This is a genomic window from Nanoarchaeota archaeon (genome assembly GCA_018897155.1).
Taxonomy (GTDB): Archaea; EX4484-52; EX4484-52; order EX4484-52; family LFW-46; genus LFW-46.
In genome coordinates, this window is sequence record JAHILE010000048.1 from 1 (window position 1) to 57,671 (window position 57,671).

42 protein-coding genes and 2 tRNA genes (1 of these 44 running past the window's edge) are annotated in these 57,671 nt (G+C 41.5%); 20 read left to right on the top strand and 24 right to left on the bottom strand.

All coding sequences use genetic code 11. From position 1 onward, the window contains the following. From KKB09_06440 to KKB09_06450, 3 genes are all read left to right on the top strand, one after another. The coding region (locus KKB09_06440) for a DUF87 domain-containing protein (protein MBU4300829.1) at window positions 1-12,851 on the top strand (12,851 nt) is incomplete at its 5' end. 100 nt (window positions 12,852-12,951) lie between these two features. Continuing rightward, complete coding sequence (locus KKB09_06445; GenBank protein MBU4300830.1) at window positions 12,952-15,534, top strand: hypothetical protein; 2,583 nt, start codon at window positions 12,952-12,954, stop codon at window positions 15,532-15,534. A 29-nt stretch (window positions 15,535-15,563) separates the two neighbouring features. Continuing rightward, entirely contained in the window at window positions 15,564-21,506 is a 5,943-nt protein-coding gene (locus KKB09_06450) for a hypothetical protein (protein MBU4300831.1), read from the top strand. Between the two features lie 27 nt (window positions 21,507-21,533). Here the strand turns inward: KKB09_06450 and KKB09_06455 are convergent, their stop codons facing one another. Both KKB09_06455 and KKB09_06460 read right to left on the bottom strand, forming a co-directional pair. Next, window positions 21,534-21,839, bottom strand: a complete 306-nt coding sequence (locus KKB09_06455; protein ID MBU4300832.1) for a hypothetical protein — start codon at window positions 21,837-21,839, stop codon at window positions 21,534-21,536. A 58-nt stretch (window positions 21,840-21,897) separates the two neighbouring features. Further along, entirely contained in the window at window positions 21,898-22,467 is a 570-nt protein-coding gene (locus tag KKB09_06460; protein MBU4300833.1) for a hypothetical protein, read from the bottom strand. Window positions 22,468-22,584: 117 nt separating this feature from the next. Here KKB09_06460 and KKB09_06465 point away from each other — a divergent pair, with 117 nt between their 5' ends. From KKB09_06465 to KKB09_06475, 3 genes are all read left to right on the top strand, one after another. Beyond that, complete coding sequence (locus tag KKB09_06465; GenBank protein MBU4300834.1) at window positions 22,585-23,199, top strand: V-type ATP synthase subunit D; 615 nt, start codon at window positions 22,585-22,587, stop codon at window positions 23,197-23,199. Between the two features lie 48 nt (window positions 23,200-23,247). Beyond that, window positions 23,248-23,994, top strand: a complete 747-nt coding sequence (locus KKB09_06470; protein ID MBU4300835.1) for a hypothetical protein — start codon at window positions 23,248-23,250, stop codon at window positions 23,992-23,994. Between the two features lie 206 nt (window positions 23,995-24,200). Beyond that, the gene (locus tag KKB09_06475; GenBank protein ID MBU4300836.1) at window positions 24,201-24,743 is read left to right on the top strand and encodes a TATA-box-binding protein; all 543 of its coding nucleotides are present in this window, start codon (window positions 24,201-24,203) and stop codon (window positions 24,741-24,743) included. Between the two features lie 594 nt (window positions 24,744-25,337). Here KKB09_06475 and gatE read toward each other — a convergent pair. Then, window positions 25,338-27,164, bottom strand: a complete 1,827-nt coding sequence (gene gatE / locus KKB09_06480; GenBank protein ID MBU4300837.1) for a Glu-tRNA(Gln) amidotransferase subunit GatE — start codon at window positions 27,162-27,164, stop codon at window positions 25,338-25,340. 82 nt (window positions 27,165-27,246) lie between these two features. Here gatE and KKB09_06485 point away from each other — a divergent pair, with 82 nt between their 5' ends. The 3 genes from KKB09_06485 (at window position 27,247) to KKB09_06495 (ending at window position 30,661) form a co-directional block, all read left to right on the top strand. Further along, window positions 27,247-28,170 carry a MarR family transcriptional regulator gene (locus tag KKB09_06485; protein ID MBU4300838.1) on the top strand — a complete coding sequence of 308 codons (924 nt, stop codon included), beginning with the start codon at window positions 27,247-27,249 and terminating at the stop codon, window positions 28,168-28,170. An 84-nt stretch (window positions 28,171-28,254) separates the two neighbouring features. Continuing rightward, a complete protein-coding gene (locus KKB09_06490; GenBank protein MBU4300839.1) occupies window positions 28,255-30,417 on the top strand; it encodes a hypothetical protein in 2,163 nt (720 codons plus the stop codon). Between the two features lie 10 nt (window positions 30,418-30,427). Next, entirely contained in the window at window positions 30,428-30,661 is a 234-nt protein-coding gene (locus KKB09_06495; GenBank protein MBU4300840.1) for a hypothetical protein, read from the top strand. Window positions 30,662-30,776: 115 nt separating this feature from the next. Here the strand turns inward: KKB09_06495 and KKB09_06500 are convergent, their stop codons facing one another. From KKB09_06500 to KKB09_06525, 6 genes are all read right to left on the bottom strand, one after another. Beyond that, entirely contained in the window at window positions 30,777-31,331 is a 555-nt protein-coding gene (locus KKB09_06500; protein MBU4300841.1) for an HDIG domain-containing protein, read from the bottom strand. A gap of 21 nt (window positions 31,332-31,352) precedes the next feature. Then, window positions 31,353-32,051 (bottom strand): aspartate/glutamate racemase family protein, encoded by a 699-nt coding sequence (locus KKB09_06505; GenBank protein MBU4300842.1) that lies wholly within the window; start codon window positions 32,049-32,051, stop codon window positions 31,353-31,355. Between the two features lie 104 nt (window positions 32,052-32,155). Beyond that, window positions 32,156-32,794 (bottom strand): helix-turn-helix domain-containing protein, encoded by a 639-nt coding sequence (locus KKB09_06510; GenBank protein ID MBU4300843.1) that lies wholly within the window; start codon window positions 32,792-32,794, stop codon window positions 32,156-32,158. Between the two features lie 61 nt (window positions 32,795-32,855). After that, a complete protein-coding gene (locus tag KKB09_06515) occupies window positions 32,856-34,310 on the bottom strand; it encodes an MATE family efflux transporter (protein MBU4300844.1) in 1,455 nt (484 codons plus the stop codon). A gap of 38 nt (window positions 34,311-34,348) precedes the next feature. Further along, complete coding sequence (locus KKB09_06520) at window positions 34,349-34,795, bottom strand: NUDIX domain-containing protein (protein MBU4300845.1); 447 nt, start codon at window positions 34,793-34,795, stop codon at window positions 34,349-34,351. 7 nt (window positions 34,796-34,802) lie between these two features. Further along, window positions 34,803-35,678, bottom strand: a complete 876-nt coding sequence (locus KKB09_06525) for a DMT family transporter (protein MBU4300846.1) — start codon at window positions 35,676-35,678, stop codon at window positions 34,803-34,805. Window positions 35,679-35,736: 58 nt separating this feature from the next. Here KKB09_06525 and KKB09_06530 point away from each other — a divergent pair, with 58 nt between their 5' ends. From KKB09_06530 to KKB09_06545, 4 genes are all read left to right on the top strand, one after another. Continuing rightward, window positions 35,737-38,697 (top strand): N-6 DNA methylase, encoded by a 2,961-nt coding sequence (locus KKB09_06530; protein MBU4300847.1) that lies wholly within the window; start codon window positions 35,737-35,739, stop codon window positions 38,695-38,697. Between the two features lie 23 nt (window positions 38,698-38,720). Continuing rightward, entirely contained in the window at window positions 38,721-39,425 is a 705-nt protein-coding gene (locus tag KKB09_06535) for a toll/interleukin-1 receptor domain-containing protein (protein MBU4300848.1), read from the top strand. A 108-nt stretch (window positions 39,426-39,533) separates the two neighbouring features. Then, on the top strand, window positions 39,534-40,121 hold the full coding sequence (locus KKB09_06540) for a nucleotidyltransferase domain-containing protein (GenBank protein MBU4300849.1): 588 nt from the start codon (window positions 39,534-39,536) through the stop codon (window positions 40,119-40,121). Next, a complete protein-coding gene (locus KKB09_06545) occupies window positions 40,087-40,473 on the top strand; it encodes a hypothetical protein (protein MBU4300850.1) in 387 nt (128 codons plus the stop codon). The genes KKB09_06540 and KKB09_06545 overlap by 35 nt, the downstream gene beginning before the upstream one ends. Window positions 40,474-40,492: 19 nt before the next feature. Here KKB09_06545 and gatD read toward each other — a convergent pair whose 3' ends face one another. Together gatD and KKB09_06555 are read right to left on the bottom strand one after the other, a co-directional pair. Further along, on the bottom strand, window positions 40,493-41,818 hold the full coding sequence (gatD, locus tag KKB09_06550) for a Glu-tRNA(Gln) amidotransferase subunit GatD (protein ID MBU4300851.1): 1,326 nt from the start codon (window positions 41,816-41,818) through the stop codon (window positions 40,493-40,495). A gap of 348 nt (window positions 41,819-42,166) precedes the next feature. Next, a complete protein-coding gene (locus KKB09_06555) occupies window positions 42,167-42,322 on the bottom strand; it encodes a hypothetical protein (GenBank protein MBU4300852.1) in 156 nt (51 codons plus the stop codon). Window positions 42,323-42,397: 75 nt separating this feature from the next. Between KKB09_06555 and KKB09_06560 the strand changes: the two genes are divergently transcribed. From KKB09_06560 to KKB09_06575, 4 genes are all read left to right on the top strand, one after another. Next, on the top strand, window positions 42,398-42,826 hold the full coding sequence (locus KKB09_06560) for a hypothetical protein (protein ID MBU4300853.1): 429 nt from the start codon (window positions 42,398-42,400) through the stop codon (window positions 42,824-42,826). Window positions 42,827-42,907: 81 nt separating this feature from the next. Beyond that, on the top strand, window positions 42,908-45,103 hold the full coding sequence (locus KKB09_06565; GenBank protein ID MBU4300854.1) for an elongation factor EF-2: 2,196 nt from the start codon (window positions 42,908-42,910) through the stop codon (window positions 45,101-45,103). A 34-nt stretch (window positions 45,104-45,137) separates the two neighbouring features. Next, window positions 45,138-45,350, top strand: coding sequence for a hypothetical protein (locus tag KKB09_06570; protein MBU4300855.1), 213 nt, complete (start codon window positions 45,138-45,140; stop codon window positions 45,348-45,350). A 69-nt stretch (window positions 45,351-45,419) separates the two neighbouring features. Then, window positions 45,420-46,187 (top strand): SDR family oxidoreductase, encoded by a 768-nt coding sequence (locus tag KKB09_06575; protein MBU4300856.1) that lies wholly within the window; start codon window positions 45,420-45,422, stop codon window positions 46,185-46,187. Between the two features lie 81 nt (window positions 46,188-46,268). On the opposite strand, the gene KKB09_06580 is transcribed toward KKB09_06575, so the two are convergent. The 11 genes from KKB09_06580 to KKB09_06630 all read right to left on the bottom strand — a co-directional run bounded on the left by KKB09_06580 (window position 46,269) and on the right by KKB09_06630 (window position 54,633). Further along, a complete protein-coding gene (locus KKB09_06580; protein ID MBU4300857.1) occupies window positions 46,269-47,357 on the bottom strand; it encodes a hypothetical protein in 1,089 nt (362 codons plus the stop codon). A gap of 17 nt (window positions 47,358-47,374) precedes the next feature. Further along, window positions 47,375-47,758 carry a hypothetical protein gene (locus KKB09_06585; protein ID MBU4300858.1) on the bottom strand — a complete coding sequence of 128 codons (384 nt, stop codon included), beginning with the start codon at window positions 47,756-47,758 and terminating at the stop codon, window positions 47,375-47,377. 49 nt (window positions 47,759-47,807) lie between these two features. After that, complete coding sequence (locus KKB09_06590; protein ID MBU4300859.1) at window positions 47,808-48,884, bottom strand: FAD-dependent monooxygenase; 1,077 nt, start codon at window positions 48,882-48,884, stop codon at window positions 47,808-47,810. 104 nt (window positions 48,885-48,988) lie between these two features. Beyond that, entirely contained in the window at window positions 48,989-50,122 is a 1,134-nt protein-coding gene (locus KKB09_06595) for a hypothetical protein (protein ID MBU4300860.1), read from the bottom strand. Continuing rightward, window positions 50,115-50,951 (bottom strand): UbiA family prenyltransferase, encoded by an 837-nt coding sequence (locus KKB09_06600; GenBank protein ID MBU4300861.1) that lies wholly within the window; start codon window positions 50,949-50,951, stop codon window positions 50,115-50,117. The genes KKB09_06595 and KKB09_06600 overlap by 8 nt, the downstream gene beginning before the upstream one ends. 35 nt (window positions 50,952-50,986) lie before the next feature. Further along, window positions 50,987-52,006 (bottom strand): hypothetical protein, encoded by a 1,020-nt coding sequence (locus tag KKB09_06605; GenBank protein ID MBU4300862.1) that lies wholly within the window; start codon window positions 52,004-52,006, stop codon window positions 50,987-50,989. Between the two features lie 168 nt (window positions 52,007-52,174). After that, the gene (locus tag KKB09_06610; protein ID MBU4300863.1) at window positions 52,175-52,879 is read right to left on the bottom strand and encodes a KaiC domain-containing protein; all 705 of its coding nucleotides are present in this window, start codon (window positions 52,877-52,879) and stop codon (window positions 52,175-52,177) included. Between the two features lie 36 nt (window positions 52,880-52,915). Further along, entirely contained in the window at window positions 52,916-53,611 is a 696-nt protein-coding gene (gene endA / locus KKB09_06615) for a tRNA-intron lyase (protein ID MBU4300864.1), read from the bottom strand. Window positions 53,612-53,750: 139 nt separating this feature from the next. Further along, window positions 53,751-53,824: transfer RNA gene (locus tag KKB09_06620), tRNA-Phe, on the bottom strand. Window positions 53,825-53,828: 4 nt separating this feature from the next. Then, window positions 53,829-53,901, bottom strand: a tRNA-Asn gene (locus KKB09_06625). Window positions 53,902-54,024: 123 nt separating this feature from the next. After that, window positions 54,025-54,633, bottom strand: a complete 609-nt coding sequence (locus KKB09_06630) for a dCTP deaminase (GenBank protein ID MBU4300865.1) — start codon at window positions 54,631-54,633, stop codon at window positions 54,025-54,027. A 52-nt stretch (window positions 54,634-54,685) separates the two neighbouring features. Between KKB09_06630 and KKB09_06635 the strand changes: the two genes are divergently transcribed. Next, complete coding sequence (locus tag KKB09_06635; protein MBU4300866.1) at window positions 54,686-55,027, top strand: hypothetical protein; 342 nt, start codon at window positions 54,686-54,688, stop codon at window positions 55,025-55,027. Here the strand turns inward: KKB09_06635 and KKB09_06640 are convergent, their stop codons facing one another. Beyond that, window positions 55,028-56,203: a DUF1512 domain-containing protein gene (locus tag KKB09_06640; GenBank protein ID MBU4300867.1), complete on the bottom strand. Its 1,176-nt coding sequence runs from the start codon at window positions 56,201-56,203 to the stop codon at window positions 55,028-55,030. A gap of 92 nt (window positions 56,204-56,295) precedes the next feature. Between KKB09_06640 and KKB09_06645 the strand changes: the two genes are divergently transcribed. Together KKB09_06645 and KKB09_06650 are read left to right on the top strand one after the other, a co-directional pair. Next, window positions 56,296-57,009 (top strand): hypothetical protein, encoded by a 714-nt coding sequence (locus KKB09_06645; protein ID MBU4300868.1) that lies wholly within the window; start codon window positions 56,296-56,298, stop codon window positions 57,007-57,009. A gap of 14 nt (window positions 57,010-57,023) precedes the next feature. Beyond that, the gene (locus KKB09_06650; protein ID MBU4300869.1) at window positions 57,024-57,455 is read left to right on the top strand and encodes a hypothetical protein; all 432 of its coding nucleotides are present in this window, start codon (window positions 57,024-57,026) and stop codon (window positions 57,453-57,455) included. Here the strand turns inward: KKB09_06650 and KKB09_06655 are convergent. Then, a protein-coding gene (locus KKB09_06655; GenBank protein ID MBU4300870.1) for a hypothetical protein crosses the window boundary here: on the bottom strand, window positions 57,434-57,671 show its end. It continues 320 nt past the right edge of the window; the window shows 238 of its 558 coding nt (coding positions 321-558); its start codon lies off the right edge, out of view — the gene reads right to left on this strand; it ends in the stop codon at window positions 57,434-57,436. The two genes, KKB09_06650 and KKB09_06655, sit on opposite strands and share 22 nt — an antisense overlap.

The window sequence follows — 57,671 nt, forward strand, 5'->3', positions numbered from 1 at the left end:
ATTGGGTGAACCGCGGCAATTACACCCTTGCCGGAGGAAAAGGAAACTGCTCCATAGTTGTCTGGAACTTCCTACCTTCGGATGTCAACGAAAACGTAACGTATCTGTTCCAGATTGAGGATGCAGAAACGACAAACGCAAGAAACACGACACTTTTTGGCGGGCTTAATATAACAAAGCCGGCTATCGAATTAAATTATTCGTTTGGAAACAATTCTAATGTCAATAGAAGCGCCGGTTTTGCATCGCTTGGTGTAAGGGCATATGACAGGGACAACAAAAGCTTTGTAAACGGCATTAATGTCTCGTTCTGGATTACGACAGACGGCGCGACTTACGATGCGGGCAACATCACGCAAACAAATGCGTCAGGGTATGCCAACACAACATTTAATCCAGTATGCGCGTATTCTGCAGGAATCCAGATATGGATGGCAGGCATTGTTGATTCAAGATACGCAAACAGCAATACCACTGAAAATTATACGACTAAAATATGGGGCGACCTGAATGCGAATCTCATGCAGCCGCTCAACGGGCAGATATTTTTGCGCGGCTCAAACATAACGATACGCGCAAACATAACTGACGACTGCGGAACATTATGGAATATGGACAACACAACAATGGCAACGAAAAGCACAAACGCCGGAACACTATATGCGTGCTCGCCGATTGCAAATGAATCTACAGGAATCTACAATTGCACATTCAATACTTCAAGCCCTACAGTTATGCCTGCAAGATATTACAATGCGACTGTATTTGCGAACAAGACATATTATAATTTCGCGAACACGACCTATGCAAACTCGTTTTTCATAGAAACGTCCCCTGTAATCACTGCATCAAACGTAAACCCTGACGGCGGCGGATGGGGAAAGACATACACCTTTTTTGTGAATGTCACTGACGAAGATTATGACGGCGTTGAGGTCACATTCTATGAGCGCGCATTAGGCGGAAGCTGGGTGTCATCGGGAATAAAAACATGCGCATCGCCTTGCATAAACCAAACCCTGAACTTTACAAAAAGCTATCTTTGCTCCAACTACCAGTCTCAGCCAGTAAGAGAATATACGTTTAATGCAACAGACACCAAATATATCAGCGAAATTGCTAAAAAGAATATGACGCTTACAAAAGATACAATCCTTGTTGAAGCAATAGACAACATCACAACAGACGGCAATATATCTATATACCGGCCAGTCGGAGACTATAATCTGGCTTTGCGCCTTTTTGACAACGACAAAAGCGCTTATGTCGATATCCCCTACACACTTACAAAAATATGGGTAACGCAAAGTGGCCCGGGCACTAACTATATTGACCTTGAAGGAGCGTACCTATACACTAACGAAACTGGCCACTTCAACAAAACATTCAACCCAGGATGCACCCCGAAATATTCTATAGGGATACATGGCTGGAAGGGCGGGGTAACTGACGATTCCTGCTATGTAAACACAAACAGCTCAATATACAGCCTTAACATAACCACAGCCCCGCTAATTGCTGCAATAGAGCAGCCAAACGATGCAATGTTTAGAAGAGATATAGATAACATTACTTTGCGCGGCAATGTAACCGACGACTGCGGCCTTGTAAACGGCTCGACAACAAGCCTTTCGGCGTATAACGGCCAGAGCTACCAGAACTGTACTGCAGGAATGATAAATGACGAGGGCGCCGGCTGGTACAACTGCACGCTTACCCCGGTTTCTCCAGAATGGAGTGTCGGGCAATACGGCAAATACAATACAAGCATGTATGCCTCAAAGCAGTATTACAACATATCAAATATCACAACAATGTCGCCGTCTTTCAACCTGACAGACCCTCCTGAAATAAAGGATATGACCTGGACATCAAGCAACCCGGTAACAAGCGGATGGGGAACAAGGCACACATTCACTGTGAAAGTAAAGGACGATGAAGCAGGATATGATACAGACACGGTTTATTTATGGAAATGGCATACTTCAACAGGGTGGGCGCTTATAAATTCAACCACTGTAATAAACAACCCGCTGTTTACAACAGTTTCATTTGAACAAAGATTCACGTGCGCAGATATCGGGACAAATTATTACAAATTCAATGTCTCGGACAGATGGGGAAATACTAATGAAACGCAAAATGCAAGCTTTACAATAGGAAAAGATGCCGTATTTGTCCAATTAATACCTGCAAGCAATGTTGACCGAGAAGGCCCTGCAACAACAAACCTGAAAGTGCGCGTCAGAGACACTGACAACGACTCGGTTGCATTCAACTGGATACCTGAAGGATATAGCGGCAAAATGTTTGTAACTACAAACGGCTCCGGAAGCAATGTATGGACTGTAGCAAACGGATCTATGTATACGGATTCCGGAAGCTATTTGAGTTTTGATTTCAATCCCGAATGCGCTCCGCTATATAAAGTCGGGGCCCAGGACTGGCGCGGAGGAATGGACAACGACACCTGTTTTGTAGACACCAACTCATCATCCGGCACGTTCACCATAACCGGCCAGCTTAAAGAAGGCATTGATTTACCGCCTTACGGCTCCGTATACGCAGTAGGCACAAACGTGACAATACGGACAAATTCAACAACAGACTGCAGCGAATTGGTGAATGACTCTGCAATCAGCATACAATTAAGCAGCCCGCTGTCCGTATGGGAAAACTGCTCGGCAACAATAAACAATGAAGGAAACGGATATTATAACTGCTCATGGAACACGGAATTCCACTATGGAGGCTACTATAATGTGCAGATGAATTCGAGCAGAACTAATTATTATTTCAATACAACTACGTGGAATAGCCAATTCTATATGAACAACACGCCTCCAAATGTAGAAAACTTTTCAGTTTCCCCCGAATCCGAAGGCTGGGGGAGTGTATATACATACCGCGCAGAAATATATGACGCGCAAAAAGACAACATAACTTGCGCGTTATATGTAAACACATCAGAATCAACCGGGTGGGTGCTGAAAAATAGCACAACAATAGAAACTCAGCCAGCCCAAGGGCGTGCAAACTGCACGCTTTCAGTTTCAAACTTTGCTTGCGGCGAAATGGGAACAGACAATAGCTACAAATTCCAGATATATGACGGAACAAACCTGCTGAACACAAGCGTAATCTCTGGCCCGAACCTGACAGAAGATTCTGTTTCGATATCTTATTTCTACGGAAACAATTCTGTTGTGAATAGGTCCGGAACCGAAACAACGCGCTTCATTGTGAGCGCCCTAGATACTGATAGAGGAAGCATCCCGGTACTGACTGGATCAAACATAAAATTCTGGGTAACTAAAAACGGTGCCGTATATGATGCGGGAACTGATATTGCGACCAATTCTTCGGGATATGCAAATTATGATTTCGACCCGACATGCAGCCCGACAAAATATGATGTGGGTCCGGAATATTGGGCTGCCGGCATTATTGACGGATGCTATGTTGCAACAAACCTGTCACAGAATCTCACTACAACCGTAATTGGAAGCCTGATAAACACTATACAAATCCCGGATATCGGAACAGAATTCCTGCGAGGAGAAAACATCACGATAAAAAGCAACTCTGTAGCTACTATACAAAGCGATTGCGTGCCCGAAGGCCTTGACGGCGTAAATAATGAAATAATTTTCCATAATGAAAACGGAATCAACAACTATTCCTGCGTAACCGGTCCCGGTACGGAAGGGTATTATGAATGCACAAGAAACACAACAGACATGAAAGCGAGATGGTACAACACAACAATGCGCTCATGGATGCAATACTACCACAATGGAACGTCACTAAATGCAAGCCATTTCTTTGTCAAAACATTGCCTGTTCTAACAAACGAAACAGCAATCACAAATCCGGGCGGCTGGGGCGAAACATTCTATTTTAAAGTAAACCTTACTGATGAGGACCTTGATAATGTTACTGTAAACTTATATGCAAGAGATACTGCAGGCGGCTCATGGGGTGGGGCAAAAAACTCAACAATTATATCGGCCCCGATAAATCAAACTGTTGTAATTTACTGGAACACCGTGCCTTATTGCGCCATAGGAACGTGGGAATATTATTTTGATGCAACAGACACGCACAACCCGTTAGATATAGTATCTACAACACCAAAGAATTTCACAATAGAACAAGACGATGTACAAATAGCTCTTGTGAGCGGCGACAATTCGTTCGCGTGGAGAAACGGCACATATAATACAACATTTACGCTCAATATAACCGACACTGACAGAAAAAACATAACAATAGGCGATAGCTCTTCGCGCTTCTGGGTGACTGTCAATGCAAGCAACCCAGGCTCTTTTGATGCCGGAAAAGACACAATGAGCTCCGGCGGATTAATAACATATTATTTCATGCAGCAGCTGCCGGATGGCGGGCAAAAATGCGACTATTCTGTCGGAATTCAAAAATGGAAAGGCGGCACATTCAATGACGTCTGCTACAAAGATGCAAATTCAACCGCGTATTCCGTAATTATAAACTCAAGCCTAATGCCGAACATAACAAACCTGCATGACCAGGGATATTTAAGAGGGGACAAGATTCCAATAAATGTATCTGTAATTGATGATTGCCAGACAGTCGAAAATGCAACAGTTATAAACAGCTTAGTAAATCCGCCAAACACATACTACTGCAGCAAACAAGATAACTGGGCATGGAACGAAAGCAACGGAACGTATATATGCATATGGGATTCGACAAACAAGCCGTATAAATGGTACAATGTCACGGCAACAGTTTCAAAGAATTATTATGTGCAAAGCTCAACACCGGGCACAGACAGGTTCTTCTTAGGCACAACGCCGAAGCTGGATTTCCCTTCAGTAAACCCGACATTCGGCGGATGGGGTGAGAACCATCAATTCAGCGTGAGGCTGACAAGCCTTGACCTTGCAACAAACAATGTATCCCTCTGGAAAAGCCTTGACAACATTTCATGGAACGTTGTCAACTGGCAGTTAGTAAATACACCGGTAAACCAGTGGGTCTACTTCAACGAAAGATTTACTTGCAATGACTACTTGACGCCGCCTTCGGGACGTAATTATTACCAGATAAAATCCGCAAGCGTGTTCGGATTCAGCAACGAAACGCCAATACTTAATTTCACTCTCGACTATGACAATATAACCATACCAACATTAGGGGGGAACGACAGTGTAAGGAGGCTTGGCACAACAACGGCATTCCTCCAAGCAAGAATCTATGACAGCGATTATGGAGTTTATCAAAATAATACTGCAGGAAATATTTGGATAACGTCGGACGGAAATAATTTCAGCTCAAACCAGACGTGCACAACATCAAACGGATATTGCAATATAAATTACGATCCACAATGCGATATATCCACAGGAGTGCAAAAATGGAAGCTGGCAGTTGAGGATGCATGCTATCAAAAAGTAAACTCCACAAATGCAACGCTGACTGTCATGGGCCAGCTATATAGCAACCACGTAAATCCGACAACAAATGCAATCATCAACAGAAACACCACAACGCCTTTGAATACCACAGTAATTAATGACTGCAACGGCGCAATTACCGGCGCCACAATATATTGGTACAATAGCACTCCAAAGCAGATTGCAATAGGATATAATACAACATGGAAGGTTCCTGTAACTTATGCAAAAGGACCTGAAACAATAACAACAAACGCAACGCAACAGTACTATGACAACGGAACAAACTCAACACAAGTCTATATATATGGATGGAGTAAGATAAACTACACCAGCCTCTCAAACAGCTCAAGCTATCTTGCAGGTGAGTATGTTGAATCATATTGCATGGTAATAGATGCCAACACAACTGCATATCTTCAAAATTACAACGTAAGCTATTACAAAAACGGAAGTTTGCAGACCTCTGCAATGACAAATGAAAACGGAACTGCATTATGGAATTGGTCCACAGCATCTGAAAACTTCGGATGGTATAATATAACGTGTATAATTTCAAATGATAACGCCCAATACTATACGCCGTCAATTCCGCAAATTGAAAGCAATGTGAGAATAAACAGATCCACGGTTCTTAAGTCCCTATCGCTTTCCAACTCATCAATATTCAGGAATGATTCCTATAACCCGTACAAAACAAACATATCAGTAACTATCTATGACGCAGTTATAGGGCCTGCAGACGGGGCAAACGTCACATTCTATAATTCAACCGAACTTATCGGCAATTGCACGACTAATCCGAGTGGCAACTGCTTCATAACATATAATGCGCCAGACAATTCAACTCCGGGAATTTACATAATATATATAAACTCAACCAAGACAGGACTTGAGCCATCCATAACAAATCAGACCAACATCACTGTGACAGGAGTACTATTCATAAACATAACACAGCCAGCAAACGATTCGTCGTGGGGTAAATCGACGACGCTCAATGTAACGTCCGATATATGGAATGAAAACGGCTATATTGATAACGCAACTGTAAATTGGTATATTGATACAAACTATGTTGCAAGCGGACAAAACGCGTCGTTTTCGCTATCGTCGCAAACGCCAGGAAGCAGAAAATTGACCGCGAATGCAACGAAATCATATTACCAACAGGCAGCGTCAAATATATCCCTAAGAATAAACGGTCTTGCTGACGTAAACTGGTGGTACCCGCCGGACAGCTCTCTGCAGCCATATCCGGTTCCATTTGAAATACAGTGCCGCGTAACAGACAACACGTCAGCAAGTGTCATTCAGGGATATGATGTCAATTTCTGGTACTGGAACGGCTCAAGTTATATCTTCAACGGAACATATGCAACAGATAATTTCGGCATTGCAGGCACTACATGGTATCCGGATTCAAAAGGAAGCATAACCTTCATGTGCAACATAACTGAGAATACAACAATGTATTATTCGCCGAATATTAAAAGTGCAACTGCAACAATAATGGTGCAGGATACAAACCCGCCGTCAATAACGAATACAAGCATACTGCCAAACCAGAGCATTGAAGCAAATCTCAACTCAACAGCAATAACTGCAAATGTTACTGACGATTTAAATGTTTCTTCAGTCATCGCAAGAATAGTTTTACCCAACAGCAGCGTAATAAACCGAACAATGGCAAATATATCACAAAACATATACACAGTCCAATACCTGCCGCCCATAGGAGGAAATTATTCAGTGACAATAATGGCGTGGGATTCGCCGCCCGAAAGCAACTTAAATGCAACGTATGCGGGAAACTTTACTGTATGGGGAAAAATAAACATGACTTCTGTTCAAACCGATGAAGCAGTAATAAACGGCATAACGCAATCAAACGGGGCACAATTTGTAATTGAAGCCAATGCAACTAATCTCGGGCCTGCAAACGCGTATAATGTAACACTGACCATGTCTGATTCCCCGCCGGGCGTCTTATCCTACAACACCACGCAATACTCTTGCGGAAACCTCAGCACAGGCCAGAATTGCTCGCGCGCGTTCCTTGTAACTGTACCCCCGGCAACGCCGCCACAAATAATATATTCAAAAGTCACAACATCCTGGCGCAATCCGGATCTGACGCTTGAAAATGTCGAAAATATAACAGACGTAATAATCTCGGCAAATCCAATAATTGATATATATGAGCCATCTCTCATAAACAACACTCCGCATGGAATGACAACCAAAGCAGGAACATTAACAATAATATCTGCAGGAAACTGGCCTGTTGACAACATAGCCATAAACACCGTGGGCGGAAATCTTGCAACATCATGCCCGGGATGCAACATCACAATAAGCCAGCCCCTATGGGGAACTCTTCCGGCAGGAAGCAATTTCACAACAGACATAACTGTTGTAGTGCCGTTTGGGCAGCCGCCCGGCAACTACTGGACATCCGTGCTTGCATCATCAGATGCCGGCGTTGATTGGATAATCATGAACCTTACGGTTCCGCTCAACACTTCATGGACCAGAAATCCGGCGACATTCGGAACAATACTCGCACTGGTAAATTCAAGCGATTCAGTAGGCAATATAGTTGCAACGCATATAGGCAACCAAAAGATAGATTTCAAGCTATATGAATCACAAAACGGAAGCGCGCTTGTTTCATTTGCTCCGCTGGCATTCACATTAAATGTCCTTTCATCAGTCAATATTTCGCTGAATTACACAATTCCGATAAGCCAGACACCGGGCATGTATTACTATCAGCTTCTGATAAGAAACACATCGGCAAATCCGCCGGAATACATAACAGACATGTGGCTGAATGTAACCGACACACCGCCGACAATATCAAATGTCATCATTAATCCGATGGGCTATGAGGCGGGCACAGAATACACAAACATAACCGCAAGAATAACAGACAATGTGGCTGTGGCGTCAGCATGGATAAACGCGACAAAGCCGAACGGAACAGAATTCATAAAATACTTTGATACAAACGGCCCCGAAGTTTTCACAAACTACAGCGAAAATGAAACAGGAATACACAGAATCAGAATATGCGCAAGCGATGTTATGGGGCTTGAAGGATGCACGCAGGAGTATAATGTCAGCGTGATGATGAACACTACGCTTTTGGCAGAAACAAACATAACGAATTCATCAATAGGCGGGGTTCTTCTTGCGTCCGGAGTAAATGTTTCGTTCAATTTCAGCATAAGAAATATCGGCTATTCACGGGCACTGAACGCAAACACCACAATAAGCGTTCCTGAAAACTGGAGCGTAACGGACAGCTTTTTCACTGCCGGAAACATCATAAAAGACAATGCATATAGCAATACGACAATGCTTCAGATTGCACCCGACTCCATGGGCACATATTACATAAACTTCACATCAAACTGGACAAACTTCGATAATACAACCGATTGGAGCCTAACACAAATAAAGATAATTGTGACTTCAAATCCCGCACTGGATGTTATTGATGATCCGCTTACGATGTATGTTGAAAGCGGAAGTTCCGGCAATTACACATTTGTTTTGAATTCAACCGGAAACGACATTGCACAAAACATACAAATAAACTGCACGGGTGGTATTGCATGCACTGCATTCAACATGTCACTCAACCCACAGTACATAGCATCTCTTGTAAAGGGAAATGCTTCAAACATCACCATCAATGCATCTATTCCAGTAGGATATATTCCCGGAGTATATAACGGCGTGTTAAATGTGTCTTCCGACACATCAAGTATAAAAGCAAACATCTCAGTAATTGTTCCTGCAAACCTTACGTGGAGGCATTCTCCGACATCAATAAAAATGGAAGTCGCGGCAGGCACTAACGGAACATTCGGAATTGTGACGGTCTCAAACATAGGCAATCTTCCGGTTGTCTTGCAATCGCTGTCAACCAATACAACACTATTCACAGTAAATGCCAGCACAATAAACCTGCCGGTTGGAACTTATTCGACAGTGGCTGTAAACTACACTGCCCCGCTGGTAAGTGCAATTGAAAATTATATCGCTTATTTCAGGACAGTCAATTCAACCGCAGTTCCGCAGAACCAGTCGACACTCCTAAATATCACTGTGCAGCCAATATATTTGTATATTGTATCGCCAACTACCGCTTCTCCAAAAATAAATGTATCAAGCGGAAACACTGTAGAAACCACAATAAACCTCACCTATTCATTGCAGCCTTTGTATGAAAATGTGACCTGGGAGATCAATCTTACAAACGAAGGCTCGCTTGTAACCGTGAACACAACATACGCCAACTACTCAAACACAACAAAGCTCTGGACAATAAACTTTACAGCACCGGCAATAATGGAAGGCGCTGCACACACGCTTATTGCAAAGGCATTCTACTCCACAAAGAACATATCGGTTGAAGGCATTCAGAAAGATGCTATTGTGTATGTGGACTCTGCAGCGCCTCTAATATCTCTTTCGGCGCCCACTGCAGCAAACCGCAACTCAATAGTGCCGATATATGTAAACATTACTGATTCCGGCGGCGTGAGAAACGCATTGCTTGAAATAACAGATCCAAGCAGCCTATTGCAGAGTGTTAATGCAACATTGATGGGTTCTTCCGGAAACTTGTATAGATTCAATTATAATTATAGCAATACATCACTCCTTGGAACATATAGAATTGTTGCAAAGGGCTATGACCTTTCAGGAAATATGAACACCACAAATACGACATTCGACATATATAATCCGGCTTACATAAGCGGATACCTGCTTGACATAGAAAGCCCGAACAGCACGGCACCAATTCCGGGCAATTTCAGGATGTATAAAAATGATACTGGCACGCTTTTGCACAGCTTTGCAACTAACAACATAACAGGATATTACTATCAAAGCGCATTTGTACGAATGTATGATGTTCTTTTAGACGCCCTAAATGTCAGCATGAAATTCAAGAACTTTAATATGCCGTCAGAAGGAATTACCGATCCCGTATCGCTTGGAAACATACCTTTGTCGCTCATTGGTTCGGGGCCGCTTAAGGCGGTTTATGTAACAAGCAAAATGAATGCGCAATATATGAATATAACATTCGACTATTCGCCATACATCGGAGTAAGCGCAAATGATGTGCAGGTTTATTATTGCGGCAACTGGACAAACCAGATTGGATGCACTGGAACGTGGTTCAGGCAAAACAGCTCTGTTGATACGCTCACAAGAACAGTAATGCTAAATACTCAGGCATCTGCAGGAGCATATGCCCTATCGCAGTTTATCTGCGGAAACAAAATGTGCGAATCAATTTACGGAGAATCGAATGCAAACTGCCCGAAAGACTGCCCGATTCCTGAAGGCCAGGAAATACCGCCCATAATAGGCGGCGGAAGCACTAGCGGAGGCGGTGGAGGAGGAGGAGGAGGAGGAGGCACTAGCGGAGGCGGCGGAAGCAGCGGCGGAGGCTCTGCAGGAGTTCCTGTCGCAACAATTAAACCGGATAACAGAACAACCACTGACAACGTGCCAATTGAAATAAAGTCAACCCTGCTTTACATAACGCTTGCTCCTGGAGAGCGGGAAATCCATTCAATAGAAATAAAGAACAACCTAAACGAAATAATAAATTCAAAATTAACTGTTGAAGGGCTTGTCTGGGAACTGATAAAAATTGAAAAAACTGATTTCGATTTAGGCCCAAAATCAACCGAAAACGTAAAGATAGAAGCATATGCGCTTCCATCAACACGGCCCGGAATATATACCGGAGATATTGTTGCAGTAACAGGAAATATGACATACAGGACGCCGATTACAATAAAGATTGAACTAAAGGAAGAGCCGCTGCTTGACGTAATACTAAAAATGCTTTCAGACATTGTAAGGCCCGGAGACGATGCACAATTCCTTGTAACTATCAAAAACATGGGAGAAACTGCATCTGTAGAAGACATAATAATGAATTATGTTGTGAAAAACCTCCAGGATGGAACTGTTCTGACAACTGATAAAGAAACTCTTGCAGTCAATCAGACGCTCACCTATACAAAGACTATAAGAATACCGAATGGTACCGCAGAGGCGCGCTACGTAATTGATGCAAACGCAACTTATGCGAACGGAGTAAAATACGCCGGCTCTGCTGCGACCTTTGACGTAAGCATGCAGCCATGGCCAGTCATTATTCTGCGAAGGCTATTCACAAGCTGGCTGACGTATATAATATTACTAATAGTAATTCCGGGAATTTATTTTGGAAGGCGCGCCTACAATGCATATAAGGACAAGAAAGCAAGAGATGCGCGATATATATTCCCGATGGACTACGCCAAGCTGCCGCAAAAAGGCGATAAAAGCCTGCAGGTTGGAAAGATTGCAGAAACAGACATTAATTCATACCTTGATATCAAGAACCTGACAATGCATTCAATAGCAGCAGGGGGTACAGGTTCAGGAAAGAGCGTAACTGCAATGGTCACTGCAGAAGAACTTCTCAAGCGCGGAATACCTGTCGTAGTATTCGACCCGACAGCACAATGGTCCGGTTTCATCAGGCCATGTAAAGACCCGCACATGATTGAACTTTACGCGAAATACGGCCTCAAGCCGGAGGATGCAAAGGCATTCAAAACAAATATAATAGTTGTCAACAGCGCGAACAGCCTTACCGATGATGAAATAGACCTACGCAAATACATGAAACCCGGAGAAATCACAGTATTTATAATGAGCAAATTGCGCTCATCAGAACTCGACGCGTTTGTCAGGCGCACTATCCAAAAAATATTCAGCATACAATGGCCTGAGGCAAATACGCTCAAAGTGCTTGTTGTCTACGACGAAATGCACAGGCTGCTTCCGAAGTACGGAGGCAAAGGCGGATATGTAGAACTTGAGAGAGGGTGCAGAGAATTCCGTAAATGGGGCATCGGCTTATTCTTGATATCACAAGTCCTCTCAGACTTCAAGGGTTCAATCAGGGCAAACATTGCAAACGAAATACAGCTGCGAACCAAGTACAATGGAGACATAAATCGTGTCAAGCAAAGATACGGAACAGACTACGCGCTTCGGGTTGTCAAGCTAACAGTTGGCGCAGGGCTCCTGCAGAACCCGGAATTCAATGAAGGAAAGCCGTGGTTCATACAGTTCAGGCCGCTGCTTCACGACACAGGCAGGCTGAGCGAAGAAGAGCTTACCACATATACGAACATAAAGCAGAATATCTTGAATATGGAAACCAAGATAGCGGCGCTAAAATCGCGAGGTATCGACACATATGATATAGAGCTTGAACTGAATATGGCGCGCGACAAAACAAAACAGGGAATGTTTAAGATGGCGGAGACCTACATGGAATCAGTTAAAGCAAGGCTGAGTTCCATGGGTGGCGGAGCATAGAGTAAAAAGGGCGATAATATCTTGAAAGCGTTTGCAAAAATGCGCTTTCAAGATTTTTAGCCCAGATAGAATGGCAAAAAATTAATGGAGATGGCTAAAAATGGCGGAAAAAAAGAGCAAAAAGACAAACGAACTTGACGAGATGAGCCTCGACGAGCTGATAGAAAGATGCAAGCAGATAAAAGAGCTTCTTGCGAACCTTGAGAACCAGTACAGATCTGCGGAAATTACTGAACAAAGCTACAAGCAGACAAAGGACGCAAACACAAAAAAGCTCGGTGAAGTAAGAAAGCGCCTTGAAGACTGGGGAATTAAGGACGAAGATATTCCTGCGCCACTTTCCGCTGCGCAAAAGCCTGCCGCGAGCACTTCCGCCGCTCCAGCATCAGCACTTTCGCAGCCTCAAGCCTCCGCAACGCCAGCCGCTACAACACTATCGTCAGCAGCCCAAAAACCCGCACCGGTTCCGCCGCCGGTACAAGCGCCGGTTTTTACTCCGCCGATAGAAACACAAGAAACAAACGAATCTGCCCAAGAAACGCCGGTTGCCCCGCCAGCACCGAGCACTCCAATATCATTCACGCAAAAACTGAAACAACAATTTATGCCGTCTTCCCAAAGGTCGCCGGAAGATCCCGCATATATTTCGCAGACTGTGCAGCTTGAGCTCCAAAAATTCCAGGAAAAATTCAATGTGGATCTTGAGCGCATAAAGGCATCAATCGATGCTATTAAAGAGACACGCGCATCATCTGAAGAAAGAATACATATGCTGACTGAAGGAATTGCCGAACTCAGGTCAAACGTATTTCAGCGCGAGGCAAATTTAAAAGAGCAGGAAATGAAGCTTACTAAACTGAAGGAAATGGTTGATGACGTCGAGCCGCAAAAAATAAGCAAAGAATTCTCAAAACGCGACAAGACATCTTCGGACATTGAAGTCCGGCTTGAAAAGCTGGAAGTAAAAACAAACGACCTCATAAAGACAGTTAATGAAATAAATGCTTTGCTCAAAAGCATTGGAGGGCTTGAAAATGTGGCAGATGTAAACCATGAAGTTACGAAAAAATTCGAAGAGATACGCGAAATAAACACCGCCACAGAAAGGCTGTCTTCAAAAGTCGAAAAGATATTCATAGATATAAACAAGCGGCTTGAAAAATTCAACATATACGAAGCCAGGCAGGACAATATAAGCGAAATTGTCAACGACATGATACGAAACTTCGACGCACTTTCGCTGAAGTTTGAATCCTATGCGGAAAAAAAGGATCTGACCACTACCAAAGAAGACATCACAGACATCCAAAAAAAAATGGAAGAGCTGAAAAAGACGCTGAAAAGGGTAGTGCCATTTGCAGAGGCGCAAGTTCCGGAAGAAATCCAGGCGCTTCAGACTGAGCGGGAAGATATCGAATCGCTTCTTTCCTCAATAGAATACGAACATGAAAAAAAGCAAATCACCGACGATGAATACGCATCAATAAGGGAAAAGAATGGCGTACGGCTCAAAGAAATAAAGCAGAAAATCGCAAACGCTGTGAAAAAAATCGCGCCTGCCGATGAAGAAAAGGATGCTGCGTCAAATACGAAAAATCAGAACCCATCATTGGTTGATGCGATGTCAAAAGACATGGACGCAATCAAAACTGCGGCAAAAAAGAATGCTGAAGAATCCAAAAAGAAAGATGAAGCTGCCAAAAAAGAAGCTGAAGAAGCAGCTGAAACCGAAAATGAAAAAAATGTTGAAGAAACAACTGATGAAGAAAATGATGAGTCCGACAAAGAAAACGAAGCTGAAAGCCCTGACGCAAAAGAGAAAAAAGAAACGCAGGGAAAAAAGCATTCAAATGCAAAATCGGCTAATCCAAAAAGTTATGAAAATGCACCTGAAAAAACAGAGATAATTAATGAAGCGGGAAAAGAACCGCTGCCGGAAATAAAAAAAGAAATGATGGAACAAACAGTTGCAGAAGAAAATAAAGATGAAACGTTTGCGCAACATGTGCCCGTTCCCGCCGCCGATACAAAACATAAAGAAAAATGGCGCGCCAAATCCAAAAAGGCGAAACATAACAAACAGAAAATAGTTCGAAAGGCACGCGAAACAAAAGAGAAAAATGAACAAGTGGAGCGCGCAACGCGAATGTTTTTGCGCGCAAATGAAATTGAGCGTCCGAATGCTGTTCGCGCAAAAAAAGCAGCTTTAAAAAAGAAACTAAAGAAAAAAGTGGCGCCATCAAAACAAAACAAAATGCATGCAAAAAGACATGCACATCATGCAGCCAAATCTACCGCGAAAAAAACAATAGCATCTTCGCGTGCAGTGAGGCTCGAAAATCGCGCAATTGCAAAAGAGAAAATAAAAACAGCCACAAATAACGCAGCCCAAACATCAAGAAAATCTCTTCGCTCATCCCACGGCCTGTTTGTTCCTGCAAAAGAGATTACAGATATAAAAAGTGTTATATCAGCCGGCGCGCAGAATGCGCAAACGCCAAAAAAACAGGATATTTCGCCGCAGAAAAATGCCGAAGCTGCAAAAGAAATAGCAAACGCGCCGGCAAAAAAAGGCGAAAATGAAACAAATCCACTGCTTGCAGAACTCACTGAATCGCTGAAGCAAGGGCTTATTTCAAAAGAGACTTACGAAAATACAAAGAAGCTGCTAATGATGGGTTAGATACAAGATACAATTCAATGGGATTCAAAATGAAACAAAGAGTTATTTTGTTTGCAATGATTGCAGCGATAGCTCTGCTTTTATCACCTCTACTTGTCAATATTGCCAATGCGCCGACAGACCCTTACTGGTTCGATACGTCGTGGCATTTCAGGATTGCGCTGGCAATCAACAATACAGATTATGCGCGAGATAACTGGCCGATTGAACATGATATGAATTTCACCGCATTGATAACACAAACTGGAAAAAGCGGCACTTTCGATTACAATTCCATACGCATTTACGCGCATAACTCAACCGGCGGCGTAATGCACCCGATGAAATACCAGTTCGACAACGCGTCGGACTCAAGTGCAGCATCAAATGCCGCAGGAACTCTTGTATTCCTCTTGAATGGCACAACAGCGGCAAATGAAATCCGGTATTTCTACGTTTATTTCGACACAATTGAAAATGGCGCGAAAAGCCCGCCGTCATTTTCCACAAACCTCAACTATTCATGGGATGGCAAAGAAGCGCATGTGAATAACAGCATGCTGCGATGGAAAATAGATACGATGCGAAATGAAAATACTTCTGGATTATATGATGCAAAAGGAAACTCAGCAACCATATTTACGCAGGCAACTTCAAACAGAACAATCGAATACATACAATATTCAAACGGAACAAATAATTTTTCTTTTGATTTTAGGAACAATGCGACGTTTATTTCAGGACCTATAATGCTGAGGCTCGAACAAGCCGGAAATGAAATGCTTTGGAACAACCCCGACGCAATAACTGGAGCCGGATGGATGAAAAAGACGTACGTATTTTATGAAAATACAAAATGGCTTAAGATAATTCAAAACTTCACAAATATCGGCGGCTCTTCCATAACAAGAAACTCAACAAACGGAGGCGCGCTTTCCGTGAATGAACTCATAGACAACAGCTTACTACCGCCTTTTGGAAACGAAAGCAATCCGATGTCCAGATACGGCGCTTCTGACGGCAGCAGAGGTGTCGGAATAATAAATGTGAATTCCAGCAGCAACGCGAATTACTCCGCAGTTTACGATGCGGCTCTTGACAGGATAGGGATTAATCTTAACAGCACAACACTGGCTCCGCAGGAATCCATAATACAAACAACAGTAATGCAATTCGATGATGTCCAGTACAGCGATGACCAAAACCTTCTTCCGTTAAGAAACCAGCTGCTTTACCCTCCAATAATTACGCAAGACAATCCGCAATACATAACATTTATGCTGGAATCAAAAACAAACTACACCATCCACAACAGAAACGAAAGCGTGCTGATTACTGGAAATACTACATTCGATCCGTACAACATCAGTTCATCAATGAATGCCACTCTTGATATGGGAACGGCGGATTCTGCGGACGATATAACAATAGTTTTGTATGACGACGGAAGTGCTGAACATGGCGATGCAACTGCATCAGACACTATATTCTCCAACTACTTCAACTTATCCGAGGATAGCGTATTTGGAACATGGAATATCACCATAAACGCGTATGATATTTCAGACATTCTTCTGAACCAAAGCATCACAGCATTCAATGTAACAAATGAATACAGTACAAGCATAAATATAAGCAATCCTGACGGGTTTGTCGACCGCATAATAAACACTACACTAAATGTGAAAAATAAAAGATACGACACGTTTATTCCGGGCGCAACGCTTAACTGCAGCTACAGCGGCTCCGGCGAGCTGACAAATATAACAGACTACGGCAATGGCACATACCTCTTGAATTTTACAGCCCCTTCAATAACCGGCTCATATCTTCTTAATTGCAGCGCGATAAAATTCAACAACACTGGATGGGCCGCCCAATGGTTCTATACTGAAACCAGCGAGACAATGCTATTACTGAACATAACTCCGGAAAACCACACAACAAGCAATATAACGCGAGCAACAGGCAATTCATTTATAATTAATCTTAATGCCACAGACATTGGAGGCGCAAATGCAAAATATACGAATATGACTCTTTCGCTGCCTCAAAACATCACTGCAAATGCAACAAACGCAAGCTGCGGAACTGTAATAATGGGAACCTCTTGCCTGAGGGATTTCAATATAACAATAGCCAACGGAACCTCGCCCGGAAACTATACACTAAATACAAGCGTGGTGTGGGAGAACCCGGACACTTCAAAAAATACAACAAATTCATCAGTTACCATATACGTCTTATCAAATCCTCAAATTAATATAACTCCAGCAAATATTTCCGGTAACGCTCCTGACGGGAAAACGGTTACCATAGGAACATTTACGGTATGGTCTATAGGAAATGACAACATCACAAACACTACGTTTAATGTGACCGGAATTCCGGACTTTTCAGTGTCTTTCAGCCCGCAAAACATATCCGGCCTTGCAGCCGGAAGCTCACAGCCGGTTTCAGTAAACGTGACTGTTCCATCAGATTATGCGCCGGGAAACTATACTGGAACAATAAATGCCAGCACAATAAACGATGGATGGAAAACAATAGAGCTTAATGTAGCCGTGCCTTCAACAACAAACCTATCGATAAACATAACGCCTCAAAACTACACATCCCGAAACATATCTTATTCAAACAGCGAATCATTCAACATAACTATCAATACTAGTAACACGGGCGTAACCGGCGCAAAAGACGTAAACATAAGCCTATCGCTTCCGCAAAATCTCAGCGCAAATTCGACAATTGAAAACTGCGGCAACATCAGCACAAATTCATTCTGCATAAATCAATTCAACATAACAATAAGCAATCAAACAGCTCCGGGAAATTATACATTCAACATAACGGCAACATGGAAAAATCCCGATTTGTCGATAAATTCAACAACCACCAATATGACCGTTGCTGTGCTATCCAATCCACTATTAAATGTTTCAGAAGGCGGCATATCAACAATACTCTTTGACAATACGACAGCATATGCGGGCAATTTCACAACATACTCGCTTGGAAATGACAACCTGACAAACATCACGTTCAATGTTACCGGACTCTCGAACTTTACATTCACCTTTTTGCCGGCAAACATCTCAACTTTAGGAGTAAACAGCTCACAGCTTGTCTCTGTAAATGTTTCTGTTCCGTTCGCATATTCTCCAGGTAACTATACCGGAACAATAAATATGAGTTCGATTAATGACGGCTGGAAGGTTATTGAAATAAATGTAAGTGTCCTTATAAGACGCGAATGGAGCATTTCTCCGACACATTGCGAAAGGGCGGAAAATCCCGACACCGGAACAGTATGCTCTGTAGCCGTATCCAACACAGGAAACGCACCCATAAACTTTACTGTCAATCCTTCCGGAATAAATTATACTTCGGCAAATGAAACCAATTTCACAGTGGCTAAGAATTCAACACACTCGCTCGTATTTCTTTATAATGTCTCAAACATCACAAAGGATTTTTTCTATTCCTTTTATACCATTAACGCCACAGACGCGGATGCATCTCCGCAGTATAGCAACTTCAACATAACCTTAATACCCTATGTTATACCGTTGTTTTCAGTGAACGTCCTGCCGAACGAAACCGAGCAGAGAAAAAATGTCGAGATAATGGTAAATGTTACCGACCGCTCCACAACCGGAATAAACTGGACTCAAATGAATATAACGCTTCCAAACGGCACGCTTGAAACGCATAACCTGACGCGTATAGACGTAAACGGAACTTTCAGCCAATGGTATTTTAATTATTCAGGAATTATGAATATCTCCAATCTGACAAACATGAGCGGCAATTTATCAAACATCACATTAAATTACACGGGAAGCACAGCATTGCGCGGCACCTATAATATATCCATCACATCACAGGATAATACTGGAGTTGCTGGAGATGTAAATGGAAGCTTCAAAATACATGCAAAAATGCTTATTGGATTCCTTCCGGGATCAACAAAATATTATCAGGGCTCAACAGGTTCTCTTTATTATGCTGCAACTGATTCTGAGGATAATGCGCTTAGCGGAGCAAATGTAACTATAAAGATAAAAGACTCTTCAGGAAACTTGACTTATCTCCAAACATTCTCAACAGGATCAAGCGGACAAATACTTCCAACCCCGACATTCCTTTTGCCAAATGATGCTAAAGTCGGGCAATACAACATTTCTGCATACACAACATATTATGATGCGATTGCAGACAAAATATTAAATGCAACTAACAATGCATCATTCAGCCTGCAATCCGGTTCATCTGGCGGTGGAGGCGGACTTGCCGCATATGTGGACACTGCTGTTGTCTGGTACCCTGACAATGTGATGCGCTTTGAAATGTGGTTCTCATATGCAGGAAATGTGACTGATCCAGACAATATGACTTTGTTTGTGTATGATCCTGCGAGCAACCTGTATTTTAACATAAGCCTTACAAACGCAAACAGATCATCCGCAGGATTGTATAATTACAGGTATGCTATGCCGATTAATACTGCTTCAGGATATTACTTCGCCATCCTCACAGCATCAAAAGAAGGCTTTGTAAGCCAGATGGTAAAGCCTTTCAGAGTTGCAAAAGGCGGCCCCTATGACGTAAAGCTGACAGTATTGCCGCCTCTTGAAGTGTCGCGGCAAGACTACCTTAGCTTTGAAGTGCTTGTGGAAAACATGGGAGAAGTCACGCAGGACGTTTATATCGATTATTGGACGTCCTATGAAAACAATACATATTATTATAGTGGAGAAGCCATACTGACGCCCGTGGGCGTGAATATAACAATAATAAGAACGGCATACATCTTTTCCAATCAGCCTCTTGGGATGAACACGCTAAACTTAAAAGTGACATACGACAGCGTACAGGCACCGATACTTTTGAGCGCCAATTTTGAAGTAGTTGATGATTATATAAACATACCTCCTCCTCCGCCACAACCGCCTCCGCCAGACTATGACTATGAAAGTGGAGGGGGTGGTGGGGGAGTTATTGAAAGAATAATTTATTTGCCGCCTGAAGAACTTCCGGAAACCGATGCGGCTGGAATTGGCAAAAGATCAAGCATAGAAATAGAGAGCTATAACAAAGAAATAAACATAGTGCGAGGATGGACATCGCTTGAAAGCGTAAAAGTGAAAAATACAGGCAACACAACACTGAAAAACATAACGCTTTTGTTATCCGGAATACCTTCTTCATGGTTCAAAATAACTCCAAAATATTATGAAAGCCTAACTTCCGGAAACAGCACAATATTTTTGATAGAATTCAAAATACCAAATAATGCCGAGTCTGGAACATACAACATCGTTTTCACAGCATCATCTATTGAAAGAACAACTGAAAAAGTCGGCCGCCTGATAATTTTCACATCGATTGAAGAACTCGTAAATCAAGAGATTATAAACCTTAAAATAGATGTAGAAAAGCTTGAGGAAGACACAGACTATTCCGAACGGCTTGGAAGAAATATTTCGCAAATCCGGGATATTATAGCATCTGCGCGAGCCCAAATAAAACTAGCTGAAGACAATGCAAAAAAGAAGGTATTTGATGACGCGCTCCTTAACACGCAAACAGCGTCAGGCCTGATAAAGCGCGGAAAACGCCTGCTTGAGTCCCTTGTAACCGAAGAGCCATCAGTCTCGCAGAAACCAACACGAAATGTCTGGCTTATGGGGCTTGAAGCGCTTTTAATAATTATTTTAATAGCTGCAATAGCGCTATGGACGATACGGTCGCGCGGGAAGCTCAAATGGGAAAACATAAAGGCATACCTCAAGAAGAAAACCGAAAAGAGCGCGACAAATGAAGAATTGAAGAAAGAGCTTGTTGCAGAAAAGGAAAAAATAGCCCGAATGACAAAACTCCTTGAAAGCGAGCTTAAAGAAGGCATAATAACGCAGAACGCATATAATGAGCTGAAGAAGAGAAATGATGAAAAGCGAGCTAAGATAGAGCAGCAAATCAAAAAGATTTAAGCCGCAAACAAATCAAAAACCATGCGGTTATTTGCTCAAAATTCTCTTCTTTTCAAAAACAATCGCTATAAATACAAGGCCCATAAACGCAGTTATCACAAGAATGCTTGCGGTATAGCTGACAATATCATTTATTATGTGATATGCACTTCCTTCTTTTGTGGTGCATGTCGTTTCACCGCCCTGCATAAAAAAAGAGTACTTTATTTCCGCCGCACCTCCGAAACTTTCGCAGATTTCCGCATGTATCGATTCGTGAAAGTATGTCTGTATTGAATTTACAAAAAGAAACATAATTATGAGAACAATTATGTCGAAAATATAGTGCTTCATGAAATAAGATACTGCATCACAAGCTTAAAAATCGATAAATAATTGCGCGACAGATAATTCAAGACTTTCTTCTAATGCTTACAACGGTTTTTCCGTTCTGAACCCCTTCATTTTTAACAATAAGCGAATAGGTTCCTGGAGATAGCTTATAATCTCCTGTCAAATTTATTCCTTTTTCGAAATATTCAAGTCCAACAGCCACCATATTTTTTTTAATAAAGGGAAATGCAAATGAAGGGATCACATATGTTTCAAAAACGCCGGACAAAACATCAGGCATTCTATCAGAGATTGTTCCAACATTGCCTTTTGTGAAAACAAAATACGCATTATTGTAATCCAAATCTTCGCTGATTGTCATTGAAGTCGCTGTAGAATCAACATTGTAAAAAATGCCGCCGCGGCTTACTACCGCAATTACTGTGGAATTTGCAAAATTCGATGCACCATATCTGCCTGATGTGCTTGTGACCGGCGCAAGTGTTGGAGATTCCACAGACACTTCAACCGAATGGCCCGAAGATGCATACGAAACATATGCCAGGGATGCAAATAATACAACTATACTCAAAGAGAGTAAAATGCAATTACTGCGTTCTTTGAAAAAAGCAGACATTTTACATAGCATAAAAACACAATATACTATTATTTGCGCCCGCTTATATACGTACGGCGCAGCTCTTTGTGGTTCGCATCGAGTGGCGAAAACATATAAATCTATAGAATTATCTATTAGTGTGATGCTATGGAAATAAAGCCGACGCGCTCGGAACTAATGAAGCTAAAGAAGAAAATCAAGCTTGCTAAAAGCGGCCATAATCTTCTTAAGAAAAAACGCGACGGATTAATCATAGAGTTCTTTGAAATTCTAAAACAGGCAAAAACAGTGCGCAAAGAGCTAACTGACGCTTACAAAAAAGCCCGCCATAATGTTGATGTCGCATCTGCCGTTGAAGGTGTATTTCCGCTTAAAACAGCAGCTATGACAGTAAGCCCCTATACCCCAATAGAGCTTTCTAGCAAAAACATAATGGGTGTGGTGGTGCCGAAAATAAAGACTGAAAAAAACACCAAAACACAAGTTTACAGCTATATAAGGGGCTCAATAGCGATTGATGAAGCGATAGCGACATACAAACAGGTTCTTGAAAAAGCAGTGACTGCTGCCGAAGTAGAGACGGCGATGCTTAAGCTTCTCCAAGAGATAGAAAAAACAAAGCGCCGAGTAAACGCACTCGAATTCTCACTCATACCAAAAATGCAGAAAGAGGCTTCTTTTGTCACGCTGCGCCTCGAAGAAATGGAACGTGAGAATATCTTCAGACTGAAGAGAATCAAAAATAGACTTAAGTCAGCTTAAAAACAACATACTAGTAACGCTTATTAACTGTCTTAAGCAATATATATTATGGTAGTTTCCAGCAATCCCATAACAAAAATACTTCTCGAAGTGCCCGCCAATGCAGACTTGGGCGATATTTCAATAACACACGGCGCTGTTGCAGAAGTTTTTGATTCAACAGGGGCTCTTTCGCGCAAGCCTTTCGAGCTTGCGGAACATGCACATCCTGCCGAGGTTTGGTTCGAGCTGAATATTTCAAATAGCCGCTTCAAAGATGGGCTTGAGGAAATGAATAAACTGGCGCACATGGGATTTTCAAACTTTAAAATACTGCTCTCAGGGTTAAAAGATCCAAGCGACATCTATCGCGTGCGCCTTATTGCGGCTGAGCAAGGATTTTCCTTCGGCATGGAAATTCCTTTCGGAATTCTTGTCGAATACCCTGCAATGGCCCTTTCATACGAAGCGATTTCAAAAGCAGGCGCCTCATTTGCCCTTATGGATATAGACACCCTCTCAAAAAGAATATTATTTTCTGAAAAAACGCCTGACGGACTTCCTGATCCGGTGGCTAAAGTAATGGAAGATTCAATAACGCACTTCAAAGGTATGCGAATGCACGTCTCTGCGCGCGGAAATATGCTTGAAAATGCCGCAGTCATAAAGGAACTGACAAATTTGGGAATTGATTCTGTCGTATCACACCCCGATAAAAAGGAAAGACTGAAGCTAAAACTGCTTCATGCAGAAAAAAGCCATGAGATTGATTTCTTAAAGGCTAAGATGCGCATGCACCTCAAGTCGCGAGCGTAAAAAATCACAATCCAGTTGATTTTCAAGCTTTCGACGTGGCCAAAAAGTTTGTCGAGCAAACGGCATGAGTTTCATCGCATTCATACTCACATTGCAATGAAAAATCAATAGACGTACAGAGATTGAACAAAGAAGCGGTCGGAAATATATCAAAGTATTTAAATAGCGGTGTATATATAATAGACTATCATTTCTAAGGGATTCTAATGGGGGGTAATACAATAATAAGAAACGTAGTTGCATCTTGCAGCACTGATTCAAAAATACCGCTTTCTCGCCTGGCTGTGGGCCTTGAGGGTACTGAATACGAGCCGGAGCAATTTCCGGGACTCGTCATGCGCCTGACTGATCCAAAAGCTGCTGCGCTAATATTCAACTCGGGAAAAATCGTGTGCACTGGAACAAAATCGCCCGAAGATGCAAAATGCGCAATCGATAAATTAGTGCAGACAATACAGACTCTTGGCGTAAATATCGGAAAAGTAAGAGACATCACAATACAAAATATTGTGGCGTCAGCAAACATGGATGCAAAATTGAATCTTAATAAAATAGCTGTGGAACTTGAAGGAACAGAATATGATCCCGAACAGTTTCCCGGACTGATTTACCGGCTTGATGATCCACGGGTTGTGTTTCTCTTATTCACATCCGGAAAAGTGATATGCACCGGAGGAAAAAGCCAAAAGGAACTGAATAGAAGCATTGAAAAGCTTCGTGAGAACCTGATTGGAATTAACGCGCTTTGAATATCATTCGCAATTTTCGGCAAATAAAATCCGAAAATCCCGATAGACATTTATCAAACTACGAACACAAAAAAATCGGGGGGTTTTTAATAAGGCTATCTTCTACGCTGATTCCCAGCCGGAATAATTTGATATCCCATTCTGTCGGCCGCCTGTTTTTCGGCAATGTCTATATATTCGCATATCAGCGCGCATCATTCAACAAAAATAGGCAACGAATGGATAAGAAGAATGTTTTTTGTTGCAGTGCTTCGTATGTTGCTGGAATTGATATTAAAAAATTAAAATAATAAGAAAAATATAAAGCGAAACCCCGAAATGCCGGGAGTTTCGCAAATTAATTAATTTAGAGAGATTAAAATTGAGTTAAAATAAATTTCGGGATTATTTTTTCTTTTTCTTGCCCTTTGCTACTGCTTTCTTCTTTGCTGCCATTTTATCACCCCATAATTTTGAATTGCTTGAAAAATACACAAGTATTTCAAGATAGTAACTATTATATGCCCCATAGTATATATAGTTTTTTTTAAAAATACTTTTTTCAGAAAAAATTTCAGAATTTTTTTCAAATATTTTTTTAGAAAAAAATAAAAATTATTTTGCAATAATTCTTTTCAGCACCTCTGCAATCTCTTTTCCGCTTGCGCGCCCGGCAAGCTCTTTCATTGCCGCGCCGATAATGACATTCATTTTGCCGGTTTTTTCGCGCAAAATTATTTCTTCAAGTATTTTTTCAAGATCCTGCGCAGAAATTTTGGGCGCTGCTGAAATTATTTCTGAAATCGGCTTTCCTGTGCGCGAATATTCCAGAACAACCTGCGCAATTTTGTTTTTTTCGATTTTCCCATTTGAAAGCAACTCAAAGATTTCACGAAAAATAGCTTCGCTGATTTTCTCAATCTCAATGTTTTCCCGGGATTTTAATTGTGGAAGCGTGTTTGTAAAAAATATTGCGATAGTTTTTTTCTCGGATTCGTGTTTTTCTGCGATGCTTTCAAAAATATCCAGATAATCCGACGCAATTATCTGGCCTGCAAGCTCTCCGCCGATTTCTTTTTGGATATGCGCAAATTTTTCATCAAGCGTTTCAGGTCTCTTTATTTTCCGAATTTCCGATTTCAAAACAACAATTGGCGCGACATCAGTTTCCGGATACATCCTTGCCGCGCCCGGAAGAGGGCGCATAAATTCCGAATCGCCATTTGCAAGGGCGCGGCGCGTCTCTTTAGGAACGCCATCAAGCAATTCATTTACACGATTTAGAACTGCATTCATCGCATTTTCCGCAGTATTTTTATCTGCGGCGACAATCGCGATAAGGTCACCATCCTTTGCTCCGAGAAATTTTCGCAGCTCGACAAATTCATTTATTATGCCGTATTTTGCCAGGTCTTCATCAGAATGTATTATTCCTTTGACTTTTGCTTTTGCGCGCGCGAAACCTGCGACTTCATTTCCAAGAGTCCTAAAATCATTAAGCTTTTCCTTGAAAAGTCCTGCGATTTTTTCCAGCTTTATTGCATAAATCTCTTTTCCGCCAAGTATTTTTGACTGCGAGCCCTTGAAAACCGATGTTGCGTTGATAAAATACAATTCCTGTTTTTTGAAATCCCTTTCTTGGAGTTTTTGTTTTATATTCAAAAGCCCCGTCTGGCGCAAAACTTCCTGATTCACAAGTTCAGGAATCATTTTAAGGTCCTGCGCGCCTTTTATTTCCGTCCGTGCGCCGTCTTTTATTGAAACATTTACATCCTGCCTGATTGTGCCTATGCCGCGCATCACATTTCCCGTGCTTTTCAGAAGCATGCCGATTTTTTCCGCGGTTTCTTTTGCATGCTCAGGGCTCTTTATATCCGGCGCAGTCCCGATTTCAACAAGCGGAATTCCGAGGCGGTTAAGGCCAAAAACAGTTTCCCCATCGCGAGTTTCAAGAATCTGGCAGCTTTCCTCCTCAAGCGAAATATTTGCTATGCCGACAAACCCTTTGGATGTTTCCAGATTTCCGTCAATTCCGACAATCGCGGTTCTCTGGAATCCTGAAGTGTTTGAGCCGTCAATCACTGTCTTTCGCATGAAATGAAGCTCTTGTGGAATTTTTGCAGAAAACATTTTTGATATAAGAAGCGAGATTTTGAGGGCGTCCTGATTTACGCTATGCGGCGGCTCTTCATCCATTTCCACAAGGCATGATGATTTCGGATAGATCTTGTAAATAAATTCCTTTTCGCGGCCAAGCTCGTGCATTACTGCGGCATCCACTTTACCAAGCTCGCCAGCCACTGCGCGCAGCTTGCGCGTTATTTCTGATTTTGAGGCTTCATCCACATCAGTCGCGCAATTGCAGAATAATTTCTTTGTCTTAAGGCGGCGGTGTATTTCAATGCCGCATTTAAATCCCATCTTCTGGTAATCAAGTTCCATTATATCCGCCTAAATATAGTTATTTATCTAATGAAGTATATTAATAATATGAATATACGCCTATTAAGGGGTTGAAAGATCAATGAAATCAGGAATTGTAGCATTTTTGGCAGTGCTTGTAATTATGTCAAGCACTAGCAATGCGATGAAAATAGAATCATACGGCATTGTATCGGAAATTACTGATGATAACGCGGTTCGCCAGAAAATGCTGATAACAATATTAAACAATGAAGCCCGCGAACTTAACAGCGGCTCAATTTCCGCGCCTTTGGATTCCAAAATAGTTTCAATAACTGACAATTACGGCGACCTCGATTACAATATCGAGAAAAACGGCAAGTCAGATATCCTATTCAGGTTATCAAAGCCGTTGCAAAGTGGCGAGCCGCGCATCATAGTGATATATCTCGAAACCACAGGCCTTATAAAGAATACGGGGGATTATTTCGAATACTTGTTGGTATTTACGCCAAAACAAAACATATCTAATTTCGAGCATCTCCTGAAACTTCCCGAGGGCGCAAAGCTATACTCTTCCGAGCAATTTGCAGTTGTTTTCCCGGAGGCAAAAATCGGAAAAATAAATGATGTGATCTCTGTTGAATGGATTTCTGATCTGGCTGCCGGAGAGCCGCAGGTATTTCTCGCAAGATTCAAAACAGAACACATTAACTGGAAATCCATGGGCATGGCGGTTGCATTAATTATGGCAATGATTGTTCTGGGGCGTTACCTACAAAAAATTCTGAAAAAAAACATCAACAGAAAAAAAGAAGATTTTGTAGTGCGCTCGTTGAACCTGTTAAACGAAAGCGAAAAGCCCATTGTAGAATCAGTTATAAGACATCCTGGAATAAAGCAGAATGAACTTCGCGAGATGCTAAATTACAGAAAATCGGCGATAAGCAAAATTATAAGCAGGCTTGAAGCAAGAGAAATAATAGAGCGCAAGAAATCCGGCAAGATAAACCGGATTTATCCGGGAGATCGCCTGAAAAACTAATTTTTGCAACGGTTTCCACAACAGATAGTTATATGGTTTCCGCCAAAAAAATAAGAGGCTTAAATAACAGCCCAAGGTGAAATTATGAATTGTGCGTATGGAAAAGACATATATAAACAAGAAAACAAAGAGTATTTCATGAAACTAAAAAAACAGTTTGTTTTCTTATTTACAATATTGGTTGTGAGTGGATTTCTATTCGGAAATGTTTTTGCCGAAAATACTGCTCTAACAGCGGCTGGTGCTCGAACAGTATCCGCCCCGAGTGACGCTACCACTGCAAACGCGGCGGTAAATGACGCGACAGGCACTATAAAATCATACGCGTCTGGTGCTGTAACCAGAAATGTTCTAAAGGCAAAGCTTGAGGAAAAATATGCCGCAGGCACGCTTACGAGGCAGGACTTAAAAAACGCCCTTACAATAGCTTACCGCTACAACGTTCTGAAAAGAGAAGATCTAAGATATATCATTACCAACATGTACAAAGAGAACACGCTTACTCGAGATGACCTTAAATGGATTCTTAACCAGGCATATGCCCACAAAGAGCTTACCCGAGATGACCTAAGATACATAATAACTGTGGCTTACAAGAACGGCGAATTGACAAGAGAAGATATCAAGTTTCTTGTAATAGAAGCATACAAAGCGGGCGAACTTAAAAGAGATGATGTAATGTGGCTGATTGTACGCGCATACAAGAACGGCGAGCTTACAAAAGAAGACCTTAAATGGCTTGTTGTAAACAGCTATAAAGAAGGCAAGCTCACGCGAGATGATTTAAGAGCGCTCATAACCGCAGCATACAGCCAAGGCGAACTTACAAAAACGGATGTTAGATGGCTGCTTGTGAACTCCTACAAAGAAGGCGTATTAACAAGAGACGATTTAAGAACCGTAATTGCCGCAGCATACAATCATGGAGAGCTCACAAGAGCAGACATTAAGTGGCTGTTCATTAACAGCTACAAGGAAGGTATCCTGACAAAAGAAGATGTTAAGGAACTCTTAAGGGCTGCTTATAAAAAGGGCGAACTCAGAAAGTCCGATGTTGAATGGATACTGAACGAAGGATACAAAACAGGAGAAATCACGCAATCTGAAATCAGCATTGCTGAAACTACCGGGGAAACAGTTGCTGTTGAAGCCCAGCCGGCATCGGTTGCAAGCATGCCTGAAGTAACGACAACAACAGTAGCCACTGCAGCAGAATCTTCTGACACAACAACATCAGGAACTTCAGCCACAACCGCTGTAAGAGATGAGCTTAAGACAACACAAGCATGGATGCTATATAAATACGCTCTTGTACCTATGGAAAGGCACAGGATTGGCATGGAAGCGCTTATAGGCTATGTTGAAGGCATAAACGGAAGCACCGCAAAACTTGTCGAGCTTAAAAACCAGTTCGTAGCACAGCAGGATAGCCTCAAGGCAGCTGCAGAGAAATCAGATTACACCGGCGGAAGGGCTATTGTTGAACAGATGAAAAAGACAGTTGCCGACTTCAGAACAAATGTAAGGGCGCAAATAGGAACCAATACAGAAGCCGCAAAAGCCGCTTTGAACAATGCGCTTGAAGCAAACGAAGAATATCTTGATTCATTAGTAACTGAAGCAAGAGAAGCTAAAAAGAACAGGAACCTTGAAGCTTTCGACTTTACAAACGCAAAAATACAGGCGCGACTTGATAAAGAAAAATCAAACGGAGCCGATGTATCTGCACTGCAAGCAAAACTTGATGAAATAAAAGACACAAGAAGCGCTTTAATTGATGCAATGAATACTGGAATAGAGTCGTGCAAAGGAGAAGGAATCGGAAAATGCACTAAAACCGAAGCGCAGAATCATATAAAACTGCGGGCAGAGCTTGAAACAGACTATATGCAGCTGCGCGAGCTTGCAAAGCAAATCGGACAGAGCCAGAAAATAGGCAATGCGATTACGCAGGCATATAATATAATAGCAAATGCCGAAAAAACAATTGCCGCTGCAGAAAGAAATGGCTTAGATGTTTCTGTCCAGAAAGCAAGACTTGCGGAAATAAAAGGAATAGTTAATGGCGCCAATGCAAAGTACCTGGCAAGAGAGTATACTGGCGCAGCCAATGACCTTAAATCAGCACAATCTGCTTTCGAAACGCTGAAGAAAAACACTGTGACAACTGCCGCACCAACCGGTGCAAGACCCGCTACTGCAACCAATCCGGCCGGTACAAGGCCAATAGCAGCAACTAATAGATGAGGTTGATGATATGAAAAAAACAACTGTTTTGTTTTTGGCATTTTTAGTGCTTGTAGTGGCTATAAGCGGCTGCTTTGGGAATAAAGAAACAAATACACCTACAACAAGCGGCTCTCAGCAAACCGTGCCAAGCGGCATCAGTACAAGTGAAAGCATACCTTCTGCAGATGATGGCGCGGGATTAACTATTGAAACACCGCAGGCATCAGCTGACGAAAATGTCGATCTTGGAAGCCTAATATAAACAAGCCAAAAGAACTATAAATCAAATGAGTTAAAGCGGCAAACGCTTTAACTCTTTTTTATTTTTTAAAGAATAATCTCTTTCAAACATGCGTTTGATTAATAAATTCGATAATCTACAAACTCAACTTCTCCGCAATCTCTTTCATTGCCTTAAGCGAAATTTCAACAAACAAGTCATAAGGAATTCCCGCGTTCTCACATTCCATAATATTCTCGCGCTTTGAGCCCGCAGCAAAGCCTTTTTTCTTGAACGCGTTTTTGACAGAATCCTCGCTGACGTTATCAATCTTTTTGCCTTTCACCATCGCGCAGGCGATTATCAGGCCGGTCATCGAATCTGCGGCAACTAATATGTGCTCCATTTTTGTTTCGCGCGCAACCGGATTTGCAATCATTGAGTTGTGGGCAAGAATCGCGCGCAAAACATCATCCGGAATTCCTTTGCCTTTCAGCAGCTCCTGCGCCAAAACTCCGTGCATCACCGGATTTTCCTTTGTCTTCTCGAAATCTATGTCATGCAAAAGGCCGCAGAGCGCCCACATCTCGGCGTTTTCGCTCAAAAACTGCGCGGATGATTTCATTATTGCCTCTGTCGCATACATGTGCTTCAAAAGAAATTCGCCTTTTACGTGCTGTTTTACTAATTCTCCTGCTTCTGAACTGTTCATAATATCACAATTTATTTTTCGTTACTGATTTTTAAAAGCATATTCGACAGCCGCTTTTGCATGTATTTCCGCAGTGTCAAACAGCGGAATTCGGCAATCTTTCTGTTTTATCAATAAAGGTATTTCAGTGCAGCCAAGAATAACACCATCTGCGCCGTTTTTTTCGAGGTTCGCGATTATTTTTTTGAATTGTTCCCGCGAAGTATCGCTTATTTTTCCGATGCAAAGCTCATTGTAGATTACATCATGCACAACCTGCCGCTCTTTTTCATTAGGCATAATAACTTCTATGCCGTGATTTTTGCTTAATCTGCCTTTGTAAAAATCCTCTTCCATCGTGTACTTTGTGCCAAGAAGGCCAACTTTTTTAATTCCCATTTCCTTGATATTTTCCGCAGTGGCATCAACAATGTGCAGTATAGGAATCTTGATGTTTTTCTGCAACTCATCAAATACTTTATGCATGCTGTTTGTGCAAATGATAATAAAATCCGCGCCAGCGCGCTCAAGGCTTTGCGCAGCATCAATCATCATTTTCGTTGCTTCACTCCAGTTTCCGGAATGCTGCAGTTTTGCAATTTCATCAAGATCGAAAGAATACATAATGCATTTTGCAGAATGAAGCCCGCCAAGCATCTTTTTAACGCCCTCGTTTATAATGCGGTAATATTCTATAGAAGATTCCCAGCTCAATCCGCCTATTAGGCCGATGGTTTTTATTTTCAGTTCTGTGCTGCCATTCTCTTTTTTCGGATACATTTTTCTCACAGCGCATATTATGCGCGGCAGATTATAAGTAATTATACCCAATCCTTACGGGTATTTCATATGCCAAATTCCCTGTTCATAATCTTTATCTCGGCTTTTCTCAAATGCTCAAGAAGCGTTGCTTTGTTGAACCCTAACTTTTTTGCCAAATCCTGCGCAGAGATTTTTCTCGGCCAATTGTAATAGCCGCGCGCAACGGCATACTTCAGCACCATTTCCTGCTGGTCTGAAAGATTAAATCCATCAAATGTTGATTTTTTGACATATAGAAGTTCAAGCGCGCCGAGTTTTTTAATCGCTTCAATTGCATTTTTTATCGCGCCCTTTTCCGGCGCGGCAATTGTCCAGATTTCCCATCCGCCTTTCAGAAAGACTTTGCGCGATGCAAAGCAGTTGTTTTTCAGGATTGTGTGAACAACTGACTTGAATTTTATGCCTGATGTGTCCGTAAATACCTGCACAATCAGCTTCTTTTCAATTTCTTCAAGGACATTCCACTTCGCGATTATTTGGGATTTATCAAAATATTTCTTGATTGCATCTGCTTCGCCTTTTGCCAAAGATATTTCGGTAATATCCTGCACAAAATCCTTTGTAAGGCTAACTGTGATGTGCGTGAGAAATTCACTTTTAAATTTCACAAGACCGCCTGTCCAGCAGCCGTTGTGCTTCAATTTGAATCTGGCTTCGAACATAGAATATGATTACATTTCTGAATTTATATGTGATTTCAAAGCAGTGGGCTAAACAAGGGCATTACTGCACACCCTCATCCGCAATTGCCTCTTCAATGACTTCCTCGCGCATCCTGAAGTTCTCATTTAGTTTTGATTCGCGCCACGAGCCGCTCCGGTACCACAAAACTGCGGCAACTCCGGCAACAACATTTGCAACAGGAAACGCCCACCATATGCCGCTTGCTGCAAGAGCGGTGTGCTTTGAAAGAACGTATGCCAAAGGAAACCTCAGGACCCAAAGCGCGAAAATTGCAAGGATCATAGGAATGAATGTATCGCCCCAGCCGCGAAACGCGCCTGCCAGCACCTGCTGCACGCCGATAAAGCCGAATGTCAGCGCAGTAATGCGAACAAAAAGCGCGCTTCCTTCAATAACCGCGATGTCTCCTGGTATGAACAATGCCGCAAGCGGCTTTGCGAATATGAAAATTATTATGCCGGCAAAAGTCAGGATAAGAAACGCCATAATCGCGCCCTTTTTTGTAATCTCACGCGCCCGGTCTTTTTTTCCGGCGCCGATATTCTGGCTGACAAGAGTTGATGTGGCAATCGAAAATCCTATTGCCGGTATTATAACAAAGCTGATTATTCTTCCGCCGATGCCGTACATTGCCACTACCTCAGTCCCGAAACTTGCGACAAGAAAAGTCATCACTGCCATTCCGAGAGCCTGCGAAGACTGCTCAAGAGATGCCGGAACCCCGAGCGCAAAAATCCGTTTTATAACCGAATAGTCCGGCGCAAGATTTTTCAGATTCAAATGTATGCCGTACTTCCCGCTGAAAAGCATCCAAAGGCCGATTATTGCAGCAAGCCCTTGAGTAATGACTGTCGCAATAGCTGCTCCGGCAACGCCGTATGCTGGAATGGGGCCGTAGCCCATGATAAACAACGGATCAAGCACGTAATTCAAAGCAACTGTGCCAAGGACAACGTATATCGGCGTTTTTACGTCTCCGACCCCGCGCATGAGCGACTGGAAAACGAAATAACCGAATACGAAAACAAGGCCTGCAAAAGAGATCTGAAGGTATGAAACCGCGCCAGTAAAAACTGCCGCATCCGCACCCATCAGCTTTATGAGGTACGGAGATGCAAAATACCCTATTATTGAAAGCGGTATAGATACCAAGACCATCATCAGAAATGTCTGGGCTGAAACATAATTAATGCTGTGCTGCCTGCCTCCGCCCTTATGGTGGGCGACAAGTATTGTCCCTGCGATTGCAAGCCCTCCGCCGATGGATATTATCAAAAAGAGTATCGGAAAGCTTAATGAAACCGCGGCGATTGCATTCGCGCCAAGCCTGCCGACCCAGAACGTGTCGATAAGCTGGTACATTGTCTGGAGAATATTTGCAAAGATAATCGGCAATGCAAGGGCAAGCATTGATGATATTATGGGCCCTTCAGTGAGGTGGTTTCCGGCGCCTTTGGGATGGATTTGCGCGCCGCGCGATTTTTCAGAATCCATCAGAACTCATTGTGCGCCAAATATATAAGGATTTGTTTTTAGCGAATGTACTTAAGGGAATCAACCGGATACAATTTACCGGAAAGATAATCGCGCACCACAGCCTTTATTGTTTTTCCGCGCAACTTTGAATCATCCATTGCAAGAATTTCTTTGGGGGTGAACCAGCGCGCGTCCATAATTTCGTTCTTCGGAATATTCAATTCGCCGGAAACTATTAATGCTTTGAAACGAAAATGGATCCTCATAAAATCGTTGTCTGTGTTCGGAGGGTTCTGATATATCCCCACAAGGCCATCAAGTTTAACATCAAATCCGGTCTCTTCCTTTACTTCGCGCCGGGCCCCGTCAGCAATATCTTCCGGAGGGTCAAATCCGCCTGCAGGAAAATTCCATAGCCCACGCACCCGTTCTTTTGCTTCCTGCACAAGCAATATTTTTCCATCCTTCTGGACAAGCGCGCCGACAGTTATTATTATTTCCATACAATACCTATACGATCGCCAAAATATAAATTCCCATTATAAGCAAAATCGCGCCGATTACGCGCGCAACCCCGTGTTTCTCTTTCAGCGCGAGCCATCCAATCAGAGCGGCAAAAAGCGGAAGCGTTCCTGATATCGGAAGAACTTTTGCAGCGTTCTGCATTGAAAGCGCGTAGAACTGGAAAGCGACCCCAATAGGCGCGGCAATCGATGCCGCAAAAATCAGCCGGACGAGTTTTTTTTCGGAACGTATGGCATTGATTGTTTCTATAAGTTGTTTGCGCTTTGTTGCAAACGAAAAAAGAACAAAATAAATCGCAACAAAAACATACATGTAAAGCGATAGCATTAGAGGATGCATTGAGCCGACGCCAAGCTTTGCAACTATGCCGATAAGCGCAAGAAAAACAGCGGATATTGCTATAAGAACCATTCCGGCGGATTTTTTCGGGACTATTATTTTTCCATCTGTCCAGACAATGTATCCGCCCAAAACAATAACCACGACTCCAAGAAAATCAATCGCAAGAAATTTTTCTGACAAAAGAATTACTGCGAAAAAAAATGACAAACTCACGGAAATGGCATCGCGATAAGGAATCAGTTTTGACACTTCACCTGCTTTAAGCGCGTAAAAATATGTTATTGCAGCTAAAAAATAAAGTAGGGACAACGCAATCGCCAGATAATTTATGCCGAATGCGGAGAACGGAATTGCAAGGGCAAGAACAAAAATATATGCGACAACCGCATTGATAGAAAACCTTATTGCAGAAAGCGCGAGAGCATCGACTTTCGCGCTCTTCAGAATATGCCTGTCAAAAACAGCAACAAGCGCGTGCAAGAACGCAAAGGTCAAAGCGAAAATAAGCCATGTTTGCATACTATTCAATATCAATTAATAAACCATATATTTAAAGATTGAAACGAATATGTAATTAATGATAAACGAGAGCGGTGTAAGGGAGCGCATTACATCTTTGCTGATGGATTACAATAAACTGCATAATAAAGAAGACGAAGCAGAAAAACTGGCAGAGGAATTCATAAGAGAGCTTTTTGAATCGTTGGGCTGGAGCTGGCGCGGCGGCGAGATAAAATTTCAAAAAAGGATAAAAAGTGCCCAGAAAACAACGCGCGTGGATTTTTCTTTCAAAAAAAGCGGCGAGTTGCGCCCTTCATTCTATCTTGATGCAAAACGCTTTTCAAACCGCCTTGAAGACCAAAAAGACGTACAACAGGTTCTTGATTACGGCAAAAACAGCGGGATACGATGGGTTATTTTGACCAATTTCATAAAATGGAGAGTATTTAATTCAGATTATTTCGATGAACCAGAACATGCGGAGCTATTTGAGTTTGATTTAAACGGCTGCCTGGGAAATCCGGAATATATGCGTTGGTTATTACTGTTCTCAAGAGACACTAGCGGAGTTGCGCTGAACGAGTACGCAAAAAGCCATAAAAAATGGAAAGAAAGCGCGGATATAGAGGATTTGCTAACTGAACAATTGCTTGAAGCACGTCAAAAACTCGGCGTTGCAATCAGAGATCAAAATCTTCCGAAATTCGACACTGGGCAAAATATGGAAGAATCAATTGATTATTGCGTACAAACAATCCTTGACAGGATTATTTTTTGCAGAATGCTTGAGGATAACGGCTGCGACCCTGACAGAAAAATGCAGGATGCTCTTGAGCGATGGGAAAACGGAGACAAACGAATTCAATTCTACAAGGATTTTCTTTGCCCATTTTTCGGAAAAATGCATGACAAGTACGACAGCACCATATTTGACCAAGACAGAATAGACAGATTATCGATCAAAAATGAAGATTTTGTCCCTGTTTTGAAATCATTCTATAATCACCCGAAAACAAATTTAAGATACCGATTTGATGTTATCAACACAGACGTTTTAGGGCATGCATACGAAAATTATCTATCTTACAAAGTAACTGCTAAGAAAAGGGGGCTTGAAGAGGAACAGTACAAAAGAAAGCAAAGCGGAATATACTACACTCCGGAATTTCTTGTCGATTTTCTTGTGCGTGCGACGCTTGGAGAGCGCCTGAAAAAATGCAAAAATCAGGCAGATGCGCTTAAAATCAGGGTTATTGACCCTGCTTGCGGCTCAGGCACATTTCTTGTCCGTGCGTTTGAGGAATTTAAAACATGGTTTACGGAACATGAAAGAAAAAAGGAAAAATCCGATAACAGTTCGCAAACTCAGCTGGATGCGCATAGTGAAACAGGAACATCCGGCTTTCTTGACAAAGTTTTAGAGAACTGCCTCTACGGCATCGATTTGGACTCGCGCGCCGTGAGGTTGGCGAGACTAAACTTATTTTTGCGCGCTGTCGATACGCCAAAACAGCTCCCGCAGCTTAAAATTATCGAAAGAAATTCGCTTGTATGGGATAATGAAATCCCGGGAGCGCTCAAAATAGAAAGAGATTTTCCGCTTGTCGCGGAAGCCGGAGGATTTGATATAGTTCTCGGCAATCCGCCGTGGGAAAAATGGAAGCCGGATTCACAGGAATTCTTTGAACAATTTTATCCGGGCTTCGGCAAACTGCCTGTTCAAGAGGCGAAGAAAAAAATAGAGGAGCTTACCAAAAAGCCGTACATAAAGAAAAAATGGATTGAAACGCAAGCGCATTACGAGATGTATTCCACGATTTTCCGGGAAAATTACGAATTCCAGAGCGCGGAAAGCAACGGAAAAAGCGTATCCGGAGATTTGGATTTATACAAGATATTCACCGAACGCGCGCATCAATTGCTTAAAGACGGCGGCATGTGCGGCTTTGTAGTTCCAAGCGGAATTTACACGGATTTGGGGGCAAAAGGATTAAGGACCATGCTTTTCGACCATTCAAAGATTAATGCGCTTTACTCGTTTGAAAACCGAAAGTTCATATTCCGGGATATTGACCAGCGATACAAGTTTGTTCTTTTAGCTTATGAAAAAGGCGGAAAAACAAAATCGTTCCCGTGCGCGTTTTTCCTGCACGACAAAGAAGATTTAGAGATGGCAGAAGAAAATCCAACAATACTCGACGTTGAATTTGTAAAGAGTTCATCGCCTACTGCATGGAGTATGCTGGAAATAAAAACGCCAAAAGATTATGGAATTGTCAAGAAATTGCTTAAAAATCCTTTACTTGGAGAAAAAATAGAAGGCGCGTGGAATGTGGGAATGCAAAGCGGCTTCCACATGACAAATGATAGTCATCTCTTCAAAACAGGACTTTATGGCGTGTCGATGCTTGAAGGAAAAAATATCCACCAATTTACACATAATTTTAGTGAATCGCCAACGACACGATTTAAGATATTAGAAAAAGATATCGAAGCGAATCTGAAACCAGATAAAATATATCATAAAAGCTATTGGATGGCGTATAGATTGATTGCGAGGTCGATGGATACAAGAACTTTCATATCTACGATAGTGCCGCCGGGTTATGTGTGCGGAAACTCAATAGCCATAGTAAGAACGCCGGACTTAAAACAATTATGCTTCCTTTGCGGTGTGATGAACAGCTTTGTAGTCGATTACTTTATGAGACAGAAAGTCAGCGCGAATATCAATATGTTCTACTTCCTTGAAACACCGATTCCTCGCCTTTCTTCAGGCAAAGAATTTGACTCAATCGTGCGCAAAGTCGTTCAATTAGTGGCAGTAACGCCTGAATTTGACGCGCTGAAAAAAGAAGCCGGAGTTGAACACGCGCTGACAAATGAAAATGACAGGATGCATGCACGCGCGCAACTTGATGCAATAGTGGCGAAACTCTATGGCATTACAAAAGAAGAATTGCAATTTATTCTCGCGCAGTTCCCGCTTGTGGATGAGAAGCAGAAGGAGATGGTGTTAGAGAATATTAAAATATAAACTTTCGAGAAAACACTCTAATTATGGAACACGAAACTAAGCCACTTAAAATATTTCTAAGTCATGCTGATAGAGATAAACTACTAGCATCAAAAATCAAGGCTGGGTTGGGAACTTATGGATTGAATGTTTTCTTAGCACACGAAGATATAAACCCAACTTCTGATTGGAGTGCTGTATTGATTGATGAACTAGAAATGTGTGATATTTTTATCGCGTTATTGACTCCAAATTATAAAGAAGCCGATTATCCCGATCAAGAAGCGGGAATAGCATATTATATGACAACAAAGTACAACAAGGTTATTCTATCTCTATCGACAGAAAGAACGCCTCATGGGTTCTTATGTAAGTTTCAGTCTTTGAAAATAGATGAATTTCTCCTAGATATAGGAAAGGGCAAACCATTTCATTTTTGTAAGGCTGTATTAACTGCGCTTTACGAAAACAAACTATGTAAAGAAAGGATAAAAACAAGTCTTATAGATACTTTCTGCAATAGTCATAGTTTTGAGCAGTCTAGTAGAACTATCTATATGGTGTATAGGTTATTACACCCAAAGTTACTAACTTCGGAAGAAGCGGATAGATTAGTTGATGCAGCCCTAATTAATTGCCAAATATATGGCGCAGCTGGCGTTATAGAACGTCTAAAAACTGTTGTGGAAAAACACTATGCAGAACCATCTAAAAAAATCAAACTCAATCAATTATCAAATTTAATGTAAACATCAATACAAAAACATCTCATCCGCAACGCGCCCGTAAATCTCGCCGGCGCAGTTTCCCAAAAACTGCCCGGAACCTTTTTATACTTTGACCACCAGTAATCATGTATGAACACTGATGTTCAAAAAATCATAAAGTATCCGCAAATACTGCGGCTTTTTCTGAAGTATCCTGAAAGGAGATTTACGCCGCTTGAGCTATCGAAAATTGCGCGCATTCCATACCCGACAGCACGCCGCTACGTTCTTCTTCTAGGAAAAGCTGGAATTGCGGATATCGAGCGCGTCGGGGCATATAATGTATGCCGGCTTAACGCCGGCTCGCCGCTGATTCCGGAAATAAAAAAAGTTTTGCAGTCCGAATTATCGCCGCATAAGCATGCCATCAGGGAATTCGCAGATAATCTGAAGCAAATAAAAGAAATAAAAAGGGCCATCCTTTTCGGAAGCGTCGCCGGAGGAAAAGAGACGCTTTCAAGCGATATAGACATAGCGGTTATTGCAGAAAAGAAATCGGGCGCGCTTGAAAAGAAAATAATCATGCTCTCCGGAAAAATACTTGATAAATCGCGCATGAGGATTGTTCCAATACTGCTTACGGAAACCGAAGCAAGAGAGACCCCGCAATTCAGAGAGGAATTGAAAAAAGGAGTTGTAGTATATGAGCGACATAAAAGAATCCGAATTTTGGCTTGAAGGCGCAAAAAAAGTAAGCAATTCCGGAGAATCAGAAAAGGAAAAATACACCGTAGCAGTTGCCATGACTATTCACTCAATAATAAAGGCCAATGATGCCCTTACGGTAAAATTTATGAATAAGCGCGCTGTTAGACACGATGAAGCGCCGGAGCTTTTCCGCCAGCTTGTGCAATTCAATAAAATCCCGGCAAAATTCTCGGATTTGCGGCTGTCGGTGCTTGCCCCGGCAATTCAAATAAAATCGAAAGCGGATTATAAAGGATTTGAAGCAAGCAAATCAGATACAGAACGATGGATTAGAAGCGCAGACAAATTCCTGAATGCTGTCAAGGAGTGTTTGAACGAATAATCTTGTATGATATTATGACTTAATACAAAAACATCTCATCTACAATCCTTTCGGAAATCTCGCCGGCGCAGTTTGCCAGAAACATTTCGCGCGCTTTCTTCATATCTTTCGTATGCCCGAGAACCCAGCCGAGCTTGACATAAGCGACTTCCGGCAGCATGTCCTTTGCAAAAATAACGCCTGCCTCGTCCATCTCGATTGCTGCGCGATAAACATGCGGATGCGTGCTGCCGTAAAGCGTCTGCGATGCACTCACAAGAACAACTCCGGATTTTATTGCATTCTTTACTGCTGTTTTCCACGATTTTTTCGCATCTATTGTGTCCCACGGAACATGGCCGAGCGCGGTTGTCTGCATAACAATTCCGCGAAAGCCTTTCTTGACGTAAAAATCAATTATTGACGGGTCTGAACCGGGATAAACTGCAACCTGAGCAACTTTTTCCTCGAACTTTGTATCTGCAACAACTTTAGATTCAGAGCGCATTCTGAAATTTCCGTCCATAACATCCAATTTTCCGTCAGGCCAGATTTTTCCGATTGGAAGCGAGTTTATCGGCCTGAATGCGTCGCGTCGGGATGTGTGCATTTTCCTGACTTTTGTGCCGCGGTTTATCAGGCAATAATCGTCATTTGTTGTTCCGTGCATCACGATTGCAACTTCGGCAATATCCGACAGGCAGTAATGCGCCGCGCATGCAAGATTCATTCCGCCGTCAAAGCTTGCGCGGTCAGGAGAACGCTGCGCTCCGACAACTGCAACGGGCTTGCTCAAATTTTGTAGCATAAATGAAAGCGCGGCTGAGGTATAATGCAAAGTGTCTGTTCCGTGTGTGATAATTATTCCGCGCGCGTCAGTATTCAATTCTTTGGCAGCCGCTTTTGCGATTTCCTGCCACTGTTCCGGCGCCATGTCTTCGGATGCAATCCGAAACGGGCTCTTGATGGATTTAATATTTACAAAATCGCGAAGCTCAGGAGTTGTGCGAAGTATTTCATCAGGCTCCATCAGCATGGAAACTCCGCCGGTTTTATAATCCACGCGCGATGAAATTGTTCCGCCGGTTGCAATGAGAGATATCGGCGGCTTTGATTTATCAAAAGACAAATTGCCTATCGGCGCAGTTCCGATTTTTGCTGAGGAATGCCCTAATTTTTCCAGTTTTGCGCCTTTTTCGAATTTAATGCCGACATTATATCCGCTGTCAAGCTTTAGAACAATACTATCAGTATCGCCGACATCAGAGCGTGGCATAAGAATGCCTTCGAAATCATCAATTTTAATCCTATCTCCAACCGCGATTTTTTTTGACTTGAGAATCTGCTCGACATCTTTGGAATACATATCAATTTATTGAAAAAGAGAATTTATATAAAACAAAATATGTTGGAAATTGAAAAGTGAATAAAAAAATCCGCAAAAATTGAAAGAAAAAATCCAAAAAAAATCCGTTATACGCTTATTGTCGAATAATATTTTGCGCGCAAAAAAATCTATATATACTAGTTCAGCACATATACTTTTTGTGAGCAAAATGGCACAAACAACAACGCTTTGGAGTTCTATGAATTCGTTTGTGTCAGTGTCCACAAAATATTTTGTATCCTGCATTAACCTATACCCAATAACTGCTTAATGCGGGATGATTCCTACAAAATAAAATTCTTGGATGACCGTACCTTTTTCATATTATTAATTAGTATTCAATCTATCCCAAAAGGCTTTGATGCGCTTCGAGTTGCCGCTTGACGCGCCGATATCAGGGTTCGGACCGAATGTTTCCGGAGCAATTCCGTTTTTTACCATTGCAGGATCCGAACCCTGACGAAGCCTAAAATTTGTTAGCATTGTATTAAATTAAAGAGCGCAATAGCTCCAATTATGTATTTTGCAGTATATAAATGTTTTTAGTTGTCTAAATGTATGGTTGAAAAACTTCCGAAAGCAGTTATAATCCTTCATAAATGCACATCCATATATCCGCGATTTTACGAGATTGTGGCGCAAAACGAATATTTGGAAGAAGTCAAAACGTCTTTTGAAAGATATCTCAAACATTCAAACGTAGATACCGCAGAAAGCAAAACCTGTAGTGCCATTTCTAAAGATTCTGCAAAAAAATTAAAAGAATTGTTCAGAATTGATTGGATTCCTGTCGGTTCTCAGAGCCTTATTGGCCGCCAATACATACATCCATTTCTAAAGCTTGCCTTAGAAAAAGAGTATCCAGTATATTATCACGATGGCAAAGAACTTATCGAAACGGATTCGACAAAAGAAAATTTAGAATGGATGGTTTACGATTCAGATAGAAAAGAAAAACTCCGAATGCCTCACGTCCACAACCTTTAAAAACCTTCCTAAAGAACATAAGGTATTTAGCATTCATGTTCTTGAACAGAATAGAATGAAAAGAAACTGTAGGGAATTTATATGGCACGAGCAAGTTTTATCGAAGACCTGAAAACGATTATCAAAGACGCAAAACAGATTAGAAATATCGCTATTTGCGCGCATATTGACCATGGAAAAACAACGCTTTCCGACAACTTACTGTCAGGAGCAGGCTTGATCTCAAGCGACCTGGCAGGAAAGCAGTGCTTCATGGACTTTGACAAACAAGAACAAGAGAGAGGCATAACAATTTATTCTGCAAACGTATCAATGATTCATAGTGTTGGTAACAAAGACTTTGCCATCAATCTTATAGATACGCCCGGCCACGTAGATTTTGGCGGAGATGTGACAAGAGCCATGAGGGCGGTTGACGGCTGCGTTGTTGTGGTTTGCGCAGTAGAAGGCGCAATGCCGCAGACAGAAACAGTTCTAAGGCAGGCATTAAAGGAGCAGGTAAAACCGATTCTATTCATAAACAAAGTCGACAGATTGATAAAAGAACTCAAATTATCACCTGAGGAAGTTCAACAGAGGCTTGCAAAGCATATTGCTGCAGTGAACACACTTATCAAAAAATACGCACCTCTTGAACGCCAGGCAGATTGGATGGTTGATGTAAACTCAGGAAAGGTTGTATTTGGCTCAGCATATCATAACTGGGCGATTTCAATTCCTTTCATGAAGAAATCAGGAATAACATTTAAAGATATTTTTGACGCAGTAAACGGAGGAACTGAAAAAGAGTTCGCAAAAAGAGCGAAAGCATATGAAGTGCTTCTTGATTCAGTCATTATGCACCTTCCAAGTCCTTTCGAAGCTCAGAGATACAGAATCAAGAAAATCTGGACTGGTGAGCCCGACAGCCCTGAAGGAAAATCAATGTCCGAATGTAATCCAAACGGACCTCTTGTTGGCGTTATAACTAATGTCAGCGTAGATATGCACGCAGGTAGCATCAGCACAGTAAGGCTTTTCTCAGGGACTATAAAAGAAGGCCAGGCAGTCTATCTTATAAGCCAGGAATCAGATGAACGGGTACAACAGGTTGGAGTCTATGCAGGACCGCGAAGAGTGCAGCTCGGCGAGATTTCATGCGGAAATATCATTGCAATATCAGGGCTTTCAAAGGCATTTTCAGGAGAAACAATCTGCTCTGCAGAAATAAAGACTGCGCCATTTGAGAGCATAAAGCACATATTCGAGCCGGTTGTGACAAAATCCATTGAAGTAAAAGATGTCAAGAATCTGCCAAAAATGATTGAGCTTCTAAGACAGCGCTCAAGAGAAGATCCAACAATAGCGATAAAAATCTCTGAAACCACTGGAGAAACACTCGTATCTGGTCTTGGAGAACTTCACCTAGATGCAAAAATCGAAAGATTTTTGCGCGACAGAGGCATAGACATCATTGTTTCAAAGCCGATAATTATCTATAAGGAAAGTATTTTCAACAGTTCGAACGAATACGAAGGCAAGTCCCCCAACAAACACAACAAATTCTTTGTAACGGTGACTCCAATGCCTGAGAGCGTACTCTCTGCAATGAACGCAGGGCTTGTAGAAGAAGGAAAAGTCCGAAAGCAGGATGTAAAATCCACTGTCGAAGAGCTAGTTACTGCTGGAATGAATCGTGACGAAGCAAAAAAAGTAATTGACCTTTACAAGGGAAATATACTTTTGAACGACACAAAAGGCATAGTGCAGCTCAGCGAAGTTATGGAGCTTGTAGTGCAGTCTTTCCATGAAATAAGCGACCAGGGCCCTCTTGCAGGAGAGCCGGTAACTGGAATGCTGATACATCTCACAGATGCCAAGCTTCATGAAGATGCAATACATCGAGGCCCGGCACAGGTGCTTCCGGCAGTCAAGGGCGCGATAAAGAACGCGATGGTTGATGCCAAAGCAGGCCTTCTTGAACCGAAGCAAATACTTAGGGTCGATACGCCAATGGAGCGAATCGGCGACGTAATGAATGAAATACAAAACAGGCGAGGCCAGATTCTTGAAATGACTGAGGACTCAGGAATGTCAGTCATCAAATGCAAGCTTCCGGTAGCCGATATGTTTGGTTTTGAAGGTGCGCTTAAATCTGCAACAGGAGGACGAGGATTCCAGTCTCTCATAGACATCATCTACGAGAAGCTTCCGAACGACATGCAGGATAGAACAATTCTTGCAATAAGGAAGAGAAAAGGCATGAAAGAAGAGTTGCCGAGCATAGATGTTGAATAGTTCATTTAAAAAATTTTGAAATCAATCCGAAGACATGACATACATCGGTCCAATGGCGAGCTTTAATCAAGAAAAAAAGAATCATCCGGCAGATATTAAGATTTTCAGAGATATTGTAGACATCTCTGCTGAAGAATGGCTGGAATACATGGAAAACCAGAAAAACTGGACTAAGGACGACTGGAAACTACACATACAATATGTTGATGCATTAGGCAGTAAACGTATGCACGGATATTGTAAGTAAAACAAATAGTATGTGAGGATGGTGCGCGAACTACAAACACACACAAGTTTTCTATAGAGTGTGAAACATATGCCTCAAGCGCACATAAAAAAGAAAGTTCTTATCACAGGTCATGCCGGATCTATCGGCACGGTTCTTCGGGAAAGCTATCTAAAGGAAAAATACGATTTCTCGTTCTTAGACAAGAAAAAAATGGATGGCGTAACTTCTTTTCTGGCGGATATTAGCAGTGACGACATATCGCCGGCTTTCAAAGGCATCAATACAGTAGTGCATCTGGCTGCAGACCCTCGCGAAGACACTCCGTTTGAAAGCGTTTTAAAAAATAATATTCTTGGAACAGAAAGGGTTTTCGAAGCTGCAAGAAATGCGAATATCAAAAAAATAATATTTGCAAGCTCTGTAAGAGCCACTGATATGTATTTGTTAAGCAAAATGCCTAAAGGAACTGAAGGCAATTGGTGGGACTTATGGGAAAAATTCGGCACAAAACCGCCAAAAATCATAACTCCAAAAGATCCTGCGAATCCATATAATCATTACGGCATAAGTAAAGTATACGGCGAAAATCTGGGGAGATACTATTCTGAAAGATATGGCCTATCAGTAATCTGTCTTAGAATTGGCGGATTCGGGCGCGAAAAACCGGCAAACTATTTCTTAAAAAGCGTGTGGATAAGCCACAGAGATGCAATTGACGGCTTTGACAAATCAATTGAAACCAAGAATATCAAATTCGGCATATACTACCTGATTTCAAACAATAAGACAAATGTCTATGACATATCAAGCACAATCAAGGACTTAAAATACGCTCCAAAAGATAATTCGGATTAATCAAAATTCTAATCAATAAAAAAGAAAAAACAAGGCGCGCCACCCACGAAAGCGGCGCGCCTCTATTAATTAAATCCTAATTTATGCCCCGCATCCGCCTGCCGGAACTTCCGCAGTTTGAACTGCTGATGTATCTATTGCCCGATCACATTCTGCAGGAGCTGTATTAAATGCCGCGCAAATACCACTAAGGAATGCGTCAGCTGTTCTCTGACCATTATAAGCTCCAGAGTTTATCTTTATTGTGGGCGAGCCGCCAACTCCAAGCTCATCAGCAAGCTTTATATTCTCTGCAAGAAGATCCGCACCTTCTTTGCCTTCAGAGCAGATTTTTATTTTGGCAACATCTATTTTTGCCTCGGTTGCGCATCCCTGCCATTCTGTGCTTCGGTAATCCTTGTTCCTGCAAACAACGTAGTTCATATAGGTGGTAGGAGCATATTTTGCTGCGCACAACTGCCTTACATTTTCATCAACTTCTGCTTGTCCGTGAAGTGATGAGAATGTTCCGTCAGCTTTTTGGTTTGCTATAAATCTGAGCTCGAAGGAAATTTTATCCTTAAGTGTATCAAGAACCGGCTTTATTGCATTTTCAGCCTGCACTCCGTATGGACACTGGCTCATTACAAAGAGCTGAACAATAGGTTTATCGGATTTAATCGCCGCTTGAACTGGAGGTGCCTCGGTTGCTCCGCTTTCCTTTATCTGCTTTGCCTGTTCTGCGACTTTTGCAACATCTAATACTTGCGGGAATAAAAGAGCCCCGTCCTTGGTTGCGTATGATAGTGCTGCAAGCTTTCCATCAATCATAACTGAAAATTTGTAAAGGCCGTTTTCTTCAGTAAGATTCTCTATAGCAACCTCGGCAGCGTTCTGTGTAAGGGATTCCTGTATGAAGTTCTTCATATTAAGAGAAAACTGCTGCGCATCAAGGCTCTTTGACGCACCGGGCGCGTTTGAGCTGACAGTCTGGCCGGAAAACAAAGAAATCAAAAGCAGTGCTGCAAGAACTGCCGAGAGGGCTGGCCAGAACGGGATTTTGTTTTTTCCTTGTTTTGCATCATTCGAAACGCTTTTCTTGTGCGCCTCATGATGTGCATCATGCTTTGCCTCGTGCTTCACTTCGTGTTTTACTTCAGGTTTTTTGCTTTCAACATTTTCGGTTTCCATAGAATCACCAATTAATATTATCCGCATATATTCCCATTAATGCATAAATTACAGTTTTTAAGCGTTGGTATTGCTTCCCGATGAAGCTTGCATAAAATCCCTGATTTTCTTATATCGCGGCATACTGTGCAGAGGATTCCGGACTCAAAAGGATTTTTAGCAGTACTAAGTATTTTTGCTGCGTCAGTTATCGATTTTCTCACCACGATATTTTCCTCAAGCAGCTTTGCCTTTTTGCCGCGCAATTCGCGCTTGTACTGCGATATCGCCGGCTGCGTCACACCCATTTTCAGCGCGGTTTCAGCCTGATTGTAATTGAACGTTTCCATAAGGTCGCGCGCGATAAGCGCCCGAACGGTCGGAAATATCTCCTGAACCATGATTTCGCAAAACGGGCGCATAATATAGTTTGACACCATAAATATAAATATCCCTGCCAAAAGAAAGAAGTCATTCAGAATCCGGGGACACAACCAAGTTTATACGGTTGCTCAAAAACTTAGCTCTAAGAACAGGATCTAATAAAACTTCGGCTTTTTTTAGTTTCTGCCCAATCTCGCATATAAGCGGGCGGCACAATTCTTTATACGATTCAAGCGGTGCGGCGGCGGCACTTTTAATTGCTTGCGCGCAATTAAATCCGCTCCTTAAGGCAAAACTAATGCCATCTCCTGTGCTTGGCGATACCAAGCCCGCTGCCTCACCCACAAGGAATATGTTATTGCTTCCCAGGCAGATTTCCTCCGTCGACTTTATCTTTGTAAGAAGACATGCCTCCTTTTTGTAAAAAGCAGCATCATTGCCCATTACATGTTTAATCTTCTGCTTAAGCAGCTGAAATTTTTTCAAAACATCCGTCCCTATAGGAAATGCTGTACCGCATACAAAAGAATTTCCTTTGGGTATTAGCCAAGAATAATAATTTGTCACATCTTTTGAAAAGATAAAATAAAATGCATCTATATTGTGATTGCCCGAGAACCATTCCTGCATAGCGATAAGCTGATTCATTTTAGTGCCCGTTGCTTTTTTCCTTACTGTCGAAAGAGCGCCATCCGCCCCTATTAAAAACCGCGACTTAACAGCCGTTTTTTTGCCGTTTTTTTCCAAAATCATCTTATATCCATCTGCACCTCCGTTTATCTCTTCAGCGCCTAAAAACCGTGTGTTAGAAGAAAAATCAATGCTGTTTTTTGAAAGATTTAAAAGCTCAAAATCAAAGGCATTTCGGTCTACATTCAAATAATTTTTTTTTTGTCTTACATCTATGCCATTGTCATGATCCATATAGGTTATATCCACATATTCCGGCGTAGAGAACACCGAATCAGGAAGCTTGATCTTTTTTATAAAATCCTTTGATTCTTCTGTCAATAGGCCTCCGCAAGGCTTGCTTCGGGGAAATGCGGCGCTGTCAACCATCAAAACTTTAAAATCGTTTTTTAGAAAATTAGCCGTAAAGCATCCGCCAGGTCCTGCACCGACAATAACTGCATCATAAAAAGAAGACGTTGTAAACTGCTCCATATTTGCCACCCATTAACCAACCATATGATTTTAGTATATCAATAACTTTAAAAAAGCATTACAGAACCCCCCGTACAAAACATACCTACAGGCATATTAGCCTGCTACTCTGATACAACCACGCTAAAATAACCTTGCGAGATGTCTGTCTTAACGCGGGATAAAATAACTTTCTTTCCAAAAAATCTGGTCAGCATACCCGATAATATTCCCCGAAACATAGTATATTTTATATCTTTTGAAAGCTTTGTCCACGGGAAAAAATTCGAGAAAACACTATATTTCCCAGATTTTTTGAATACAGATATATCCCCCCATCCAAGCGAAGACATGAACTCAGAAATAAATTGCTCAGGATGCATATTTAAAGAAATTGATTTTCCTTCAGAATCTTTTTCTTTTCCCGCAATCTGCGCCCCCCAATCAAATGATACATTGAATAAAATCTTATCCGCGTCTTTACTGCGCACAATCATTTTTTCCATAATGTACATCAAGCTTGATTCACAAAGAAAAAACCGTTCGTTTTTATAATCAATCGTTCCGTGGTCATATTTAAAAACGCCAAAATCTATGAATTTTTTAAGAGAATAGCTTGAAAATTGGGTCTTATGCTCTTTATTAACTTCAAGATATTCGTAATCTATCAAGAGGTCATAAATTTCCTTTGAAATATACTGCTTAATCCCTTTTTTAGCAAGAATTGCTGATGGCGCGCAAATCACTTCGCAAAGAGTATCTTTCCGTCCCTGACATTTCAACTGTATGCCTTCTATGGATTTGTCTGAAAAAGCATAAGCACAGAAGCCTGCAAAGGTCCCTTCAATAATTGTGTGACCAATACCGTTCTTGGAGCATATTATAAAATCTTTTGCAGTCATCTGAAATATTTTATCGCCATAATCTATTGTGTGATTCAATTTACGGCCATAAGAAATGCTTTCTATATACCGAACCATGAAGTAAAAGCCGTTAAGAAACTTATTTTTATCAACAGCTCCGATAACCAACGTGTCAGTATTTCGCGCATAATTGTATCCGAAGATTTTACCTGCAGTATAAAGCATTTGCCCATCGAGCTTTTTTTCAAGCTCAATAAAAATATACTCCGGAAATGCGATATCCCGAAGATATTTCTTATTGCCGTTTACAAAAATGAATCCACTCTTATCGATAACTTCTATCCTTGGAAGGTATACGTTCCTAAGAAACCAATTCAGAATTTCATCTTTAACCATAAAACACGCCGTATATACAAATCATGCCTGCAGTAAAAATAAAGACGCCATCAACAAACAAGTCATAATACACTAGTTTATTTAGTTTTCCATTCATATATAGGTATATGTAGGTGTATGCAAATAGTAAAGACAAAATTATTGCCTTTTTTGGAAAGATTCCTGAAGCCAGCCCCCAAACAAACAGAAAAAATGAAATTGTAGTTACTACATAACCAATAAGGACTGTATTTCTTGATCCGATGATCTCAGGAATCGTCTTAATATTAACCGCTTCATCCCCCTTCACATCTTTTATGTCCGAGATTATAGTGTTTATGAAAAATAATGCAGAAATTATTAGAGAAAAAAGAAGCAGAGGCATTGTAAACGCGCTGTTATACAATCCGACAAAAATAATAATCATTCCCCACACAATGGCGATATATATATTTTTTATCAAAAAATATTTCTTTATGCGGTATACGCTATATACCAGTCCAAATAGCGTTTGCACAAAAATGAAAAGAAACGCATACAGGTTTACCGCAATAACTTGCAATAATAAATAAATGTATATCATCACTCCTGCAGTAATCAATGGTTTTGTATATTTATTGACAAATAACCTTCTTTCCGGAGCATTTATAGCATCTTCGTCAAAATCCGTCAAGCGATTAAGATTATATGCAATAAAGAATTCAAAGAAAATGATTGAAAGAATAATAGGATTTGAAGAAAGATTCATCAAAAAAAGAGTGATGTAAGCAACGCACGACGCTCCTAATGCTATATAAATGTTGCTTTTTAGCAAAAAATTAATCGCAGATTCAAAAAAACTTTTTTGCATAAGATCAGTCATACAGTAATCAAAAAAATATTCTTTTACTCAAATTGTTTAGTGGTGTAATAATCATAAACTAAGTTCAATCCCCCACCAATGGCTTCGTAAAAATATATATTTATTAAATCCAAATAGTCTTTGGGTTCAAATAACCTGAAAAAAATCTCCGCAAACTTCCCTTGACATTCGTATTCTGTTCCTGGAAAGCAATTTATCACAGTATCAAATTCCAATTCTTTTTTATCATTTAACTCTGCCGCTTGCATCATCCGGCATATCGGCGTGATAGAACAATAATTTTTATCAACTTTTTCTTTTGTAGAGCCTGTTTTATTATTCCAGTCAGCTGCCCTGCCTATAAGAATATTGCTGCCCGTTTTTTCAAGATTCAACTGATAAATATCCCCATTACGTATTATTTTATTCGAGTGACAACCTAAAGTAAAAATGTCTTTAGTTTCATTCTTAAGGGTTCTTTCAAAAAACTGAATTATTTTGATTTTTGAAGATAAGGCATCGAGTTCATATTTCTTATCAAAACACTGCACCATAGAATGGCCTGTTCGATTACCTCGATTTTTCTGATTTAAAAGATCTCTTATTTTTCCATATTGTTTCACAGACATAAACGCAATTTCCTTATTAGTTGCTTCAATTATTTTTTCTTTATAGGTTTTTGGAACTGGAGCACCTTCTCTTCTATATTTCTCCCAAATTGCTTTATTCGTGTCATTGAGATCATTGTATAATAATGTAATAATTTTTGTTTTGTTGGGTAATAGATTGTAAACTTCAAGTCCTAAATCAAGGGAATCAAGAATCACTTTAGGTATATCTGTTTGTAGATTATTTTTAGAGTGTGCGCAGGTAATGGCCACCTTATCTTTTGATTCGACGTAAGGCAATAATGCAGATATTATTTCAGACATTACTTCTCCATGATTCGATCCATAAAATGAACCGCTTGCTTTGTAAACTATAGTGTCTCCTTTAACTATGTGTTTCTTAAAATCAAGACCCCCATCACGTAAGCATGAGGCGTATGTGTCTTCTAATACCATACTATTAAGAAGAAAGAAAACTATAAAAACTAATGTATAAAAGCGCGCGCGCATGTTAAACATATGGCGGCACATCTAACCCCATCAGACTACCGCATATAACTATAAAAATTCCTCAGGTTAGCTTCATGACGCCTATAACCCTAACTAAACTATGGCGAAGTTCGCTCACACCACAACAATTCCTTTCGAAGTCATTTCAATACTTTTTATCCCTTCAGACGTGCTTGTCCTTCGCATCTTACGCACTTCAAGAGTCCTGTTCACGGTAGAACCCATTGCCAAGTAACGCAAAACAATAACGCCATCAACGACAAATTCCTCTACGCCGTACCTTGAAAGCAGCTTGCTATCCTCAGTTATTTCAGAGGAAAGAACTGCGGTGCAATTTGAGGATTTTATTGCAGAAACAAGCGAAAACAGACCTTTTCGTATTTTATACTCATCTTTTATGTACATGCCGAAAAGAGATGTCGAATCAATTGCAACGCGCCGGTAATTATTTGTAGTTATAAGGTCCTTGAGCCGAAGGTTTATGTCGGTAAGCTCAAACGGATCATATATCTCTATTCTCAGCTGCCCTGTTTTTTCATATTTCATCAGGTCCCAGCCAAACTGCATTGCATCTGCTCTTAAATCCTCAATAGGCTCTTCAAGAGTTATGTAGATACAGTTTTCGCCGTTTTTCAAGCCTTCCCAAATAAATTGAAGCATGAGTGTGGTTTTGCCGGTGCCGGCGCCGCCAGTAATCAATATGCACGAACCACTTGGAAATCCACCCAACAGCATCTTATCAAGACCGATTATACCTGTTGATACACGGATGGATGCCCGAGACATATTTGAGAGTTTAGAAATATTTTTTTTAGACATATATATAATCATGCATGCGGTTGTATATATACGTTACTACGGCTTTGTTCTGATTATCTTATAGTAAGTGACATCACCTTCTTCATCTACAATAGCCATAAGAGCGGTCGCCCTTATGTTGTGAGAAAGCCTCACATATCTCGACCATTCCTGAGGCATTAGCATGTGGTTTTCAGAATATGCATGAACATTATATTTTGTATGCTCTTTGGTTTCCTTGCTGCCTTCTTTGTAGGGATTCACGCCCCTGTCGTAAACTCTAAAATGCGTTCCGAATTTGAAGCCGGATTTTACGATATAACCGCGGTTTCTTAAATCCCTGTAAACAGTAAATTTCTGCGGGAACTCCTTATCAACAATCATGCATTTTTCATAGAATACCTGTGAAGTTATGGGTTTTCCTTCATAGTTAATTTTTATGTGTCCTCGGTCAATCAGAAGCATCGCTTCCTCCAGGCTTAGCTGAAGATAAGTTACTTTTTCCTCATCAATCCATTTTCCGAAATATTTCTCTGAATATATCCGATTCCCTTCGTCCTTGCTCCAAACAACGACCTTGCTTTCAAGGAATTCCGCATTTGCAAGAATTTCGCCGATCTTAAATAAGGGTTGAGCCTCCGGCTTTTGCATCTCAATAGTGTCTGAGACTTTAGAATTTTCAATTAGCTCTAGAGACTCACCAGTAAGTTCCGGATTTTCTGCAGAAGCCTTATTTTTTTGTTTTTTTGACATAAATTGCCTCAATTCAATAATATTACAATCCAAAGCATATAAGATAGGTTGTAACTCTTCTCGCTTCGCCACATTAACCATTAATCGCGAAGCTCGAAGCTTTTTTGTTTTGCAATGCATAAAACATATGCAAAACAAATGGGGCCGACGTGATTTGAACACGTGACACCTAGATCTTCAGTCTAGCGCTCTCCCAGGCTGAGCTACGGCCCCATAGCGCCCTGGGCAGGACTTGAACCTGCGACAACATGGTTAACAGCCATGCACTCTACCTGCTGAGTTACCAGAGCACATATAAAGTTTTGCATTTTTGCAGCTAATCAAATATCAAAATTATGTGAATAAATGTTTATAAATCCGTTCACAGCGTTCTCGGCTTTTCAAATTTTCCGAATTTGAAAATCCTTAGAACATTACGCTTTCTTCACTTCATCCGCCCTGCTTTGGCTCGCGCCGCGTTCATTAAAGTATTTCGCGGTCTTTTTCGCGCCGTAAGGCACTTCCGCTGGGCTTGAAAGCAATTCAAGAACAAGCTGGCATATCCGCATACCAGGCGTCAGCTTTATCGGAAGCTTCCCTATATTTGCAAGCTCAAGCGTCAAATGACCTTTGTATCCTGCATCAACAACGCCTGCGGTGCTGTGCACTTGCAAGCCCAATCTGCCAAGCGAGCTTCTGCCCTCAAGCCGGCCAACAAGATCTGTCGGCATCTCGACATGCTCCATAAGCGATGCCAGAACGAATTCTCCTGGATGAAGAACAAACGGCTTTTCGGAAATTATGAGCGTGCTATATTCATATTCCTCGATTTCTGCACCATCCGACTGCCACTCAGATATTTTTGTATCGCTAAATGTCGCAGGATCTATTATGGAATGGTTCGACAGCTTGAATGTGCGGAACCGCGTGCCTAGGCGCAAATCAACAGAGCTTGCGCCCAACTGGAGCGAAAGATCAATCGGCTCGGCTTTGAAGTCGCCCTTTAAAAGGCGCGCCTTTATATCGCGGTCTGAGAGAACCATACCACATTATTCCAAAAGAAGTTTTATAAATTATGGCGCGCGCATATAACTTATGCCAGTCATACGTCTTCCAAAAGAATATTCTTTTGAAAAATTCGGAATAAAAGGCAGAACATTTGACACAAAATCTATAAACAACGCCATCAAGTTCAATATTATCGAAACCGAAAAAGGGCATGAAACGCGAATAAGGGAGAAAGAATGCACATTCCACTACTTCATAATTGAAGGCGCAGGAAATTTTGAAATTGACGGCAACGTAAAAAGTTGCCAAAAAGGCGATTTAGTGATTGTGCGTAAAGGCGCGGCTTTTAAGTACACCGGAAAAATGAAGATGCTGTTGGTTTCGCAGCCCTGGTGGAATCCAGAGCAGGAAGAGATATTGGCAGATTAATTAAAACCATTTCTTCTCTTTCTTCTTTTCCTCTTCCTCTTCTTTCTTCTGCACCTTCCAAACAGGCTTGAGCTTTTCGTCAAGGCCTTTTAGCGATGCTTTTGTATTGCCTACGCCGCAGGTATTTCCAACACCGACAATAAGGATTTTCTTCTTTTTAGTTTCAGTCACAAGCCGCTCAAGAATATTTACAACGCCTTCCTGCGCGTCAAAGACCTCTTTCTTCAAAGGTATTGAAGCTTCATCAGGCGCCATTTTTATCGCAATGCCGTCTGTTGGGATGTCATATTTCACCGCAACTTCTTCAATCTGCGAGCGCTCGACTCCCACACCACCCATCATGACGCCCACGCCTTCTGCAATAGAGCCGGTCTCTTCTCCTTCAAGCTTTCCTGCAGCATCTATTGTAATTATGTAGTCGATTTTCTCTTTCTTATGAAGCGCTTCAACCGCTTTGCCAAGCTTTCCAAGCGCGCTTCCAGGACCTTTTGCCTTAAGAACATATACCGTACGTCCTGCAAAAGTTTCTTTGCTCACAACAACCTCTTTTGCAACTTCATCGCCTTCTTTTGTCTTCAGGCTTGCAACAACCATTGGGCCTATCGCATCGCCAATCGGAATGCCGTCTGCAAATGCCTTTGTGGCTTTTGTATTTGCCTTTGCGACTTTCATAATCATCGGCATAATCATCTGAAGCATCATTGCATATTGCAGATTGTTCGTTTTCCGGATCATTATGACATAATGCCTTATAACTTTGTAAATTTGGTTAACCCCCATAGCGCCAATCATTGCAAATTTCAAGTTTGCTTTTTCAACCGCATCCATTTTAGGGGCAACGCTTTCGACAAAATATGAAAATCTGCGCTCGGACTGGTTCATTATGTGCTCAATCTTATGGACGATTCCATAGGGGTCCAGATCAACCGGTGGTGCGATGAAGAAATCCATAAAATTCTTTACAGCATTTTTCTGCTTTGCGTCCGGCTTGTCGCTGATTTTTTTCAGAACATATTCTTCGGACGCTTTTCGATAGCCTTCAAGCTCTTTTAGATCACCATCAAGCTTGTAGGTCATCTGCCAGATCATAATTCTCGGATAGAGAAAGAAAAAAAGCATCATCAGTATAAACGAAATTATACCGTTATCGCCAGTCAAAAAGTTTGCATATGACATGCAGTTACTTTTTATTTTCAGCTTTATATAGGTTAAACAACATAGTATATTATAATCGTTAATGTCGTAGTAATCACTTAAAGTGAGCAAATATGTCCGACTCAGATTCAGGTCATTCTGAAAGAAAAATCGCTGCATTGCTATTGATTGCAGTTGTTGCGGGTGCAATAGGCATTTATAGTTATGGGCAGGAACATCCGGAAAGCATGGATTCTTTCAGCTCTGTTTTTAAAAGCATAACTTTGCCGACGGGTTTTGCAATTTTCGGAAGCGAAAAATCGGAAGAACTTGTAATTGATGCAGAACTGATATTTGATATGCCTCCAACTGCTGAGGCAGAAATCAAAAGCCCCGCAGAATCCATACTAATTTCATTTGCAAATCCGAACAATACATTTATAATAGAGAACACACCATGGCAATATCCTTCAAAAACAGAAATCATTCTTAAAAACTACACCGGTAAAATAGGTATTTCAGCTCCAACTTCGATAAAAGGTATTGCAAAAGGAGTTACTGTAAATTCGGCAACGATTCCATATTCGGACAAGAGTATCAGCGTATCCGCATCTTCTTTTGCATTTGATTATATTGCTTTCAATAATGTATTGGGATTGAATCTGGAACTTAAAAACATAAGCGGAACCATAAAGGCAAAGAACAGCAAGAACTCCGCAGTATATACGGTTTCAAACAGCATTCTTTCACTTTCCTCTTTTTCGGGCGATATAACATACTATGGAACAAAACTCATTCTTCAAGGCTCCGGAAAAATTGACACCGAGCTGTTAGGGGTAAAAAAGTAACGGATGTTACAGCCATGTTTGAAAATCTTGCACTTACAGACAGTATGATTCTTGTATTCATACTTGCGGCTTTTCTTGTGATAGGATACAAGGTCCTGTCGATATTGAAAAATGTTGCGATAATAGCGTTTCTTGCATACATATTTCCGCTCGTTCTGAACAACATTTTCGGCGCGTCTTTTCAGACCGGCTTTGAAGCGCAACTGCATTACGTCACTATTGCTCTTGGGCTATATCTTGTGTATGAAGTCCTTGAGCTATTTGTCGGAATTGGCAGCATAATTTTTGGAATTTTCGAAATTCTTGCAATGCCAATTGTGTGGATATATGATGCGATAAAGGCGCTTCTTGGCGGGAAGAAGAAAATGAAAGAAATAAAGAAAGAGAAACAAAAAGAGAAGGAGACAAATAATGATGATGAAAATCATACGGTTTCAAAAAATTGAACTGCAAATTTGCAGAATTCTATAATAATTTCACGGTCTGTTTCAAATTCTTTCCTATTGCCCAGATACTGAAACTCTTTTCCATTTTTCAGTTCTTCTACTGTCGCGCATTTTATGTGCTTTTTTGAAACAAGAACTATGTGCGCGTTTCTATACGGATACTCATCTCCGCCAAGGTCTTTGTAGGTAAATTCTCCACTCGCCCTGAATTTCACT

What these genes read in the sequence shown, in the direction of transcription:
- KKB09_06595 (MBU4300860.1), bottom strand. Translation starts at nt 50,122, where the DNA reads ATGGTTAAAGATGAAATTCTGAATTGGTTTCTTAGGAACGTATACCTT.
- KKB09_06470 (MBU4300835.1), top strand. Translation starts at nt 23,248, where the DNA reads ATGGTAGTTTCCAGCAATCCCATAACAAAAATACTTCTCGAAGTGCCC.
- KKB09_06540 (MBU4300849.1), top strand. Translation starts at nt 39,534, where the DNA reads ATGAACACTGATGTTCAAAAAATCATAAAGTATCCGCAAATACTGCGG.
- KKB09_06640 (MBU4300867.1), bottom strand. Translation starts at nt 56,203, where the DNA reads ATGTCATATGCAAACTTTTTGACTGGCGATAACGGTATAATTTCGTTT.
- KKB09_06585 (MBU4300858.1), bottom strand. Translation starts at nt 47,758, where the DNA reads ATGCGCCCGTTTTGCGAAATCATGGTTCAGGAGATATTTCCGACCGTT.
- KKB09_06450 (MBU4300831.1), top strand. Translation starts at nt 15,564, where the DNA reads ATGAAACAAAGAGTTATTTTGTTTGCAATGATTGCAGCGATAGCTCTG.
- KKB09_06570 (MBU4300855.1), top strand. Translation starts at nt 45,138, where the DNA reads ATGACATACATCGGTCCAATGGCGAGCTTTAATCAAGAAAAAAAGAAT.
- KKB09_06525 (MBU4300846.1), bottom strand. Translation starts at nt 35,678, where the DNA reads ATGCAAACATGGCTTATTTTCGCTTTGACCTTTGCGTTCTTGCACGCG.
- KKB09_06565 (MBU4300854.1), top strand. Translation starts at nt 42,908, where the DNA reads ATGGCACGAGCAAGTTTTATCGAAGACCTGAAAACGATTATCAAAGAC.
- KKB09_06580 (MBU4300857.1), bottom strand. Translation starts at nt 47,357, where the DNA reads ATGGAAACCGAAAATGTTGAAAGCAAAAAACCTGAAGTAAAACACGAA.
- KKB09_06510 (MBU4300843.1), bottom strand. Translation starts at nt 32,794, where the DNA reads ATGTTCGAAGCCAGATTCAAATTGAAGCACAACGGCTGCTGGACAGGC.
- KKB09_06455 (MBU4300832.1), bottom strand. Translation starts at nt 21,839, where the DNA reads ATGAAGCACTATATTTTCGACATAATTGTTCTCATAATTATGTTTCTT.
- KKB09_06555 (MBU4300852.1), bottom strand. Translation starts at nt 42,322, where the DNA reads ATGCTAACAAATTTTAGGCTTCGTCAGGGTTCGGATCCTGCAATGGTA.
- KKB09_06490 (MBU4300839.1), top strand. Translation starts at nt 28,255, where the DNA reads ATGAATTGTGCGTATGGAAAAGACATATATAAACAAGAAAACAAAGAG.
- KKB09_06530 (MBU4300847.1), top strand. Translation starts at nt 35,737, where the DNA reads ATGATAAACGAGAGCGGTGTAAGGGAGCGCATTACATCTTTGCTGATG.
- KKB09_06520 (MBU4300845.1), bottom strand. Translation starts at nt 34,795, where the DNA reads ATGGAAATAATAATAACTGTCGGCGCGCTTGTCCAGAAGGATGGAAAA.
- KKB09_06465 (MBU4300834.1), top strand. Translation starts at nt 22,585, where the DNA reads ATGGAAATAAAGCCGACGCGCTCGGAACTAATGAAGCTAAAGAAGAAA.
- KKB09_06545 (MBU4300850.1), top strand. Translation starts at nt 40,087, where the DNA reads ATGAGCGACATAAAAGAATCCGAATTTTGGCTTGAAGGCGCAAAAAAA.
- gatD (MBU4300851.1), bottom strand. Translation starts at nt 41,818, where the DNA reads ATGTATTCCAAAGATGTCGAGCAGATTCTCAAGTCAAAAAAAATCGCG.
- KKB09_06500 (MBU4300841.1), bottom strand. Translation starts at nt 31,331, where the DNA reads ATGAACAGTTCAGAAGCAGGAGAATTAGTAAAACAGCACGTAAAAGGC.
- KKB09_06460 (MBU4300833.1), bottom strand. Translation starts at nt 22,467, where the DNA reads ATGCTATGTAAAATGTCTGCTTTTTTCAAAGAACGCAGTAATTGCATT.
- KKB09_06475 (MBU4300836.1), top strand. Translation starts at nt 24,201, where the DNA reads ATGGGGGGTAATACAATAATAAGAAACGTAGTTGCATCTTGCAGCACT.
- KKB09_06575 (MBU4300856.1), top strand. Translation starts at nt 45,420, where the DNA reads ATGCCTCAAGCGCACATAAAAAAGAAAGTTCTTATCACAGGTCATGCC.
- KKB09_06630 (MBU4300865.1), bottom strand. Translation starts at nt 54,633, where the DNA reads ATGGTTCTCTCAGACCGCGATATAAAGGCGCGCCTTTTAAAGGGCGAC.
- KKB09_06495 (MBU4300840.1), top strand. Translation starts at nt 30,428, where the DNA reads ATGAAAAAAACAACTGTTTTGTTTTTGGCATTTTTAGTGCTTGTAGTG.
- KKB09_06535 (MBU4300848.1), top strand. Translation starts at nt 38,721, where the DNA reads ATGGAACACGAAACTAAGCCACTTAAAATATTTCTAAGTCATGCTGAT.
- KKB09_06600 (MBU4300861.1), bottom strand. Translation starts at nt 50,951, where the DNA reads ATGCAAAAAAGTTTTTTTGAATCTGCGATTAATTTTTTGCTAAAAAGC.
- KKB09_06610 (MBU4300863.1), bottom strand. Translation starts at nt 52,879, where the DNA reads ATGTCTAAAAAAAATATTTCTAAACTCTCAAATATGTCTCGGGCATCC.
- KKB09_06590 (MBU4300859.1), bottom strand. Translation starts at nt 48,884, where the DNA reads ATGGAGCAGTTTACAACGTCTTCTTTTTATGATGCAGTTATTGTCGGT.
- KKB09_06650 (MBU4300869.1), top strand. Translation starts at nt 57,024, where the DNA reads ATGTTTGAAAATCTTGCACTTACAGACAGTATGATTCTTGTATTCATA.
- endA (MBU4300864.1), bottom strand. Translation starts at nt 53,611, where the DNA reads ATGTCAAAAAAACAAAAAAATAAGGCTTCTGCAGAAAATCCGGAACTT.
- KKB09_06635 (MBU4300866.1), top strand. Translation starts at nt 54,686, where the DNA reads ATGCCAGTCATACGTCTTCCAAAAGAATATTCTTTTGAAAAATTCGGA.
- KKB09_06645 (MBU4300868.1), top strand. Translation starts at nt 56,296, where the DNA reads ATGTCCGACTCAGATTCAGGTCATTCTGAAAGAAAAATCGCTGCATTG.
- KKB09_06605 (MBU4300862.1), bottom strand. Translation starts at nt 52,006, where the DNA reads ATGGTATTAGAAGACACATACGCCTCATGCTTACGTGATGGGGGTCTT.
- KKB09_06515 (MBU4300844.1), bottom strand. Translation starts at nt 34,310, where the DNA reads ATGGATTCTGAAAAATCGCGCGGCGCGCAAATCCATCCCAAAGGCGCC.
- gatE (MBU4300837.1), bottom strand. Translation starts at nt 27,164, where the DNA reads ATGGAACTTGATTACCAGAAGATGGGATTTAAATGCGGCATTGAAATA.
- KKB09_06485 (MBU4300838.1), top strand. Translation starts at nt 27,247, where the DNA reads ATGAAATCAGGAATTGTAGCATTTTTGGCAGTGCTTGTAATTATGTCA.
- KKB09_06445 (MBU4300830.1), top strand. Translation starts at nt 12,952, where the DNA reads ATGGCGGAAAAAAAGAGCAAAAAGACAAACGAACTTGACGAGATGAGC.
- KKB09_06560 (MBU4300853.1), top strand. Translation starts at nt 42,398, where the DNA reads ATGGTTGAAAAACTTCCGAAAGCAGTTATAATCCTTCATAAATGCACA.